This window comes from Streptomyces sp. NPDC086835, assembly GCF_044745705.1.
Lineage (GTDB): Bacteria > Actinomycetota > Actinomycetes > Streptomycetales > Streptomycetaceae > Streptomyces.
Genome location: NZ_JBIVAU010000010.1, coordinates 116,262 through 173,534, shown reverse-complemented (window position 1 = coordinate 173,534; position 57,273 = coordinate 116,262). Strand labels below are relative to the sequence as shown.

Here is a 57,273-nt window from a genome sequence, read left to right as displayed (position 1 = left end):
GTGAACGACCCGGCCCGGTGCACGGTGACGAATGTGCGCAGTAGGGCCAGATCCATGCCATGCCCTTCCCGATCCGACGTTGCCCCCGAACCCGGCCAACTATAAATAAGTCGATAGGTCTCTGTCGCTAGCGTGATTGGACACTGACGCTGAGTCAACTAGCCTTGTCGGCACGGTTCTTCGCGCGCAGGAGCCGAGGGCGGTCCGAGCCATGAGGGGGGAGGCTCGGACCGCCCGTCACCGTCGGCAGGTCAGCCGGTCTGCGTGGACGGGCGTACGTCCCCTGTCGGGGCTGCTGCCTCGTCCAGTGCCCGCAACACGTCCGCCACCAGGTCGTCGCCGTCCTCGGCGCCGGCGGAGAAGCGGATGAAGCCCTCGGGGACGGCGTCACCGCCCCACCGGCCGCGGCGTTCGGCGGTCGAGCGCACGCCGCCGAAGCTGGTGGCGTCGTCGACCAGGCGCAGCCCGTCGAGGAAGCGCTCGGCGTGGGCCCGGTCGGGCAGGTTGAAGGAGACGACGCACCCGAAACGCCGCATCTGCTGTGCGGCGATCTTGTGCGAGGGGTCGTTCGGCAGTCCGGGATGACGCAGACCGCTGACCTCGGAGCGGCCGTTCAACGCCTGTGCGACGGCCAGCGCGTTCGCGCTCTGCCGGTCCGCGCGCAGCTGCAGGGTGGCGAGCGAACGGTGCGCGAGCCAGGCCTCCATCGGGCCCGGGATCGCCCCGACGATCTTGCGCCACCGTCGTACTCCGGCCGCGAGTTGCGGATCGCGGCAGGTCACGTGTCCGAGCAGGATGTCTCCGTGGCCGGTCATGCCCTTGGTGTCGCTGGCCACGGAGAAGTCGGCGCCCAGCTCGAGCGGCCGCTGTCCGAGGGGGGTGGCCAGCGTGTTGTCCACCGCGACGAGCGCGCCTGCCGCATGGGCGAGGTCGGCAAGCCGCCGTACGTCGCACACGTCGAGTCCCGGGTTGGAGGGCGTCTCGATCCACAGCAGGCGCGCCCCGTCGAGCAGGGCGGCCTGTGCGTCGCCGCCGGTCGGCGCCGTGCGTACCTCGATGCCGAACGCACGCAGCTGCTCGTGCACCAGAGGCAGGGCCTGATAGCCGTCGTCGGGCATGACGACGACGTCTCCCGCCTTCAGCTGCGACATGAGAACGGCGGAGATCGCCGCCATGCCGGAGGCGAAGGTGACGGTCTCGACGGCCTCTCCGGGCGCCTCGAGCTCACCGATCGCCCGCTCCAGATGGGTCCAGGTCGGGTTCTCGTCGCGGCCGTAGGTGTAGGGACCCGTCGGCTCACCGGGCAGATGGAAGTGAGCCGCGAAGACGGGCCCGGGCAGGGTCGGTTCGTACTTCACCGGTTCGGGCAGCCCCGCCCGTACCGCCGTGGTGCCGTCCCCCTGGGTCGTGCCTGTCATGCCGCTCGCTCCTCAAGTGCAGTTCTCACGGCGTCGAGCAGGCCCTTGCCCGCCGCCTCCACCATCTCCAGGCAGTCCTCGAAGCCGTCCATACCGCCGTAATAAGGGTCGGGGACGTCGAGGTCCTCCGGCTGTGCGGGGTCGTACGCGCGCAACATCCGCACCTTCGCGGCGTCCGCCGGCGTCGGCGCCAGCCTCCGCAGCGCCCGCAGATGTCCTTCGTCCAGCGCGATGACGAGGTCCAGGCCGTCGAACCACTCCGCCCGGAACTCCCGGGCGGAGTGGTCCGAGGGGTAGCCGTTCGCCTCGAGCACCGAGACGGTGCGCGGGTCGGCGCCGTCCCCTTCGTGCCAGCCACCGGTGCCGGCGCTGTCGACGCGCACGACGGGGCCGAGCCCGGCGTCCTCGACGAAGGCGCGGAAGACCGACTCGGCCATCGGCGACCGGCAGATGTTGCCGGTGCAGACGAAGCAGACGCGATACGGGGAGTTCATGCGCCGATCAGTCCTTGTCGGGCAGGGCGAGGTTCAGCGCCCAGGAGACGACGGAGATGATCAGGGCGCCGAGCACCGCCGTCCAGAAGCCGTCGACGTGGAAGCCAAGGTCCAGCTTGTCGGCGAGCCACGAGGTGAGGAGCAGCATCAGAGCGTTGATCACGAGCGTGATCAGACCGAGGGTGAGGATGAACAGCGGCAAGGTCAGCAGCTTCACCACGGGCTTGACGACAAAGTTCACCAGGCCGAAGAGAAGAGCGACCAGGACCAGGGTCCAGGCTTTCTTGCCGGTGCTGTCACCGGTCAGTGTGATGTCCTGCAGCAACCACACGGCCACCCAGAGGGCACCGGCGTTGGCGATCGTCTTGACTAGGAAATTCATCATGTGTCTGATCGTGGCAGACGTGATCGGACCGAGTGCAGGGGCGGGACAGGCATGAAGGCATTCCGGCTGGACGAACTCGAGGCGGAACGCGCCGCGAACGACGGGGCATACCTGCAGTTCCTGCGGGAACGGAACATGTCGGTCGGCCTGTACGCGCTCGACGCCGGTGAGATCGACCCCCAGCTGCCCCACAAACAGGACGAGGTCTACTTCGTGGTCAGCGGCCGCGCGGCGATCACCGTGGGCATGGAGACCACGCAGGTCGGGCGCGGCAGCGTCGTCTACGTGCCTGCCGGCGTCCCGCACAAGTTCCACCACATCAGCGAGGATCTGCGGGTCATGGTGGTCTTCTCTCCGCCTGAGAGCTGACGGCCCACCCCGCCGGTCCCTAGGGGTTCGGTCAGGGGAGTTCAAGGGCTCGCGGGCCCCGTTCCACGCTTCCGCCCGCCTAGCATCGAAGGCAGGCAAACCGGAGAAACGAGGTAGGGACGATGGCTGTGCGGGAGATGCTCACGGGGATGCCGTGGTGGGTGAAGTGGGTCGCGATCCCTGTGATCGCGCTGGTCGTGTTCGGTGGACTCATCGCGAGCGTCGTCGGGTTCGTGATCGGACTGCTCTTCAAGCTGCTGGTCTTCGTCGCCCTCGTCGGCGGACTCGTCTTCGTCGTAAGGAAGTTCATGTCGTCCTCCAGCTCACGCAGTGACTGGTAGCCGCAGGAGCCGCTGTTAGCCCGGCCGGGGGAACGGCCGGGCAATCGGCATACGCGGTCGGACGCTCCGGTTAGTGTGGCTCCCCTCTGCCGCTCCTCGGGGCACCCGGATCAGGGCGTTTCCATCAGCACCTCCAGGTGTTCCGGGGCCGATGCCTGTCGAGGGCTCGGGGCCGCGGCGGCCGCGCGGGGGCGGCCCCCTCGCGGGTGGGCTTGCTGCCCGCCACCATGCCTGGGGGTGACCTGTGGCCGGGGCGACGAAAGCCGCTGCACCTACCCTGATCAGCTCCGTGCAGCGTGCGTTGAGGCTGCTGGAAGCGGCCGGCGCACACCCGGACGGGGCTCCGGCGAAGCAACTCGCACGCGAGGCCGGGATCCCTCTGCCGACCGCCTACCACCTGCTGCGGACCCTGACCCACGACGATTACCTGCGGCGTCGGAGCGGCGTGTACACGCTCGGGGACGCCGTCGAACGTCTGGTCGGCGGCACGCCGGAGAATCGTCGCAGCACTCTCGAGGATTCCCTCGCGCACTGGCGGGACGCGATCGGTGTCCCCGTCTACTTCGCCGTCTACCGCGAGGGCGAGATCGACATCGTCGCGGTCTCCGACACGCCCTACGCCCCCGCAGTGCCCGAGTGGGCCGACTTCCGGGAGACCGGACACGCACACGCGCTGGGCCAGTGCCTGCTCGGACAGCTCGACGAATCGTCACGCCGCGACCACCTGAGCCGCCATCCCGTGCAACCCGTGACGCCGTACACGGTGCGTGACGGGCGCACGATGCTCGAGCGGCTCGCCGCGCGAGGATCCATGGAGCCGGTCGTGGAACGGGAGGAATATGCAATCGGCACGGTCTGTGCCGCCATTCCGATCACTGTTGGTTGCCAAGCCGCAACGATGGCCATTTCTCTTCCGTTGGACCAGGAGGCCAGGCTGCTTCCGGCAGTTGAGCAGTTGCGCACCGGAATCGGTGGGCTGTTGGGGTCACTTGCCTTCTCTATCAGTATCTGAAATATCACTCCTTGTGATCTGCTAGGCCTTCGACCACGATGGCGTCAAGAGGGTCCAGGGGATTGTTCCTGGCCGTTTTCTTCTGCTTTGTCAGTGCGGTTTCATTCATTGCTTCATCTGCTGCGGGGTATGTGATGCGCGAGTCGGTCCAGGCCGAGGTTCTGATGAGGTTCCTCGTCTCCGAGGAACTCTCCTTCCGGATTCCGGTGGGACTGGATTACGAGACAGGAGATCCGTACGCGGTGCGGATGACCTTCCACCTGCCCGGTGACGCGCCTGTGACCTGGGCATTCGGGCGGGAGCTGCTGCTCGACGGGATCAATGGGCCGAGCGGCGACGGTGATGTGCACATCGCGCCCGTCGGACCGGAAAGCCTGTCGGACGTCATCATCAGGCTTCGCGTCGGCGCGGATTCCGCACTGTTCAGGGCGGGAGCGGCGCCGCTGGTCGCCTTCCTCGACCGCACGGACAAGCTGCTGCCGATGGGGCAAGAGCTCACGCTCGGTGACTTCGAGGTCAGCCTGGAGGAGGCGCTCGGCCGCATCCTCGCCGAGGAGAACGCCGGCTGAAGCGCCTGCCCCGCCGCCTCACCCTCCGCTCACGCCTTGCGTCGCCGCCCCCTCCCGGTCCGCGCCGGCGCCCCGTTCGGGTTGCCCGGTCCCGCCCGACCGGGGCGGTCCGCGGAGACCACCAGGGTGGCGAGGGCGGTCGTCACCGGCACCGACGCGACCAGGCCGATCGACCCCACCAGCGTCCGTACGATCTCCTCGGCCACCAACTCGCTGTTGGCGACGGTGCCCACGCTGGACTGCGCGATGGAGAAGAGGAGCAGCAGCGGCAGCGCGGCACCCGCGTAGGCGAGCACCAGTGTGTTGACGACGGACGCGATGTGGTCGCGGCCGATGCGGATGGCCGAGCGGTAGAGCGCCCGGGGCCCCATGTCGGGGTCGGCCTGATGCAGCTCCCACACGGCCGAGGTCTGCGTCACCGTCACGTCGTCCAGAACGCCGAGCGAGCCGATGATGACTCCGGCCAGCAGCAGACCGCTCATGTCGATCTCCGGATAAAGGCCGTGGATCAGACCGGTGTTGTCGTCGGTGTTCCCACTGAGACTGGCCCAGTCGATGAACAGTGAGCCGAGCAGACCGATCAGCAGCAAGGAGATCAGTGTGCCGAGCACCGCGACGGAGGTCCGCGCGGTCACCCCGTGGCACATGTAGAGCGCGATCAGCATGATGGCGCTCGCCCCGACCACGGCCACGACCAGGGGATTGGACCCCTGCAGGATCGCGGGCAGGATGAAGAGCGTCAGCAGGGCGAACGAGGCGGCGAGCGAGATCAGGGCCATCACGCCCCGCATCCGGCCGACGAGCACCACGACGAGTGCGAAGATCCCGGCCAGCACCGCCATGGGGAGTCCCCGGTCGACGTCCGTCACCGAGTACTGGAGATCGCGGGGCGCGTCCGGGGCGTACGCGACGACCACACCCTGCCCTTCCTCCAACTGCCGCGGTGCGTCAGGCTGGACGATCTCGACGAAGGTACGGCCCTTGTCCTTGCCCGTGGTCACTTCGACGGTCGCCCTGGCGCACTGGCCCTGCTGCGAGTTGACGGCCTCGCGACCCTCCGGCGTGGAGGTGTCGCCGGTCGGTGGGACCTGGGCGGCGTTGACGTCCTTGCAGTCGACCCACTCGAGAGAGACCACCTTGCCCTCTTCGGTCTGCCGGTCGAAGCCGACACCGGTGCGCTCATGGCCGGGTGCGCCCCCCGGCCACAGCACGGCGAGGCCGACGAGGACGGCTGTCGCGAAGGGGATGAGCACGGCGGCGATGACCTTGCGAAGGTGCTTGGAGACTGGCGCGGCGGGCCCATGACTGTGCACATGACTGTGGGCCTGGCCGTGCGGTTCTGGGGGCTGCGGCGATGAGGTCACGGACCGATCATCGCAAGAGCAGGAGGGGCCCTCTGTTCAGCGCGCCAGATATGACGCTAGCGTGGTGGCACCTTTGCACACGCGGGAGCTCGGAGCACCGGGCTGAGAGGGCGCTGACCTTCGTACATCCGTACGGGACAGCTGCGCCGACCGCCGAACCTGTTACCGGGTAATGCCGGCGTAGGGAGTAGGTCTCATGACCGTATCGGACGCACGCACGCCTGCCTCGAACCAGAACGACGAGGCCGGGAAGTCCATCGGCTGGCACAAGGGATACGTCGAGGGTTCCCGCCCCGACCTCCGTGTGCCGGTCCGCAAGGTGCACCTCACCAACGGCAAGGACGTGACGCTGTACGACACGTCCGGCCCGTACACCGACCCGAACGTCGAGACCGATGTACGCCGCGGCCTGCCGCCGCTGCGGGAGAACTGGATCATCGGTCGCGGCGACACCGAGGAGTACGCGGGGCGGCCCGTCAGGCCCGAGGACGACGGGATCAAGCACACGTCCCCGCGCGGGGGGCTGCGCAACCTCGACGCGGTCTTTCCCGGCCGCCCGCGCCAGCCCCGCCGCGGACGTGACGGCCAGGCGGTCACCCAGCTCGCGTACGCCCGCCGCGGCGAGATCACGCCGGAGATGGAGTACGTCGCCATCCGCGAGAACGTCTCCCCCGAGGTGGTGCGGGAGGAGATCGCGGCCGGCCGGGCCGTCCTGCCGGCGAACGTCAACCACCCGGAGATCGAGCCGATGATCATCGGCAAGCGGTTCCTGGTGAAGGTCAACGCCAACATCGGCAACTCCGCGGTCACCTCCTCCATCGAGGAGGAGGTGGAGAAGATGACCTGGGCGACCCGCTGGGGCGCCGACACGGTCATGGACCTGTCCACGGGGCGCAACATCCACACCACCCGCGAGTGGGTGCTGCGCAACTCCCCCGTGCCGATCGGCACCGTGCCGCTGTACCAGGCACTGGAGAAGGTCGACGGCAAGGCCGAGGAGCTGACCTGGGACGTCTACAAGGACACCGTCATCGAACAGGCCGAGCAGGGCGTCGACTACATGACGGTCCACGCGGGGGTGCTGCTGCGCTACGTGCCGTTGACGGCGCGCCGCAAGACCGGCATCGTCTCGCGCGGCGGTTCGATCATGGCAGCGTGGTGCCTCGCGCACCACAAGGAGTCCTTCCTCTACGAGCACTTCGAGGAGCTGTGCGAGATCCTTGCCGCGTACGACGTCACGTACTCCCTCGGTGACGGCCTGCGGCCCGGCTCGATCGCGGACGCCAACGACGAAGCGCAGTTCGCCGAGTTGAAAACGCTCGGGGAGCTCAACTCGATCGCCAAGCGTTTCAATGTGCAGACGATGATCGAAGGCCCCGGTCACGTCCCGATGCACAAGATCAAGGAGAACATCGACCTTCAGCAGGAGATCTGCGAGGAGGCCCCGTTCTACACCCTCGGCCCGCTCACCACCGATGTGGCCCCTGCCTACGACCACATCACCTCCGGCATCGGAGCGGCCATGATCGCTTGGTGGGGCACGGCCATGCTCTGCTACGTGACGCCCAAGGAGCACCTCGGCCTTCCGGACCGTGACGACGTGAAGACCGGCGTCATCACCTACAAGATCGCCGCGCACGCGGCGGACCTCGCCAAGGGGCATCCGGGGGCCCAGGAGTGGGACGACGCGCTGTCCGACGCGCGCTTCGAGTTCCGGTGGGAGGACCAGTTCAATCTGGCCCTCGACCCGGACACGGCCCGGGAGTTCCACGACGAGACGCTGCCGGCCGAGCCGGCGAAGACCGCGCACTTCTGCTCGATGTGCGGTCCGAAGTTCTGCTCGATGAAGATCTCCCAGGACATCAGGCGCAAGCACGGCGGCGATCTCGGAGACGGGGGCGCCCTCGCGGAGGCCGAAGCCGGCATGGCGGAGAAGTCACGGGAGTTCGCTGCGGCGGGCAACCGGGTGTATCTGCCGATCGCGGACTGACCCGCGGGCGCACCGACGGGTGAGGGGGCAGGCCGGCGCCGAGGCGTCGGCCCGTGCCCTCCACCCGGCCCGTGCCTCCACCTGCCCCGGCCGCTGATCACTCCGGCCGGTGTTCCGGACCGCCGAAGTCGGGGCTGGTGAAGTCCGGGCTGGTGAAGGTCGGCCGCTGCCCGGCGGTCGACCCCTCCGCGGGGCTGGAGAACTCCGGCCCGCTGAACCCGATCTTGGGGATCCGGCTGACCGGCCGCGGTGGTGCGGTGGACGCCGGATCGGCGCTCGGGTCGGCGAGGGCGGCCCGCAGGAAGGGCAGGATTCCGCGCTCCAGGAGGGCGTGGCGCCACGCGTCCTTCGCTCTGGACACCTCGTCCGGCAGCTCTCCGGCGGGCACCTGTTCCGCCACCTGGGCGGCGCCGTTGCGCAGGGCGGTCAGGAGCAGCCCCACCGCGGCGACCAGGATGGCGGCCGCCGTGAGGGCGCCGAAGAACCACCCGGCCGTCAGCAGGGCGTCGGCGAACGACGGCGTGGGGCTGAGCATCTTCAGGATGTAGCCGACGAGCAGGAAGATCGCCGCGGCGGTCCCGGCGAGGACGGGGGCGAGCACCGCGATGACGGCGGCGAAGCCGGCGCCGCCGCCCTCCGCGCTCTGCCCGACGGTCGGGGACAGCACGGAGCCGTTTACCGAGGCGGCCGCCGTGGACGTGCGCATCTCCCGGCGCACTTTCACATAGTGCTCGTACTCGGCGGCGGCCGAGGCGGCTATCAGGGCCGTCGCGTTGAGCGCCATGGTGCGCAGCTGCTCGGCGTTGAGGCGCAGGCCCACGGCGGCGAGGTCAGGGCGTTCATGGGCGTTGCGCAGTGCTTCGTCGAGGACCCGCTGGTACTCGGCGCGGTCCTCGTTCAGCAGGTGCGGAGCGCTTTTCATGTGCATCCCCCGATGCTCCGTAGGGCCGGACGGCCCGTATGACGGGCGGTCGAGCGAAAACGGAGGAGAGTCTGCTACGGATAGGCCGATGGTAGAGCGGTTACGGCACAGGGTGACAGGGGGTTTCCGTAAATCGCCTGCCGCAGTCGGCTCAGTCCGTCAGGGGGAGTTGCTGGACAAGAAGCTTTCCGGCCATGGTCACGCCGCCGTCCATGGCGATGGCGAGCCCGTCCGCGTAGACGTGCGGGCCCTCGACCACAGGGCGGTCACCGTCCTCGCCGTCCTCGGTGCCCACCTCGCCCAACAGATACGGGATGGGGCTGTGACCATGGACGATGCGCCGGCCGCCATAGGCGGAGAGCAGCTCCCGCACCGCCTGCGGGCCGCCCTCGTCGCGGAAGGCGAAGCGCTTGGTGAACTTGCGGAACAGGTCCCAGCATTCGTCCGCGTCGCCCCGGGTGAGGACCGCGTGCACGGTGTCGTTGACGTCCGCGATGGTGGACCCGTAGTCGAGGTACGCGGTCGTGTCGGAGTGCAGCAGGAGGTGGCTGTCCTCCTCGACGATCGCGTCGAGCCTGGCCATCCACTGCAGGTGGACCTCCTGCAGCCGGTCCATGTCCGTCTTCTGGCCGCCGTTGAGGAGCCACGCGGCCTGGAAGGTGGCGGTGCCGGCACCGGAGTTGACGGGCGTGTCCCCGAAGCGTTTGGCGCCGATCAGCAGCAGTTCGTGGTTGCCCATCAGGGCCTTGCAGTAGCCGCCTGCGGCGGCGGCCTCCGCGGAAAGGCGCATGACCAGGTCGATGACGCCGATCCCGTCGGGACCGCGGTCGGTGAAGTCGCCGAGGAACCACAGCCGAGCGTTGCCCGCAGCCCAGTGTCCTTCGGCGTCGATGAGGCCCTTCGCCGCCAGGGCGGCGACGAGCTCGTCGATGTAACCGTGGACGTCGCCGACGACGTAGAGCGGGCCCCGTCCGTCGGGAGCGGGCGCCTCGTCCGGATCGACATGGATCTGGACGGTGTCGCCCGGGCCGCCGCGGCCGATGACGGGGAGGTCGCGCGCGGTGGGGGTGTAGCCCTCCGGCGGCTCGCCCTCGGGGAAGGCGTTACCAGGATGGCCCGAATGGCTCGGGTCCGCTGTGTGTGACTGCACGGGAACCTGCGCGTACGGCGGTACGCGGAAATCGCGCAACGTCGCCGTCCGGACCACGGGTCCTTGACCGGCCCCCTGAGTCATCGACCCCTCCACCACCGTCGCGCCGCCGTTCACCTCTCGGCCCAACCTGGTCGGGGTGGTCCGCGGTGTCGTTCGCCCATCATAGGAATGAGGCAGGCGGTGTGTGACGCACCAGGGGTGGTGAAATCCTGTCGCACCCCTGGTTCGCCGGTCGTTTCGTCCCAATTGGGAAGGTCCAGTCCTTTGTGGGGACGGTTCAGTTCTTCGAGGGAGACCGTGGTGCGCTCACGGTTGTCCGCGGAGGACGGCGCTGCGACGAGGTCCTGACGATCAGTTCGGTCGGTATCACCTGCTCGACCGGCCGGTCCTCGTCGATTCCCTCGATCGCGTCGATCAGCAACTGGACGACCGCCGTGCCGATTCTGCGCGGCTTGAGCGAGAGCGTGGTGATGGGGGGCTCCGTGGTGGCGTACACGGTCGACTCGCTGCAGCACACGAGGAGCAGGTCGTCGGGGACGCGCAGGCCGTACCTGCGGGCGGCGGCCAGCAGATCGGTGCCGTTGGGGTCGAAGAGCCCGTACACGGCGTCGGGCCGGTCCGGCCGGGCGAGCAGCCGGTCGGCGGCGACGGCGCCGGCGCACGGGTCGTGCGCGGGGTAGGACTCGTAGACGGGGTCCTGGCCGACGCGTTCGCACCAGTTGAGGTAGGCGGTGGTGGACAGCCGGGTGTACGTGTCGGTGGTGGTGCCGGTGAGCAGGCCGATGCGGCGGGCCCCGGCGGCGGCGAGATGGTCGAGCAGATCGAGTACGGCGGCTTCGTGGTCGTTGTCCACCCAGGCGGTGACCGGGAGGGTGCCTGCGGGGCGGCCGTCGGAGACGACGGGCAGTCCTTGGCGTACCAGCTCCGTGACGACCGGGTCATGGTCGGAGGGGTCGATGACGATGGTGCCGTCGAGGGCGACGTTCGACCAGACGTCGTGTCGTGAGGTGGCGGGCAGAATGACGAGTGCGTAGCCGCGGGCGAGCGCGGCCGAGGTCGCGGCCCTGGCCATCTCGGCGAAGTACGCGAACTCCGTGAAGGTGAAAGGTTCATCCCCGTATGTCGTCACGGTCAGGCCGATTAAGCCCGACTTTCCGGTACGGAGGGTTCGGGCGGCGGCGGAGGGGCGGTAGCCCAGCCGGTCTGCGACCTCGCGGACATGTCGGCGGGTGGCGTCCGGGAGCCTGCCCTTGCCGTTGAGGGCGTCGGAGACAGTCGTGATGGAGACCCCGGCCGCGGCGGCCACGTCCCTGATGCCTGCCCGGCCTTGCCTACCGCTCCGGCGGGATGTGTCCGTCCGGCTCACCTGATGCTTCCCTGCTGCTGTCATGGCGAGCCGATAGTAGGGCTCGCGCAGGTGGTAGGGCCGGTCGCATATGCACGCGTTGACAGGCACGTTTCTGCATGATCATTTAGGTCTGACTCCCTTGGAAAATAGGGGAGTTGGCCATCGGTGCAATGGAGTGTCGGGTGCCGGGCCGCTGGGGCCTGGCGAAGGCTCCATGTCTCGAAGAGGTCTCAACTCATCACTACGGGGGATGCGCGCCACGGCGCGAGCCACCGGCGCGCGCCAAGGCCGCGGGCGCTCCCTCCGGATCGGGCCCCCCGGAAGGCCTTCCCGTGGGTTCGTGAGGTTCCGCGCCTCCGGCCATTCGCAGCAGAGGGGAATCCTCATAAGGTGAGCAGTATTGGTTGAGTACCGATGTGCACGGACGGTCGAGGAGGACCTGCGGTGAGCGAGACGAGCCCCAAGCTGCGCGCCGAGCTGGACGGCATCCCCACATACAAGCCGGGCAAGCCCGCGGCGGCCGGCGGCCCGGTCGCCTACAAGCTGTCCTCCAACGAGAACCCGTATCCCCCGCTGCCCGGCGTGATGGAGAGCGCGATCGCCGCGGCGCAGAACTTCAACCGCTACCCCGACATGGCCTGCACCGGGCTGATGAACGAGCTCGCGGACCGCTTCGCGGTGCCGGTGACCCACCTGGCGACGGGCACCGGCTCCGTCGGTGTGGCGCAGTCACTGCTGCAGTCCACCTCCGGACCCGGCGACGAAGTGATCTACGCCTGGCGCTCCTTCGAGGCGTACCCGATCATCACGCAGATCAGCGGAGCGACGTCCGTGCAGGTCCCGCTGACCGAGGGGGAGGTGCACGACCTCGACGCCATGGCCGAGGCGATCACCGAGCGCACCCGCCTCATCTTCGTCTGCAACCCGAACAACCCGACCGGCACCGTCGTGCGGCGTGCGGAGCTGGAGCGGTTCCTGGACCGGGTGCCCTCGGACGTACTGGTGGTGCTCGACGAGGCGTACCGGGAGTTCATCCGCGACGCCGACGTCCCCGACGGCCTCGAGATCTACCGTGACCGGCCGAACGTCGCGGTGCTGCGCACCTTCTCCAAGGCATACGGGCTGGCGGGGCTGCGGGTCGGCTTCGCGGTGGCCCATGAGCCGGTGGCCGCGGCACTGCGCAAGACGGCGGTCCCCTTCGGGGTCAGTCAGCTCGCGCAGGACGCGGCGGTCGCCTCGCTCCGCGCCGAGGACGAGCTGCTGGGCCGGGTCGGCAGTCTGGTCACGGAGCGGGCCCGGGTGTACCACGCCCTGGTCGAGCAGGGCTGGACGGTTCCCGAGACGCAGGCGAACTTCGTCTGGATGCGCCTCGGCGATCGCACGCTCGATTTCGCCGCCGCGTGCGAGAAGGCCGGCGTGGTCGTCCGGCCGTTCGCGGGCGAGGGTGTGCGCGTGACCATCGGCGAGTGCGAGGCGAACGATGTGTTTCTGCACACGGCCGAGATGTTCGGCAAGGATGCCTGACGGCCGGCCGCCCGGCGCCCCTGGCGGGCGACAGGCGGTCTGACCAGGGGAAATCTTCCGGCCCCCGCGAGTGCTCTGCTCGCGGGGGTTCTGCGTGCAAGAGGCACCCCCGGTCAAAGCGTCCGAATGGCTGTGCGCAATAATGCTTGTGAATGTGAACGCGTTCACAAGCGCGTCCCGGTTCCTCCCGGAATCAGCCGAGGGAGGGGGACGGCTGCCGCTGTGACCACGGCGACGTAAGGAGAGACGACGTGGACCTCGCTCTGGCGCCAGAGACCTTGGCGCGATGGCAGTTCGGCATCACCACCGTCTACCACTTCCTGTTCGTCCCCCTCACGATCTCGCTCGCGGCACTCACCGCCGGCCTGCAGACCGCATGGGTGCGGACGGGTAACGAGAAGTACCTCAGGGCCACCAAGTTCTGGGGAAAGCTCTTCCTGATCAACATCGCCATGGGCGTCGTCACGGGCATCGTCCAGGAGTTCCAGTTCGGGATGAACTGGTCCGACTACTCGCGCTTCGTCGGTGATGTCTTCGGCGCCCCACTCGCCTTCGAAGCGCTGATCGCCTTCTTCTTCGAGTCCACGTTCATCGGGCTGTGGATCTTCGGCTGGGACAAGCTGCCGCAGAAGATCCACCTGGCCTGCATCTGGATGGTCTCGCTCGGCACGGTCCTCTCCGCCTACTTCATCCTGGCGGCCAACTCGTGGATGCAGCACCCGGTCGGCTACCGGATCAACGAGGAGCGCGGACGGGCCGAGCTCACCGACTTCTGGCTGGTCCTGACCCAGAACACCGCGCTCACCCAGTTCTTCCACACCATGACGGCGGCCTTCCTCGTCGGCGGCGCCTTCATGGCGGGCATATCGGCCTTCCACCTGGCGCGCCGGAAGCACATCCCCGTCATGCGGTCGTCCCTCCGGGTGGGCCTGGTCACGGTCGCGATCGCCGGCCTGATGACCGCTGTCAGCGGTGACCTGCTCGGCAAGGTGATGTACGAGCAGCAGCCCATGAAGATGGCGGCCGCCGAAGCGCTCTGGGACGGGGAGGCGCCCGCGCCGTTCTCGGTCTTCGCCTACGGGGACGTCGACAAGGGCCACAACAAGGTGGCCATCGAGATCCCGGGCCTGTTGTCCTTCCTCGCGCACAGCGACTTCGACTCGCACGTCCCCGGCATCAACGACGTCAACGAGCAACTCCAGGAGACGTACGGGCCCGGCGACTACCGGCCCAACATCCCGGTCGCCTACTGGGGCTTCCGCTGGATGATCGGCTTCGGCATGGCCTCGCTCACCATCGGGATGATCGGGCTCTGGCTGACCCGCAGAAAGTTCCTGCTGCCCGCCGCGCTGCGCACGGGTGAGGACGAGGTGCCCCATCTGGTGCTCTTCAGGAACAAGGCGCTCAGCCCTCGTCTGGGCAGGTGGTACTGGCTGATCGCGCTGTGGACGATGGCCTTCCCCCTCATCGCCAACTCCTGGGGCTGGATCTTCACCGAGATGGGAAGGCAGCCGTGGGTCGTCTACGGCGTGCTGCGTACGCGTGACGCGGTCTCCCCCGGTGTCTCACAGGGTGAGGTGCTCATCTCGATGGCCGTCTTCACCCTGCTCTACGCCGTGCTCGCGGTGATCGAGGTCAGGCTGCTCGTGAAGTACGTCAAGGCCGGGCCGCCCGAACTCACCGAGGCCGACCTGACCCCGCCCACCAAGATCGGCGGCGACGACCATGACGCCGACCGGCCGATGGCCTTCTCGTACTGAGTCCGCTGAGGAGCTGCTGAGGCATGGAACTCCACAACGTCTGGTTCATACTCATCGCCGTCCTGTGGATCGGCTACTTCTTCCTGGAGGGTTTCGACTTCGGGATCGGTGTCCTCACCAAGCTGCTGGCGAGGGACCGCACCGAGCGACGTGTGCTGATCAACACCATAGGCCCGGTCTGGGACGGCAATGAGGTCTGGCTGCTCACGGCGGGCGGCGCCACGTTCGCCGCGTTCCCCGAGTGGTACGCCACGCTCTTCTCGGGCTTCTATCTGCCGCTGCTGCTCATCCTCGTCTGCCTGATCGTGCGGGGCGTCGCGTTCGAGTACCGGCACAAGCGGGCGGAGGAGCGCTGGCAGACCAACTGGGAGCGCGCGATCTTCTGGACCTCGTTGCTGCCGGCATTCCTGTGGGGCGTCGCCTTCGGGAACATCACGCGAGGCGTGAAGATCGACGAGAACAAGGAGTACGTCGGCGGTCTCCTCGACCTCCTCAACCCGTACGCGCTGCTCGGCGGGTTGGTGACGCTCACGCTGTTCACCTTCCACGGCGCGGTCTTCGCGGCGCTGAAGACGGTGGGGGACATCAGGACCCGCGCCAGGGCCCTGGCCGTGAAGCTGGGGGTGCTCACCATGGTTCCGGCACTCGGCTTCCTGCTGTGGACCCAGGCGTCGCGTGGTGACGGCAAGAGCCTGGTGGCGCTGATCGTGGCGGTTCTCGCCCTGGCCGGAGCGGTCGTCGCGGTGAAGGCGGGCCGGGAGGGCTGGTCGTTCGCCCTCTCGGGCGTCACCATCGCCACCTCGGTGGCGATGCTGTTCCTGGCGATCTTCCCTGACGTGATGCCTTCCTCCCTCGACGAGGCGTGGAGCCTGACCGTCACCAACGCCTCGTCCAGCCCGTACACCCTCAAGATCATGACGTGGTGTGCGGCTGTCGCTGCCCCGCTGGTGATGCTCTACCAGGGGTGGACCTACTGGGTGTTCCGCAAGCGGATCGGCACCCAGCACATCGCCGATGCGCACTAGCGGGGGATGTTTCACGTGAAACCGATCGACCCGCGGCTGCTTCGGTACGCGCACGCGACCCGCCGCTTCCTGGCCGCAGTAGTAGTGCTCGGGATCGCCGGCGCGGTCCTGGTCATCGCCCAGGCGATGCTCGTCGCCGAGGTGGTGGTGGGAGCGTTCCAGCGAGGGCTGTCCGTCTCAGGGCTGAGCACACCGCTGCTGCTGCTGGCCGCGGTGGCGGTCGGACGGGCGGTTGTCTCCTGGCTGACCGAGCTGGCCGCACACCGTGCGAGCGCGGCCGTGAAGTCCGAGCTCCGGCGACGGCTCCTGGAGCGGGCCACCGAGTTGGGGCCCGGCCGGCTGAGCGGGCAGAACACCGGATCGCTCGTCGCGCTGGCCACGCGAGGCGTCGATGCGCTGGACGACTACTTCTCGCGCTATCTGCCCCAACTGGGGCTCGCCGTCGTGGTGCCGGTCGCGGTGCTCGCCCGGATCGTGACGGAGGACTGGGTCTCGGCCGCGATCATCGTGGTGACGCTGCCGCTGATCCCGGCGTTCATGGTGCTGATCGGCTGGGCGACCCGGTCGAGCATGGACCGACAGTGGCGGTTGCTGTCCCGGCTCTCCGGCCACTTTCTGGACGTGGTCGCGGGGCTGCCGACACTGAAGGTGTTCGGACGGGCGAAGGCGCAGGCCGAGTCCATCCGCACCATCACCACCCAGTACCGCCGAGCGACCATGCGCACCCTGCGGATCGCTTTTCTGTCGTCCTTCGCGCTGGAGCTGCTGTCGACACTGTCGGTGGCCCTGGTGGCCGTCGGTATCGGTATGCGGCTGGTCCACGGCGATCTGGATCTGTACACCGGACTGGTGATCCTCATCCTCGCGCCGGAGGCATATCTGCCGATCCGGCAGGTGGGGGCCCAGTTCCACGCCGCCGCAGAGGGACTCTCCGCGGCGGAGGAGATCTTCGACGTGCTGGAGACCGCACCGCGGCGATCCGGTGCAGCTCCCGTCCCGGGCACGCTCCGGCTGGAGGTCGACGGGGTGACGGTCCGCCACCAGGGCCGTGGCGAAGCGTCGTTGTGGCGTACGTCGCTGGTGGTCGAGCCGGGTGAGACGGTCGCCCTCGTCGGGGAGAGCGGCGTCGGCAAATCCACCCTGCTCGATGTGCTGCTGGGGTTCGTGGACCCGGCAGAAGGGCGCGTACGCGTCGGCGGCACGGACCTGGCCGATCTGGACATGGAGGAGTGGAGGCGGCAGATCGCCTGGGTTCCCCAGCTGCCGTATCTCTTCGCCGGAACGATCGCGGAGAACGTTCGGCTCGCGCGGCCGGACGCGGACGACGCGGCCGTCATGGGGGCGTTGCGGGAGGCGGGGGCGTACGACTTCGTCGCCGCCCTTCCCGAAGGGCCGGACACACTGATCGGCGAGGACGGTGCCGGTCTCTCCGCCGGTCAGCGGCAACGGCTCGCGCTGGCAAGGGCGTTCCTCGCGGACAGGCCGCTGCTGCTGCTCGACGAGCCGACGGCCGCGCTGGACGGGGCCACGGAGGAAGGCCTCGTCGAGGCGGTGGGGCGGCTGGCCGAGGGGCGGACCGTGCTGCTGGTCGTACACCGCCCTGCCCTCCTGGCGGTGGCGGACCGGGTCGTCACACTCGCCCGGCCGGCAGCCACGCAGGAGGCGGAGCTCGGTGCACCGGCGGTGCCGGCCGACAAGGGGGCACCGGGAGCGAAGGCGGCCGATCGGACGTCTTCGGGAAGTCCTGACCCCGCCCGGGCGCCGGGCGGGAAGGCACGTCAGCCGCTGGTGCGCGTACGGGAGGCTGCCCGGCACCTGCGCGGACGGCTCGTACTCGCCCTGCTGCTGGGCAGTCTCGCTCTCGGCTCGGCGGTCGGGCTCATGGCCGTGTCGGGATGGCTCATCTCCCGTGCGTCCGAACAGCCGCCGGTGCTGCACCTGATGGTGGCCGTGACGGCCACCCGGGCATTCGGGATCGGACGGGCCGTCTTCCGGTACGCGGAGCGGCTCGTGTCCCACGACGCCGTACTGCGGATGCTCGCCGAGATGCGCGTCGCGGTGTACCGCAGGCTCGAGCGGATCGCGCCCGCCGGGCTCGGCCGGACCCGGCGCGGTGACCTGCTGTCCCGGCTCGTCGCCGACGTGGACGCGCTTCAGGACTACTGGCTGCGATGGCTGCTGCCTGCCGGCACGGCCGTCCTGGTCGGCGCAGGGTCGGTCGGGTTCACCGCATGGCTGCTGCCCGAGGCCGGCCTGGTCCTCGCCGTCGGGCTGATCGTGGCCGGAGTGGGCGTCCCGCTGATCGGCGGGACGATCGCCCGGCGCGCCGAGCAGCAACTCGCCCCTGCCCGCGGCTCCCTGGCGACCAGGGTCGTCGATCTGCTGCGGGGAACGGCCGAACTGACCGTCGCCGGTGCGCTGCCTCGGCGTCTCGCCGCGGCGCGCGACGCCGACCGGGCACTGACCCGCATCGCGGCCCGCCAGTCCGCCGCCACCGCGCTCGGCGGTGGGCTCTCCGCCCTCGTCTGCTCCCTGACCGTGGTCGGTGCCGCACTGGTCGGCGTGCAGGCGGTTGCGGCGGGGCGTCTCGACGGGACCAGCTTGGCGGTCGTCGTGCTCACACCGCTCGCCGCCTTCGAAGCGGTCTCCGCCCTGCCTCTCGCGGTGCAGTACCGGCGGCGGGTCGCACGCAGCGCGGAGCGGGTGTACGAGGTCATCGACGCGCCCGTACCCGTGCGGGAGCCGGCCCGGTCGGCCGCTCCGCCCGCCACGGCTTTCCCGCTGGAGCTCCGAGGGATCGGCGCCCGGTACGCGGACCGGCGACGGGACGCGCTGAGCGGGTTCGATCTGACGCTGACCCCCGGGAAGCGGGTCGCCGTCGTCGGTGTCTCGGGCTCGGGGAAGACGACGCTCGCGCAGGTGCTGCTCCGGTTCCTGGACGCCGGATCGGGCACGTACACCCTCGGCGGTGTGCCCGCCGGTGAGATGGAAGGCGACACCGTGCGGCGGTTCGTGGGGCTGTGCGCCCAGGACGCCCATCTCTTCGACAGTTCCGTACGCGAGAACCTCAGGCTCGCCCGCCCGGACGCGACGGAGGAGGAGCTGAGGGGAGCGCTCGACGAGGCCCGGCTGCTGGAGTGGGTCGATGCCCTCCCCTACGGACTCGACACCCTCGTCGGGGAGCACGGCGCCCGCCTCTCCGGAGGCCAGCGCCAGAGGCTGGCCCTGGCGCGGGCGCTCCTCGCCGCCTTCCCCGTACTCGTACTGGACGAGCCCGCCGAGCACCTCGACCTGGCGACGGCCGACGCGCTCACCGCCGACCTGCTGGCGGCGACGGAAAGGAAGGCGACGCGTCCGGGAGGCTCCGCAGGAGCGACAGCCGTCCCGGCCGAGGACGGGACGGGTGCGGCGGCGGCGGCCGCGCCGAGGCCGGCGACCGTGCTCATCACGCATCGGCTGCGCGGACTTGAGACGGTCGACGAGATTGTGGTGCTGGAGTCCGGACGGGTGGTGCAGCGAGGGACGTACGAGGACCTCGCCGTGATCGAAGGGCCGCTGCGGACGATGCTCGAACGCGAGCAGGCCGCCGACCGGATCGGTGCCCGACTTTCCCTGTCAAATAGGACTAATTAGTCTCTGGGCGTCACCGCCTCCGACCACAGGGCCCATCCGATGCCGCGGCCCGGGAGGCACCTGCCTCTCCGGTGCTGTTCGCGGAGGTCACGGCCCGGGTGCCGCAGCTCCTGGAGGCCATGCGATCGGTCGGCACCGGACTGGAACTGCACGGGACGCTCGACCGGATCTGCCGGACCGCCGCCGGGCTGGCGGGTGCCCGCTACGCCGCGATCGGCGTCCTCGACGCGCAGGGACAGGGCCTCTCCGGCTTCGTGACGTGCGGCGTCGACGAGGAGGTGGCTCGGCGCATCGGGCACCGGCCCGACGGCCGGCGAGGACTGCTCGGCGCGCTGGTCCGTGAGCCCTCACCGGTACGGCTCACCGATCTGACGACCGACCCCCGGGCCGCGGGATGTCCCCCCGGCCACCCGCCGAATCCCTCGGCGGCTCGAGGTGGGTACGGCCCCTGTATCGGCCACGACGGGGCCGGAACCACCGTCACGTGGGAGGCCCCGCTGCGGCCCGCGCCGACCGGACAGCGCCGGCCACCGCCCACCGGGGCCTGATCGGACCAGCCCGACGGGCTGATCGGGTCTTCGGCCGACGTGGGACCTGATCCGGACTTGGAGGACCGGGCCCTGACACGGACCTCGACCGACCGGGGCCCGACCGGCCTTCGCCCGACGTGGCCCTGATCCGTCTTGGACGGAGCTGGCCCTGACCCGGCCTTGGACCGACGGGAGCCCTGGTCCGGGACTTCGCCGGCCGGCTCGGACCGACCCGTCCGGCCTGACCCCACCGGAGGGGCCGCCCTCCGGTTGTCGCCCGTGTTGCGGCTGTGACTGGGCCACCCGGCCGTACGACACCGTTCCGGTCCCCGGCATCCCGCCCTTCCCGGGTGACGATCCGTCAATGAGCTCGAGACACCGTGACCGGTTTCTGATCGTCCCGGTGATGCTGTGCACGCTCCTCGGCACGCCGGCATCCACAGCCGTGGCGTCCGACGGCCCGGCGCCACCGGCAGGCGCCGAAGTGGCACGGCTGTACGCGGAGGCGGCCAAGGCGACGGAGCAGTACGAGCAGGGCAGGCGCGCCGCGGAGCGGCAGCGGGCCACGGCGAACCGGCTCGAAGGCAGGCTGGCCCGACAACGGGAGCGGCTCGGCGCCGTCCACGACGCCATCGGCGGCGTCGCCCGGGAGCAGTACCGCACCGGCGGCACGCTCGCCCTCACCGGCCGCCTCCTGCTCGCCGACGACCCGGATGCGCTGCTGCGCGGCTACCGGCTCGCCGCCCGTGCCGAGAAGGCCGTCAGCCGGCTGCTGGACCGCGAGCGGTCGGCTGAGCGCGATCTCGTCGCCGCGGAGACGAGCGCCCGTGCCGCATGGCAGAACCTCGCCGCACGCAACGCACAGCTGGCAGTCGTCAAGCGCGGCATCGAGACGAAGCTGGAGTCCGCGCAGTGGAAGCTCCAGGCGGAGGCGGACCGCAGCGTGGCGGCGGGCAAGTGCGCCGGGGCCGTGCGCATCGAGCAGCCGGGCAGGGCCCCGCGGGGACCCGACTGGGTGGCACCCGTGGAGAACTACGCGCTGTCCGCCGGCTTCGGCGGCGCCGGTGAGCGATGGGCAAGCCGGCACACGGGCCAGGACTTCGCCGTCGACATCGGGGCCCCTGTGCGGTCGGTCGCAGCGGGCCGGGTGGTCTCGGTGTCGTGCGGCGGGGCCTTCGGTATCGAGGTCCTGGTGCAGCATCCCGACGGCTACTACTCGCAGTACGCGCACCTGGCGGGGGTCACCGTCGACCCGGGCGAGCGGGTCGACACCGGCCAGTGGATCGGTCAGGCGGGTACGACGGGAAATTCGACGGGGCCGCACCTGCACTTCGAGGTGCGGATCACGCCGTATCTGGGTTCCGGTGTGGATCCGGCCGTGTGGCTGCGCGAGCGCGGTGTGATCCTCTGACCGGAGCCGCGCACGACGCCCTGCGTCCGCGCGGATTCCGCTGCCTCCGCACGGCATACCGCCGAGGATGCGGCAGGGTCCGTGTCAGAGCTCCTGGCCCGAGCGCCGCGCCAGGATCTCTTCGATGACCACCGCGACACCGTCGTCGTTGTTGGCGACCGTGCGCCCGGAGGCGGCCGCGATCACGTCGGGATGCGCGTTGCCCATGGCGTAGGAGGTCCCGGCCCAGGTCAGCATCTCCACGTCGTTCGGCATGTCACCGAACGCCACCACCTCGTCGGAGGAGATGCCCCGCTGCGCACAGCACAGCGCGAGGGTGCTGGCCTTGCTCACGCCCGGTCCGCTGACCTCCAGGAGCGCGGTCGGGCTGGAGCGGGTGAACGACGCGACGGCGCCCGCTGCCGTGCGGGCCAGGGTGAGGAAGCCGTCCGGCTGGAGCTCCGGATGGTGGGCGAGCAGCTTGAGCACGGGGACGCCCTCGCCCGGCTCCTCCTCGTGGAGCAGCTTCTCCACGGGGGCGATGGTCGCCGCGGGGTCGAGATGGAAGGGCGGATAGTCGGGCTCGTAGTGGATGCCGGTGGTCAGCTCGACCGCGAACGACGTGCCGGGGGCGGTCGTACGCAGCGTCCGCACGACCTCCATAGCCGCGGTCCGGGGCAGATCGCGGACCTCCAGCATCCTGCCGCCGGCGTGCAGGTCGACCACGGCGGCGCCGTTCGCGCAGATGGCGAGGCCGTGGCCGTGGACGTGGGCGCTGACGACGTCCATCCAGCGGGCGGGCCTGCCGGTGACGAAGAAGACCTCGATCCCTGCCTCCTCGGCGGCCGCGAGTGCGGCGATCGTACGGTCGGAGACCGACTTGTCGTCGCGCAGCAGAGTGCCGTCGAGGTCGGTGGCGATCAGCCGGGGCGTGGTGGCGGGCAGGCGGCGGAGATCGGTAGCTGAGGTCACAGCCCCATTCTCCCGTACCGGGGTGCACGTGCGTGCGAGAGGGCGCACATTTGAGTGGACACCGGCAAAGCGGCCCGGCCACGTAGGCTCGGGGCCATGCGTCTGAGCACTGTGATACTCCCCGTCCGCCCCTGGCGGAGCGGTGGCCGCGACGAGTGGCTGCGTGCCGAGCAGCTCGGTTTCCACACCGCGTACACCTACGACCACCTCTCGTGGCGGACCTTCCGTGACGGTCCCTGGTACGGGGCCGTCCCGACGCTGACCGCCGCTGCCGCGGCGACCGAGCGGCTGCGCCTCGGGACGCTGGTCACCTCGCCGAACTTCCGGCATCCGGTGACCCTGGCGAAGGACCTGATCTCGCTGGACGACGTCTCGGACGGGCGGGTCACCCTGGGGATCGGTGCGGGCGGGACGGGCTTCGACGCCACCGCCCTGGGCCAGGAGGCGTGGACGCCGCGGCAGCGGGCGGACCGCTTCGCCGAGTTCGTGCCGCTGCTGGACCGGCTGCTGACCGAGGGTGCCGTGACGCACGAGGGGGCCTTCTACTCGGCGGTGGAGGCCAGGAACATCCCCGGGTGCGTCCAGCGGCCGCGGCTGCCGTTCGCGATCGCCGCGACCGGTCCGCGCGGGCTGAAGCTCGCAGCGCGGTACGGGCAGGCGTGGGTGACCACGGGAGACCCGAAGCTGTTCGAGACGGGCACCCCCGAGCAGTCCCTGGAAGCCATCGGCGGCCAGATCGACAAGCTCGCCAAGGCCTGTGCCGACACCGGCCGGAACGTGGCAGAGCTGGACAAGATCCTTCTCACCGGCTTCACCCCCGACCGCGGGCGTCCGCTCGAGTCGCTGGACGCGTTCGTGGACTTCGCGGGCAAGCACATCGAGCTCGGGTTCACCGAGATCGTCGTCCACGCCCCGATCCCCGACTCGGACTTCGCCGCCGACCAGGCGGTCTTCGAGCGGATCGCGACGGAGGCGCCGGCCCAGCTGGGCGGCTGACGCAGGCGCAGGCACGGGGCGCTGCTGTCCTCAGGGGCGCCGGGCGTCGGGGAAGCGGATGAACCGGGGCGGTACGGAAGCGGTGAGCCAGACGCCGTTGGCGCTCACCCGGAAGACATGGCCGGCCCGGTGCAGGGCTCCCGCGTGGACGGAGAGGACGACGGGGCGGCCGCGCCGGGCGCCCACGCGGGTCGCCGTCTCCCGGTCGGGCGAGAGGTGAACGTCGTGGCGGGCCATGGGCAGCAGGCCGTTCACGCGGATCGCGTCCAGGTTGCGGGAGACGGTCCCGTGGTACAGGTACTCGGGCGGCTCCGCGGCGGGCAGGTCGAGATCGACGGCGACGGTGTGGCCCTGGTTGGCGCGGATGAGTGTGCCGTCGATGGTGAAACGGCGTTTGTCGTTGACGGCGACGACATGTTCGAGCTCGGCACGGGTGAAACGGAAGCCGTGCTCGGACGCGGCCCGCATCAGCTCGTCGATCTCCACCCAGCCGTTGGCGTCGAGAGTGATGCCGATCCGGTCCGGTTGGTGACGCAGATGCTTCGACAGGTACTTGGACACCTTCACGGTGCGTCTCTCGTCGGGTGGTGCTGCCCCGCCGTTCTCCGATTTCGGGTTCATGCCGCCAGCGTGCCCGGTGGGATGTCGCCGACGCCACTGAGAAAATTCTGTACTGAGGTTTGATCCACAACCAACTCAGCTTATCCACAGGGGAATTGGCGATTCTGTGGACAACTACTCTTGCTTTTCAGTCGATTTGATCAACATCCGCCCTTCTTGCGTGGTTTGACGTCAATATTCCCAATGTCCTGTTGTGCAGCTCCCGTTCGGTAGCAGCGTGAACAAAGGCCGCAGCATCCGCCGCGCCAACCAGCCGCCGTACAGCCTGCATCGTTCCGGCCGGAAGGGCGACTGTGGTGTGCTCCTCCTCCACTCTCGGCGGTGCGTCGGCCATGAGGTGCTGCCTGAGGTGGAGAGTGGCGAACATCCGCATGGCACGGGCAAGTTCGGCGTCGATCGTCTGCTGGGCGAGAGGGCGCAGTCGCCGCACCAGTGCCGCTGCCTCCGTCGCGTCGGCGTCGGTCGGCGGCCCGTGCTCCAAGAACCGCGAGAAGATGTGCTCCGTCGTGAACTCCAGGAACCGGCAAGCAATGTGCTCGACCTGCTGCCGAACCTCCTTGAGATGCCCCGATATTGCGGTCAGTGGCACGCCTGCCGCGTGCAACTCCGCCGCGACAGCCAGCTCTTGTGGACTCGGCACGAGGAATTCGTCCTCGTTGCCAGGAACCGGTTCCAGTACGCCGAGCGCCACCGCTTCCGCGAGAGCTTCCTCGGCGGGGACCCCGCCGAACCGCCGCTCCAGCTCCGCACGGGAGATCCTTGAGACCTCCTCGTCGGTCCACGGACCCTGCACCTCGGCCACCAGACCGAGCACTCCGCCGAGACCGCGACCGGTGTCCCAGGCGTCCAGAAGTTCCTTGATGGAGGCCAGTGTGTAGCCCCGGTCGAGGAGGTCCGCGATCTGGTGCAGTCGGTCGAGGTGCGCGGGGCCGTACACGTTGGAACGGCCCCGCCGCTCCGGCCTGGGCAGCAGCCCGCGGTCCTGGTAGGCGCGGATGGTGCGGACCGTGGCCCCGCTGTGGTGCGCCAGGTCCTCGATCCGGTATTCGGTTGCGGACTGTTCCGGCAAAGCCGCTCCCTCAACTACGCCCGGAGGCAGGCATCAAAGCCTCGGCTTGATTCTGGCGAACGCGCGCAGCAGCCCCGGCGAGACGCGTGACAGCAGACGGGCCCCACGTGCCTCCGGCGTGACCGGTACGACGGCCTGGTTCCGCACCACCGCACGCAGGACGGCGTCTGCGACCTTCTCCGGAGGGTAGTTGCGCAGCCCGTACAGCCGGGCCGTCCTCTTCTGCCGCCGCTTTTCCTCCATCGCGTCCACCCCTGCGAAGCGGGCGGTGGCGGTGATGTTGGTGTTGACGATCCCGGGGCAGACCGCGGTGACCCCGATGTCCCGGCCGGCCAGTTCGGCGCGCAGGCACTCGCTGAGCATCAGCACCGCGGCCTTCGAGGTGCTGTACGCGGGTAGGGCCCTGGAGGGCAGATAGGCGGCGGCTGAGGCGATGTTGACTATGTGGCCACCCTGGCCGCGCTCGTCCATCTGACCGCCGAAGATCCGGCAACCGTGGATGACTCCCCACAAGTTGACGTCCAGGACCTTCTTCCAGTCGTCCGAGCTCGTGTCCATGAAGGGGCCGGAGAGCCCGATCCCGGCGTTGTTGACCAGCACATCGACGACGCCGTACTCGGCGGCGACCTTCTCGGCAAGCTTCTCCATGGCCTGCTCGTCGCTGACGTCCACCGTCTCGGCCCAGGCGTCGAGAGCGCCTCTGAGCAGGCACGTCTCAGCCGTGCCGGCCGCGCCTGCGGCGTCCCGGTCCGCGGCCACGACGCGCGCCCCGGCTGCCGCGAAGGCGAGCGCCGTGGCCCGGCCGATTCCGCTGGCCGCCCCGGTCACCAGGACCAGTCGGCCGGCGAAGTACTCCGCGTACGGTCCCGTTGCCGGCCGCGCCTCGGTCTGCTCCCTGCCTGACCCGCGTGACCCGTCGGCACCGCCCTCGTGCGCCTCGACGAAGTCGGCGATCCATGCGCTCAGTTGATCGGGGCGGGTCCGGGGCACCCAGTGCTTGGCCGCCAGCGAGCGGCGGGTCAACCGCGGTACCCACTCGTCGAGATCGTCGTACAGCCGCTCGGAGAGGAACGCGTCGCCGGTCGGCGTGATCAGCTGGACCGGAGCGTGGGCATGGGCGTCGGCGCGCGGACGGCGCAGCCGCGCGCGGACGTTGTCGCGGTAGAGCCAGGCGCCGCGGGCAGCGTCCTGCGGCAGTGACGCCGTCGGGTAGTCGCCCGCGGGGACCTTCTCGACGCGCTGAAGAATTCCCGGCCAGTACTTGCCCAACGGGCCGCGCCAGGCCAGCTCGGGCAGTACCGGAGTGTGCAGCAGGTACACGTACCAGGACTTGGCGCCCTGGCCGAGCAGTTGTCCCACCCTCCTGGGGGTCGGACGGACCGTCCGTCGTTTGATCCAGTGGCCGAAGTGGTCCAGGGACGGGCCCGACATGGACGTGAAGGAGGCGATGCGGCCCTCGGTGCGCCCGACCGTGACGAACTCCCACGCCTGCACGGAGCCCCAGTCGTGTCCGACCAGGTGCACGGGCCGGTCCGGGCTCACGGCGTCGGCGACCGCCAGGAAGTCGTCCGTCAGTTTCTCCAGGGTGAATCCGCCGCGCAGCGGGACCGGGGCCGTGGAGCGGCCGTGTCCACGGACGTCGTACAGCACCACATGGAAGCGCTCCGCGAGGCGGGTCGCGACCTCCGACCAGACCTCCTTGCTGTCGGGGTACCCGTGGACGAGCACCACGGTCGGCCGTGTCGGGTCGCCGAGCTCGGCGACGCACAGCTCGATCCCTCCCGTACTGATCCGGCGCTCGCGCGCCGTCGGCAGTCCTCGCACGCTCAACGGTCCTCTCGTCGGCACAGCCTCCGCACCCGGGCATCGTCCGGCCGGAAAAGGCGCGTCGCCAGGGACGTCGGAGCCGCGACCGCCATGCGGTCGCCGAACCCACGGATCCCCCTGCCACCGTCCGTCCCCCGGGTGGCACGCGCCGTAACCTGCCACTGATGAATGTGACAATGCCCGGCGGCTGCGTCAAGGGGCGTGCGGCGCCTGTGGAAACCCCCGACAGCCCGATACCGCCCCCGAGGGTCGCGTCCACCAAGGTCGGACAGCCCTTACGGGCCTGTACCTCTTGAGTCGGAGACGGATAGAGCCGCGAGGCTGACGTCAGAGGTGCCGCACGCCACTACCTTCGAAACGTGACTGTGATCGCGACCGAAAGCCTGAGCAAGCGGTTCCCCAGGGTGACCGCGCTTGACCGGCTCTCCTTGGACATCGGCCCCGGTGTGACCGGCCTGGTGGGCGCCAACGGAGCCGGCAAGTCCACGTTGATCAAGATCCTGCTGGGTCTGTCCCCCGCCACGGAAGGTCGCGCCGCCGTGCTCGGCCTGGACGTCGCCACCAACGGCGCCCGTATCCGCGAGCAGGTGGGCTACATGCCCGAGCACGACTGCCTGCCGCCGGACGTCTCCGCCACGGAGTTCGTGGTCCATATGGCGCGCATGTCCGGCCTCCCGCCGACCGCCGCACGAGAACGCACCGCGGACACGCTGCGCCACGTCGGCCTGTACGAGGAGCGGTACCGCCCCATCGGCGGTTACTCGACCGGCATGAAGCAGCGGGTGAAACTCGCGCAGGCTCTGGTCCACGACCCGAAGCTGGTTCTGCTCGACGAGCCGACCAACGGTCTGGACCCGGTCGGCCGTGACGAGATGCTCGGCCTGATCCGGCGCGTCCACACCGACTTCGGCATCTCGGTCCTGGTGACCTCTCATCTGCTCGGAGAGCTCGAGCGCACCTGCGACCATGTCGTCGTCGTCGACGGCGGCACCCTGCTGCGCTCCAGCTCCACCAAGGAGTTCACGCAGACGACGACCACCCTCGCGGTCGAGGTCACCGACACCGACGCACACCCCGACGGTACGGCCGCGCTCCGTACGGCCCTCACCGGCGCCGGGCTCAAGCTGCACGACCGCACGGAGGACGGGCTGCCCGGCGCCGGCCACATCCTCCTGCTCGAGGCGGCCGGCGAGGAGACGTACGACACCGTGCGCGACGCCGTCGCCGAACTCGGTCTCGGGCTCGTGCGCATGGAACAGCGACGCCACCACATCGCGGAGGTCTTCCGCCCTGAGGCCGCCAAGGCCATGGAGGTGCAGGCCTGATGAGCACCCAGACCCACGGCGGCCAGGTTCCCGGTACGACGCGGATCCACAACATCGGATACCGCAACTACGACGGCCCCCGCCTCGGCCGCGCCTACGCGCGCCGCTCCCTCTACTCGCAGTCGCTGCGCGGCGCCTTCGGCCTCGGCCGCTCGGCCAAGTCCAAGGTGCTGCCGATGATCCTGCTCGGCATCATGTGCATGGTCGCGGCGATCATCGTGGCCGTGGCCGTCGCCACCCCCAACATGACCGACCTGCCGCTGAAGTACACGCGCTACGCGATCATCATGCAGGCGCTGATCGCGCTGTTCCTCGCCTCGCAGGCACCGCAGTCCGTCTCCCGCGATCTGCGTTTCAAGTCCGTGCCGCTGTACTTCTCACGGCCGATCGAACGCGTCGACTACGTCCTCGCCAAGTTCGCGGCCATGGCCTCCGCAGTCTTCGTGCTCACCGCCGCACCGCTGGTGATCCTCTACGCGGGCGCGCTGCTGGCGGAGTTCGACTTCGCCGACCAGACGAAGGGCTTCGCGCAGGGACTGGTCTCCGTGGCTGTGCTGTCCGTCCTCTTCGGCGGGATCGGGCTCGTGCTCGCCGCGTTCACCCCCCGCCGCGGCTTCGGCGTCGCCGCCGTGATCGCGACACTCACCATCACCTACGGCGCGGTCTCCACCGTCCAGGCCATCGCCTGGGAGACGGGCTCCGCCGGTGTGATCCAGTGGCTGGGCCTGTTCTCACCGGTCACGCTCATCGACGGACTGCAGACCGCCTTCCTCGGCGCGACCTCCGCCTTCCCCGGCGGCGAGGGGCCCGGCGCCGGCGTCGGAGTCGTCTACCTGCTCGTCGTCCTCGCGCTCGTCGCCGGTTCGTACGGCGTCCTCATGCGCCGCTACCGAAAGGTCGGGCTGTGAGCTCGGAACCGTCGCCCGCCACCACCCTTCCTAGGAATGCGCTGCGCCCATGAGCACTCTTCGCATCGACAACACCTCGCGGTGGTTCGGCAACGTCGTCGCCGTCAACGACGTGACGATGACCATCGGCCCCGGCGTCACCGGCCTCCTCGGGCCCAACGGCGCGGGGAAGTCCACCCTCATCAACATGATGGGCGGCTTCCTCGCCCCCTCGAACGGCACCGTCACCCTCGACGGGGCCCAGATCTGGCGCAACGAGTCCGTCTACCGGCACATCGGCGTCGTCCCGGAGCGGGAGGCGATGTACGACTTCCTCACCGGCCGTGAGTTCGTCGTCGCCAACGCGGAACTGCACGGCCTGGGCGCGAAGGAGGCCCAAAGGGCTCTCGCGACGGTCGAGATGGAGTACGCCCAGGACCGCAAGGTCTCCACGTACAGCAAGGGCATGCGCCAGCGGGTGAAGATGGCTTCCGCCCTGGTGCACGACCCGTCGGTGCTGCTGCTCGACGAACCGTTCAACGGCATGGACCCGCGCCAGCGGATGCAGCTGATGGATCTGCTGCGGCGGATGGGCGCAGAGGGCCGCACGGTCCTGTTCTCCTCGCACATCCTGGAGGAGGTGGAGCAACTCGCCTCGCACATCGAGGTGATCGTCGCCGGACGCCACGCGGCCAGCGGTGACTTCCGCCGTATCCGCCGGCTGATGACGGACCGGCCGCACCGCTACCTCGTGCGCTCCAGCGACGACCGGGCGCTCGCCGCCGCCCTGATCGCCGACCCGTCGACCGCGGGGATCGAGGTCGACCTGGCCGAGGGCGCGCTGCGCATCCAGGCAGTCGACTTCGGCCGGTTCACCGAGCTCCTTCCGAAGGTCGCCCGCGAGCACTCCATCCGGCTGCTGACGGTCTCGCCCTCCGACGAGTCCCTCGAGTCGGTCTTCTCCTACCTCGTAGCGGCCTGAAAGGAGCTGTGACGGACATGTACAACCCCACAGTCGCCCGGCTCACCTATCGGGCCGTCCTCGGCAGGCGCCGGGCCGCGATCCTGTTCGTGCTCCCCGGACTGCTGCTGCTGATCGCGGCCGCCGTACGGGGCTTCAACGGGGCGGACGACCAGGTCGCCGCCGATGTCCTCGGCGGGTTCGCCATCGCCACGATGGTGCCGCTGATCGGTGTCATCGCCGGTACGGGGTCGATCGGTCCCGAGATCGACGACGGCTCGATCGTCTATCTGCTCGCCAAGCCGGTGAAGCGGCCGACGATCATCTTCACCAAGCTCATCGTCGCGATCGCCGTCACGATGGCCTTCTCCGCGGTGCCCACGTTCATCGCCGGTTTCATCCTGAACGGCAACGGCCAGCAGGTGGCTGTCGCCTACACCGTGGCGGCCCTGGTGGCGTCGATCGCGTACAGCGCGCTCTTCCTGCTGCTCGGAACGGTCAGCCGGCACGCGGTGGTCATCGGCCTCGTCTACGCCCTGGTGTGGGAGACCCTCTTCGGCAGCCTGGTGCCCGGCGCCCGCACGCTGAGCGTCCAGCAGTGGTCGCTGGCGCTCGCCGAGAAGATCGGCGGCGAGGGGCTGATCGGCTCCGACGTGGGCCTGCCCGCGGCGGTGGCGCTGCTGGCGGGCGTCACGGTGGCCGCGACCTGGTACGCGGGCCAGAAGCTGCGGGTGCTCAAGCTCGCCGGCGAGGAGTGAGCCGCGATCGTTCCCGGCCCCGGCCCCTGCCCTTCCGGCAGGGGCCGGGGCATATCGCGTAACTGTACGGTTATCGGCTCGTTGTCCACCGTGCGTGGAGGCAACTGGAGTTCGTGACGTCGAGGGTTCGTGAAGTCGGGGATTGCCGGTGCCGAGGTGACGTTCTCGCCCGGGCCGGTCATTGAGTGGGATGCACCGTGAGCCGACCTCCGCTCCTGGGCCCGGGGAGAGGGCTGTCCCTGACGGTTTCACGAACGGAAGGCATTCCCATGCCGACGGAAATTGCCCTGCTCGAGTCGCGCGCGATGCGCGTCGAGCACGCGGGGCGGGTCGAGGCGCTGGACAAGGTGAAGGCTCTTGCCCTGCTGCCCGACAGCATCCATGTGTCCACAGAGGGCGTCGCTCGCTACTTCGAAGTATCCACAGAGGTCATCAAGAAGGTGACGCAGCGGCATCGCGAGGAGCTCACCGAGAACGGGATGCACGTGCTGAAGGGCTCTGACCTGGGCGAATATCAGAGGGACAGCTTGTCCCTCTCATACGAGGGCGAGGTGAGTTATCCACAGCGCCGCTCCAGCCTCACCCTCTTCACCCGCCGGACGGTGCTCAACATCGCGATGCTGCTGCGCGACAGTGACATCGCGCGCCGCGTCCGCACCCACCTCCTCGACGCCGAGGAGTCCGTGCGTGAGGGCCACGCCTCGCTCGACCGGCGGGTCACCGCCGTCGAGCACTGCCTGGCCGGTGTCGGCACGGCCCTGCAGGAACTGGGTCCGGTACTCAACCGGATGTCGGAGCGGCTCGACCGCCTCGACCACCGGCTCGACGCCACCAACAGGGTCGTCGCCGCGATGAGCAACCGGCTGTGCGAGCTGTCCGACGACATGGCCCGGATGGACGCCAGGATGGACGACTTCGCCCATCAGCTGCGGGATCTTCGTCGTCGCCGGTACCGCTGATTAATCGGTGGCGCCGGACCGACCGGCCCGGCACAGTTGTGGGGCCGGGACAGCACATCTGTGCGACCGGTGCCACCGACCGGGAGGGGAGCGCGGCGATGACCGAGGGTTCGAGCCCGAGTCCGTCGTGCTCCCGTCGAGGCGGCACCCGGCAGGCGGCGGAGTAGTCATCACACTCCGCAGGGCCGCCGGGCGGCCGCCCAGGGGGCGGCCGCTTCGAGCGCGCATCCGCGCGGGCCGCCCCCTCCCGGACAGTCAGCCGGCGAGCAGGTGCTCCAGCACCACCGCGATGCCGTCGTTGTCGTTCGACGCGGTGATCTCGTGGGCCACGGCCTTCAGTTCGTCGTGCGCGTTCGCCATCGCCACACCGTGCGCGGCCCAGCCGAACATCGGGATGTCGTTCGGCATGTCGCCGAAGGCGATGGTGTCCGCCGCCCGCAGCCCCAGCCGCCGGGCGGCCAGCGACAGGCCGGTGGCCTTGCTCAGCCCCAGTGGCAGGATCTCCACGACGCCCGCGCCGGCCATGACCACGTCCACCAGATTCCCGACCGTCGCCCTGGCTGCCTTCGCCAGTTCGTCGTCGCTGAGCGTCGGGTGCTGTATGTAGACCTTGTTCAGCGGTGCTGCCCACAGGTCGGCGGGGTCGTGCATGGGCACGTACGGCAGCGGGCCTTCCAGCACCCGGTAACCGGAGCCGACCAGTACGTCGCCCTCGAGTCCGTCGCGGCTCGCGGCGAGCAGCAGCGGCCCCACCTCGGCCTCGATCTTGGACAGGGCGAGCCCGGCCAGCTGCCGGTCGAGCGTCACGGAGGTCAGCAGCCGGTGTTCGCCGGCGTGGTAGACCTGCGCCCCCTGCCCGCAGACCGCCAGACCGTCGTACCCGAGGTCGTCGAGGATGTGCCGCGTCCACGGCACCGCCCGACCGGTGACGATGATGTGCGCGGCGCCCGCCTCTGTGACCGCGGCGAGCGCGTCGCGCGTGCGCTGCGAGACCGTGTCGTCGTCGCGCAGCAGCGTTCCGTCGAGATCGGTGGCGACGAGCTTGTACGGGAAGGGGGCGGGGCTCACTTGGAGATCGGCTCCAGCAGTTCGCGGCCACCCAGATACGGGCGCAGAACCTCGGGAACCCGCACGGAACCGTCGGCCAGCTGGTGGTTCTCGAGGATCGCCACGATGGTGCGCGGCACGGCACACAGCGTTCCGTTCAGCGTCGCCAGCGGCTGCACCTTCTTGCCTTCGCGCATTCGCACGGACAGGCGGCGCGCCTGGAAGCCGTCGCAGTTCGAGGCGGAGGTCAGCTCGCGGTACTTGCCCTGCGTCGGGATCCACGCCTCGCAGTCGAACTTGCGCGACGCGGACGCGCCCAGGTCACCGGTCGCCACGTCGATCACCTGGAACGGCAGCTCGAGGGCGGTCAGCCACTGCTTCTCCCAGTCCAGCAGCCGCTTGTGCTCGGCCTCCGCGTCCTCCGGCGCGACGTAGGAGAACATCTCGACCTTGTCGAACTGGTGGACCCGGAAGATGCCGCGCGTGTCCTTGCCGTAGGTGCCGGCCTCCCGGCGGAAGCAGGGCGAGAAGCCCGCGTACCGCAGCGGCAGCTTGTCGGCGTCGAGGATCTCGTCCATGTGGTACGCGGCGAGCGGTACTTCGGACGTGCCGACCAGGTAGTAGTCGTCCTTCTCCAGGTGGTACACGTTCTCCGAGGCCTGGCCGAGGAACCCGGTGCCCTCCATGGCGCGCGGGCGGACCAGCGCGGGCGTGAGCATCGGGATGAAGCCGGCCTCCGTGGCCTGCGCGATCGCCGCGTTGACGAGGGCGAGCTCGAGAAGCGCGCCGACACCGGTGAGGTAGTAGAAGCGCGAGCCGGACACCTTGGCGCCGCGCTCGACGTCGATGGCGCCGAGCGCCTCGCCGAGCTCCAGGTGGTCCTTGGGGGTGAAGCCCTCCGCGCCGAAGTCGCGGATCGTGCCGTGCGTCTCGAGGACGACGAAGTCCTCCTCGCCGCCGACCGGGACGTCCTCGTGGACGAGGTTGCCGAGCTTGAGCAGCAGGCGGCGGGTCTCTTCGTCGGCGTCGTTCTGCTCGGCCTCGGCGGCCTTGACGTCGCTCTTGAGCTGCTCGGCCTTCTTGAGCAGTTCGGCGCGTTCGTCCGGGGTGGCCTTGGGGATCAGCTTGCCGAGCGACTTCTGCTCGGAGCGCAGCTCGTCGAAGCGGAGGCCCGAGGACCTTCGCCGCTCGTCGGCGGAGAGCAGGGCGTCGACGAGGCCGACGTCCTCTCCACGGGCGCGCTGGGAGGCGCGGACACGGTCAGGGTCCTCACGGAGCAGGCGAAGGTCAATCACCCCACCAGGCTACCGGTGTCGACTCGCCCCACCCCACCCGATATCTAAGTGCGTGTCGCTTTGCCCGGATTGTGGGCAGTTGCCAGAATTGATAAAGGTGCGGCAAAAACAAATCCGGCAGCGTCGAGCAAATCGAGGCCCTTTCGTCGAAAGGGTGCATGGGGGTGCTTCCCGCTTCGGCCCCCGGCTCCCGGCGGCTGTGCCGGGAGGGGCTTGTCCACAGGGATGCGCCGGGCCGTAAAGTTATCCACAGCCTGTGTGCGTGATCTGTGGATTACGGAAGTGATCATTCCGGTGGTCGTCTGCGGGACCGAGAATTCCCATCTCAAACCGGCCTCACACACTCATTCGGGTGGGAATTCCTCGCTCCAAAGAGTTGATCAATGGAATTTGGGTGACAGGGGCCGACCTGGCCCTCTGTGGACGGAAGTGCGCGGGTCGGCCGATTTGTCGACCCTGTGGCGTTCTGTTGTCGACTTGTCCCCAGGTCGAGAAGCGCGCCTGTGGACAAGTTCTGTGGACAACGAAAATCTGCAGGTAGGACCAGCCGCCTCAGGGCCTTACGCCTCAGGCGCGGCCGTCCTGGCAGCGTGCCAGCCAGTCCGACGCGGCCGTGAACTCCACGTCCGAAGTGCCGGCCCGCAGCGGCCGTACGTCGTCCGCCGTCACACCGGCCCTCGGATAGGACCCGAGGAAACGCACCTTGGGACAGATCCGCTTCAGTCCCATCAATGCCTCGCCCACCCGCCGGTCCGCGATATGGCCTTCCGCGTCCACCGCGAAGCAGTAGTTCCCGATGCCGGCGCCCGTCGGCCGGGACTGGATCAGCATCAGGTTGACCCCGCGTACCGCGAATTCCTGGAGCAGTTCCAGCAGCGCACCGGGGTGGTCGTCGCCCAGCCAGATGACGACGGACGTCTTGTCGGCACCGGTCGGCGCCGAGGGCCTCGCGGGCCGCCCCACCAGGACGAAGCGCGTCTCCGCGTTCTCCGCGTCGTGGATCTCGCTGACCAGGGGCACCAGCCCGTACGTGGCCGCCGCGAACTCGCCGGCGAAGGCGGCGTCGTAGCGGCCTTCCTGCACCAGCCGGGCGCCGTCCGCGTTCGAGGCGGCCGACTCCCACAACGCGTCGGGGAGGTTGTTGCGCAGCCAGTTCCGCACCTGCGGCTGCGCGACCGGGTGGCCGGTCACCGTCTTCACCTCGGAGAGCTTCGTCCCCGGCCGCACCAGCAGCGCGAAGGCGATGGGCAGCAGCACCTCGCGGTAGATCATCAGCGGCTCGCCCGAGGCCAGCTCGTCGAGCGTGGCGGTGACGCCGCCTTCCACGGAGTTCTCGATCGGTACGAGAGCGGCCGCCGCCTCCCCGGCCCGCACGGCGTCGAGCGCGGCGGGGACGGAGACCATCGGGACGAGTTCCCTGGTCGCGGCTTCCGGGAGAGTACGCAGGGCGGCTTCGGTGAAGGTGCCCTCGGGACCGAGATATGTGAAGCGCGTGGCCGACATACCGTCACCCTAATGGGCCGCGGAACCGCCCATCACGTCTCCAGCAACCGCTGCCCCACGTACTCGCCCTTCTTCGGCGCCGCCGGCACGGCGAACAGTCCGCTCGCCTCGTGCCGGATGAACGCCGAGAGGGCGTCACCCCGGTCCAGCTTGCGCTGCACCGGCACGAAGCCGCGCAGCGGGTCGGCCTGCCAGCAGATGAAGAGGAGCCCGGCATCGGGGGTTCCGTCCGGGCCGAACCCGTCGTGGAAGGAGAAGGGCCGGCGCAGCATCGCGGCTCCGCCGTTCTGCTCCGGTGCGGAGATACGGGCGTGCGCGTTCTCCGGCACGACCAGCTTTCCGTCGGGCCCGGTCTCGTCGAGGGCGAGCTCCGTCGTCTCCGTGCCGCCGGTCAGCGGTGCGCCGTCCGACTTCCGCCGTCCGATGACCTGCTCCTGTTTGTGGAGCGAGAGCTTCTCCCAGTCGTCGAGCAGCATCCGGATGCGGCGCACCACGGCGTACGACCCGCCGTCGAGCCACGGATGGTCGCTGCCGGACGGTACGAAGAGCCGCTGCTCGAAGTCGGGTTCCGACGGCTTGGGATTTCCGGTGCCGTCGACCTGTCCCATCAGGTTGCGGGCGGTCATCGGTCGCGCGGTCGCGCCGGGCGAGCGGTTGAAGCCGTTCATCTGCCAGCGCACCCGGGCCGCCGCACCCGCCGTCTTCTGGATCGCGCGCAGCGCGTGGAAGGCGACGAGAGCGTCGTTGGCCCCGATCTGCACCCAGAGATCGCCGTTGGAACGTCCCGCGTCCAACTGGTCGGAGGAGAACGCCGGCAGCGGGTCGAGACCCGGCGGCCGCTGCGCCACCAGGGCCGTGCGGTCGAAGAAGGAGCGGCCGAATCCGAAGGTGACGGTCAGCGAGGACGGTCCCGCGTCCAGTGCGACGCCCGTGTCACCGTCGCCGGCGGGCCGGCCGGCCATCAGGTCGGCGGCCAGGGCCGACCAGCGCCGCATCAGCGCCGCCGCCTCCTTGCGCCCGGCGCCGGGCGCGAGGTCGAAGGCGACCAGGTGACCGTGCGCCTGCTGTGGTTCGGTGATGCCCGCCTGGTGCGGGCGGTCGTGGAAGGCGACCCCCGTGGACCCGACCGTCGCGAGCGCCGTGGGGCTCTCCTCGGCCGCCGCGTACGCCGCGGCACCGCCCGCCGCGCCCAGCACGAGACCGCTCGCACCGGCGGCGCCCGCCGTGCCGAGCAGTCGTCGTCTGGAGATGCCGTCGTGGCCGGAGGAGGCGCCGCTCGCAGGAGTCAGGGGTGTCACGGTGGTTCAGCCGATCTTGATGTTCTTGTCGATGGTCGTCTGGTCGATGTCCGAGGTCCGCACGGTCACCTTGACCTGCCAGTCGCCCGGCATCGGGATCTGGACGGCGCTCGCGGTCCAGTGTCCCGCGGTGAGGCGGTCCGGGGTGATGGGCAGCGGGCCGATCTCCTTGGCCTTGAGGGTGAAGGAGATCTTCACCTCCGGGGCGTCCAGCGCCTTGCCGTCCGGTGACTCGATCCATACGTGCATGACGTTGGCGCCGGAGAGCGCCGGGTCCAGGCTGAGCCGCACCGTTCCCTTGCCGCTGGGGCCGCCCGTGTCGAACGGCATCCTGATCTCCGTCGGTCCTGCCGGAGCGGCGGGCGCGGCCTGTGCGTTGCCGGCCTTGGCAGTCTCTTCCGTACGGCCCGGCTCGGTGGAGGTGAGCACGGTCGTCACGGCGAGCAGGACCACCGCGACGCCCGTCTCCGCCAGCACGGAACGGCGCAGTCCCGAACGCTCGTGGTCCGCGTCCCGGTTCCGCTTCCGCTCGGCCGTCGCCACAGCGGCCTTCTGCCGGGCGAGCTGGGCCTCGCGCGCGGGATCGGTGGAGGCGCCCGCGGCCTTGTCCTTCTCCGCTGCCTCTTCGGCCTCCGCGGCCTCGGTCCTCTCCTCAACCTCCGCGACCTCGGCGAGCTGCGCCGTCCAGCGCCGGGAGATCCACGCTACGCCGACCATGACGGCGACGAGCCCCACCTTGAACAGCAGCAGTTGCCCGTAGGTCGTCCCGGTCAGCGCCGACCACGAGCCGACCTGCCGCCACGACTGGTACAGCCCGGTCGCGGCCAGCACCACGACGCTGGTGAAAGCGACGGTGGAGAACCGCCGGACCGCGCGGCGTTCGACCGCCGCCGACCGGTAGAGAGCCGTCAGCAGCGTGGCGAGGCCGCCGAGCCAGACGGCGACGGCCAGCAGGTGCAGCACGTCGACGGGCATCGCGACGGCCGACTGGATGCCGGTCGAGGCGTGCTCGGACAGCGCCCAGGTCGCGGCGATCCCGGCGGCGACGACCGTGCCGCCGATGGCGAGTCCGAAGCTCAGGTCCTTCTTCTCGGCCCCGTCCTCGCGCTTCGCGAACGCGCCGAACAGGACGGCCACGAACAGCGCGGCCGCCCCGAGCAGCAGCAGCCGTGAGACGAGAGCCGCCCCGGTCTTGGTCTCGAGAACAGCGGGCAGCGCCCCGAGGTCGAGGACGTCGGCGAGGCTGCCGGAGGCCGTGTAGGGCCCCCGCAGCAGCAGCATGGCGAGGGTGGACGCCGTCATGGCCACCCAACCGTGCACGACCAGGCGCTGCACCGGCCGCACCGCCGCACCGCGCTGCCAGCACAGCAGCACGAAGGCCGCGCCGCCGGCGAGCAGGACGAAACCGGCGTACGCGACGTAGCGTGCAAAGCCGTACAGGAAGCCGACGATCCCGCCGCCTGCCTCCTCTTCCGGCAGCGCGACCGTGGTGCTGGAAGGGGCGCCGATGGAGAAGGTGAAGGCTCCGGAGACCGGATGGCTGTCGGCGGAGACGGCCTTCCAGGCGACGGTGTACGTGCCGTCGGGCAGGCCGGAGTGAAGATCGACACCGTAGGCGACGGTGCCCCCGGTGCCGAGATCGCGCACCTTGGCGGTGTCGGCGCGCTTGCCGCTCGGCTCCAGGACCCGGATCGAGTCGTCGCCCATGGCGATCTGCTCGGAGAAGGTCAGGGTGACCTCCTTGGGCGCGGTGGCCACCACCGCCCCGTCCTTCGGGTTGCTCCCGGTCAGCGCGGCGTGGGCCGCCGCGGGGCTCGCGCCGGCCAGCAGTGCGCCGAGGAGCGTGCCCACCAGCACGGTCACGGCGAGCAGCACCCGGACCGGGAACCGTCCGAAGCGCGGGGCGGTGGCTGTCGTCATCTGATCAGTCCCTCGATGCTCAGTGCTTCTGCGGGTTGTGGGTGGTCTCCTTCACGGGGAGCTCGACCTTGATCGGGTCCGACTTCTCGAAGTGCAGTTCGACGGAGACCTTCTCGCCCTGCTTCGGCTGCTGCTTGAGGGCCATGAACATGATGTGGCTGCCACCACGTTCGAGGTCGAGCTCGCCGCCGGCCGGGATGTCGAAGGACGACACCTCCCGCATCTTCTGGTTCTTCGTCTCGTGGATCGTGACGTCGTCGGAGATGGTGCTGGTGACCGAGGTGAGCTTGTCCGCGCTGCCGCCGTCGTTCTCGACGGTCAGGAACCCGGCGGCCATGTCACCGACCGGCTGCGGCACGAAGCCGCCACTGACCTTCAACTCGGGCCCGCTGTCGGACGAGCAGCCCGCGAGGGCCAGGCCCACGCCCAGCGCGACGGCGACGACGGTGGTACGGACGCGTCGGGTCACGGCTTCTCGCCCTTGATCAGCTTCGGCAGGTCCGCCGCCCATTCGTCCGCCGTGGTGTCCTCGCCGTACAGGACGTAGCCCTGGTCCGTCTTCGGGGAGAAGGCGACGACCTGGGCGCCGTGCATGGACACGACGGTGCCGTTCTTCTCCTTCTTCGGGGCGTCGATGCCGATGCCGATCTGACGCGCGCCCGCCTGGATGGTCGGGAAGTCGCCGGTCAGTCCGATGAAGGACGGGTCGCCCGCGCTGGGCAGCCACTTGGCGAGCTCGGCCGCGGTGTCCCGCTCGGGGTCGGTGGTGACGAAGACGACCTGGAGCTTGTCCTGGTCGGCCTTGGGCAGCTGCTTCCTGGCGATGGAGAGGTTGCTCATCGTCAGGGGGCAGACGTCGGGGCAGTGCGTGTAGCCGAAGTAGATCAGCGTCGGCCGGCCCTTGGTCCGCTCGCGCAGGTCGAACTTCTTGCCGCTGGTGTCGGTCAGCACGAGATCCGGCTTGGTGTACGGCTGCGTGAGCACCGTCGCGGCCTTCGTCTTCGCCTCCGCGGAGACCTGACTGACGGGGCTGTCGTCACCGGAGTCGTTCTGGGTGACGGCGAAGCCCGCCGCCACGGCGAACGCGGCCGTGACGGCGAGCGCCGCGACCAGCGGCGCTCGCCGGCTGCGGCGGGGCTCCCCGTCGCTGTTGGGGTTGTGCATGGGGTTCTCTTTCAAAGCGGTTCGGTACGGGGCCGGTCAGGCCGAGCGGCGGCGTCCGGCGAGCACGCCGAAGGCCACGCCCGCGGCGCCGACGAGAATGCCGACGACACCAAGGATGCGGGCGGTGGAGTCACTGCTGTCGGCGGAGGTGGAAGCGGAGGACGTGGCGTTCTTCTCCTCGTGGTCCGAGGCCTTCGCGTCGTCCCCGGCGGCTGCACCGGTCGCCCCCGCGCCGTGGTGGTCGTCACCGGCGGCCGACAGCTTGAGGACGGGAGCGGGGGCCTCGGGCTCCTCGCCACCCTCCACGGGCTCCTCGATCCAGCGCACGACCTCCTTGTTGTCGTACGTCTGGATGGCCTTGAACACCATCTGGTCGGCGTCCTCGGGCAGCCGGCCGAGGGAGAGCGGGAACTGCTGGAACTGGCCCGGCCCGATCTTGCCGCCGTCGGCGGTCCAGGTGACCTTGGTGACCGCTTCGGTGATCTGCTTGCCGTGCACCTCGAGGGGCTTGTCCAGCTTGGACTTGTCGACGGTGACCTTCCAGCCCTGCACGGGCTGCGGCATCACGGACGACAGGGGGTGCTCGGCCGGCAGGTTGATCTCGACCTTGACGGTCGAGGCGTTGTCGCGCTCGTTCGGCACCTTGACGTTGACGACCGCGTAACCGCCCTTTGCGGCCTCGCCCTGCGGCTGGACGCCGACGTGCGCGAAGGCGGCGCCGGAGAACATCAGCACCGAGGTGGCGGCGACGGCGGACGCGGCGGCGATACGGGAAACGCTCATGACAGAAAGCTCCACGGTGGAGGAGAAGTGAGGTGTGCCGAGCCGCACGGGTGTGCGCGGGCACCGCGGCACCACTCCCGTCGAGCGGGCCGCGTCAGGCGCTGAGGACGAATACGGGCGGCGGCCCGCGCCTGATCACCGTGTGCTGAAGTTCCTGACCCGCACCGGGCAGGGGAGGTCCGTCCACCGGCGCCGCGAGGCCCGGCCCGGCGCCCGGCGTCTGCTGAAGACCGGCCCGCAGGGCGCGCACCAGGGCCAGCGCGGCCCGCAGCGGGCGCAGCCACGCGCTCTGCACGATCTCGTGGGCCGATTCGGCCGACAGCCGGATCAGCCGCGACAGCGCAGCGTCGCCGCGGCGCATCAGCAGTCCGGTCGCGACGGCCGCCAGCAGGTGCCCGAGCACCATGGGCAGCGAGGGCAGCAGTTCCGGCGCGGCCACCGCCTGGGCGGTGTGCGTGTGCGCCGTGTGTGCGGCCGGATCGATGCCCGCCACGGTGACGATGCGGCGGGCTTCCGCGGGGCTCATGGCGGAGGCACCTGCTCCGCACACCAGCTTCGCCGCCAGTCTGATCAGGGCGTCGTCGGCCGTCGGCGCCAGCCGCAGGTGACCCTGGCCGGTGGCGAAGAGCGTGTGCAGGGCGAGCTGCCCTGCTGTGAGCACTCCGGCGATCGCGGGCAGCGAACGCTCCCTGCCGGTGAACGGCAGGACGACGACGAAGACCCCGAGAAGGCCGAGGGCCAGGGTCCACAGGGGGACCGCCCGGCAGGCGGCGAGCACATGTCCCGTTCCGGACAGCACGACGCAGACCGCGGTGAACACCGCGGCCCTCAGCAGCCGCAGACCGGCTCCGGCGCGTGCTTGGCGTATGGACGACATGGCCGGCTCATCATCGCACTGCGGTGCGGGCGGCCGTACGGCAGGTCCGGAAGATCCCCTTTGCCGACATACACCGGTGGGCGCGCAACGCGCATCCGCCGAACGAGGGCCGTCAGCGCGACGAAGCGCTTACGCAGCGTGCCTTGGGGCAATACGTATCGGTATGTCGAGCCGCGGCCAGGAGGCTGGAGCATGAGCATCTGGTGGTCCCTCCATTTGCGGCGCGAGGCTGCGAGCGTGCCGCTCGCACGGCGTCTGTTGCTGGGCACCATGGAGACCGCGGGCGTCGATCCGGACATCTCCTACGACCTGTCGGTCGCGCTGACCGAGGCGTGCGCCAACGCCGTCGAGCACGGCGGCGACCGGGACACCGACGAAGCGTCCAGGGACTACCGCGTGACGGCCTACCTGGACGGCGAGAAGTGCCGCATCGAGGTGGCCGATTCGGGTCCGGGCTTTCCCGTCGGAGGCGCCACCCTGCGTGGCCACAGCGCCGCCCCGGCACCCGACCACGCCGAGAGCGGCCGGGGTCTGTGCCTGATCGAGCAGCTCGCCGACCATGTTCACGTCCGCAACAGGCCCGGGCGCGGCGCCGTGGTCAGCTTCGACAAGATCCTCAAATGGCGGAAGGGCGCGCTGCTCGACGTGTCGTGAGCAGCGCGCCCTCACCCCGGGGCGTGTCCCGGCGGATCAGCCCTGCTGGAGCGAGGCCATCCAGGCCTCGACCTCGTCGGCCTGGCGCGGCAGCGCGGCGGAGAGGTTCCTGTTGCCGTCCTCGGTGACGAGGATGTCGTCCTCGATACGGACGCCGATGCCGCGGTACTCCTCGGGCACGGTCAGGTCGTCGGCCTGGAAGTACAGACCGGGCTCGACCGTCAGGCACATGCCCGGCTCGAGGGTGCCGTCGACGTACGCCTCCGTGCGTGCGGCGGCGCAGTCGTGGACGTCCATGCCGAGCATGTGGCCGGTGCCGTGGAGCGTCCAGCGGCGCTGCAGGCCCAGTTCGATCACCCGCTCGACGGGACCTTCGACCAGGCCCCACTCGACGAGCTTCTCGGCGAGCACCCGCTGTGAGGCGTCGTGGAAGTCGCGGTACTTGGCGCCGGGCCTGACGGCCGCGATACCGGCCTCCTGGGCCTCGTACACGGCGTCGTAGATCTTGCGCTGGATCTCCGTGTACCGGCCGCTGATGGGCAGCGTGCGGGTGACGTCCGCGGTGTAGAGCGTGTGGGTCTCCACGCCGGCGTCGAGCAGCAGCAGGTCGCCGGAGCGGACGGGGCCGTCGTTGCGCACCCAGTGCAGGGTGGTCGCGTGCGGGCCGGCGGCGCAGATGGAGCCGTAGCCGACGTCGTTGCCCTCGACCCGGGCGCGCAGGAAGAACGTGCCCTCGATGTACCGCTCGCTGGTGGCCTGCGCCTTGTCGAGGACCTTGACGACGTCCTCGAAGCCGCGGGCGGTGGAGTCGCACGCCTTCTGCAGCTCGCCGATCTCGAACTCGTCCTTCACGGCGCGGGCTTCCGAGAGGAAGACACGCAGCTCCTCGTCGCGCTCCTTGGTGACCTTGTCGGTCAGCGCGGCCTCGATGGAAGCGTCGTGGCCGCGGACGACCCGTACCGGGCCGGTGGCCTCGCTCAGCTTGCCGGCCAGCTCCCGGACGTCCTCGGCGGGAATGCCCAGCAGCTGCTCGGCCTCCGCGAGGGAGTGGCGGCGGCCGACCCACAGCTCGCCCTGGCCGGACAGCCAGAACTCGCCGTTCTCACGGTTGGAGCGCGGCAGGAGGTAGATGGTGGCGACGTGGCCCTCGCCCCTGGGCTCCAGCACCAGGACGCCGTCCTCGGTCTGGTCGCCGGTCAGGTACGCGTATTCGGTCGAGGCGCGGAAGCTGTACTCGGTGTCGTTCGAGCGGGTCTTCAGGTTGCCCGCGGGGACGACCAGTCGCTCGCCGGGGAAGCGCGCCGAGAGTGCGGCCCGGCGGGCCGCGGTGTGCGCGGCCTGTGCGATGGGCTCGAGACCGTGCAGCTCGGTGTCGGCCCAGCCGGTGGTCATGTTCTCGGCCAGCTCGTCGGACACGCCCGGGTACAGGCCGTTCTTGCGCTGCTTGATCGGCTGCTCCTCGCCCTCCGCGCCTGCTGCGTCCGCAGCAAGATCGGTTTCCGCCGGGGTGAGCTCCTCAGCCACGTCTGCCTCCTGGGCTTGTCGGCCTTGACCGTTACGACACCTTGTCCCCTCCGCCGGGTCGGCGAGGGGACGCTTCCATCGTATGTGTGACCGGAAGAGGCCGGAAAGCATGTGAGGAATCAGTCAAATCGGGCAGCGAGCAGGACGATGTCCTCCCCGTCGCCGGTGCTGTCCGCTCCGTCGGGGAGCACGGCCCCAAGGACGTGGTCCGCGATCGCCGCGGGGTCTTCGCGCAGCGCTCGTGGGACGCCCGCCGCCGCGGAGTGGAGCCGGGTGAAGGCGCGGTCCATGGGGTCGCCGGTGCGCCGCAGCAGTCCGTCCGTGTACAGCAGCACCGTTTCTCCCGGCTGGGTGCGGAGTTCGACGCTCGGCGCCTCCCAGCAGGCGAGCATCCCCAGCGGAGCCGACAGCGACGTCTCCACGAATTCGGTGCGCTGGTCGCCGATCACCAGCGGCGGCGTGTGGCCGGCGCCGGCCAGCACGATCTTCCGCTCGGCGGGTTCGGCGTAGGCGAAGAGCGCGGTCGCCGTGCGCGCGGGCTCGGTGAGACGCAGCAGAAGTTCGAGGTCGGACAGGACCGCGACCGGATCCTCCCCCTCCATCACCGCGTACGCCCGCAGGGAGGCCCGCAGTCTGCCCATCGCGGCGAGCGCGCTGGGGCCGCGGCCGCTGACCGAGCCGACCGCGAGTCCGAGGGCTCCCTCCGGCAGCGGCAGCGCGTCGTACCAGTCACCGCCGCCGCGAGGGCCACTGTGATGCCTGGCGGCGAGCTGGACGCCGGGCACCCGGGGCAGTCTGCTGGGCAGCAACTCCTCGGCGACGGTCGCGACGGTCGCGCGCGCCTGCTCCAGTTCGAGCAGACGGGCCAGGTGTTCGGTGGCTGAGCGCATGTAGAGGCCGACCAGGTGGCACTGGCGCTCGACGGGTGTGGCCGGTTCGTCGTAGAGCCAGACGGCAGCGCCGAGTGTGCCGGAGTCCTCTGTGGCCAGCGGCACTGTGTAACTGGCCGAATAACCGAGGCGGACGGCGACCTCGCGGTGCAGGGGGTGGAGCGAGTCGTCGCCGAGCAGGTCGGGGTGGGCGACGGGTCCGGGGACGCCGGAGCGGCCGCCTTCGAGGATGCGGCCGTACGCCGTCGCGCCGCGCGGGACCGTCTCGATGTGGCCGAGGTCGGAGCGGGTGAGTCCGAGCCCCTTGGCGAGGGCGGGCCCGCGGTCGTCCTCGAGCGGGCTGTCACGGGCGCCGTCCCGGGACGGTTCGAGGACGACCAGGCCGCGGCGGGCACCGACGAGTGCGGCGCCCGCGTCGAGCAGTTCCACGAGGGCGTCGTCGAGGGTGCCGGTTCTGATCAGCCGCTCGGTGAGTTCGTGGAGCGTCGTGAGGTCCGAGACCCAGCCGGCCAGGCGGTCCTGAAGCACCGCTCCGGCCGCGGGGGGTGCGGCGGGGACGGGGGGCAGGGTTGCGGGAGTGTGCGCCGGGGCAGGAACCGTTGAGTCGATTCCAGCCACTTTCGGAAGGTGAGGGGCGCTCATGGCAGCCGGCTTTCCGGCAGGTGCGTTTCGCTCAATAGCATCGCAAACCCCCATGTCATTCTGCGCCGCTATCAGTGCATCCACATCTACACGCACACGTAAGGTGATGTCCAGCACTGTCCCGGTGGGATTGGTGGTGTCCGGGGGATATGGGGGTACCCGTTAACTTGGCCGAAAAATGCACCTGATGGCGGTCGATTGGGGTCGACTGAGGGCGTTCGGCAGGGGGTCCCCCAGGGTGAAGGTCCAGGGGGAAAGCGTCATTGCAAGCGTGCTGGGTACGTAAACGGTGATGACCAGGGGTAGTTGGAAGCGCCCCGGAACCTGGCCGCGGGCCCCGGCGTCCTAACAGCCGGAGGCCGCGCCTCATCCCCGAGTGGCGGGGAAGCAGTACAGCGGGACAGTAAGCGCCAGGCGCGCGCCACCCCTCGCCACACGTTTAATGGACTACAGCCCACGTTCGGCCCTCGGGCGACGATCCTGTCGCCGGCGAAACCGGGGGCCCGCCCATGCCGGCGGCAAGGGGCGATGACGCCGATCAGTACGCGCACTTGTACGCACAGTAATGAGCTGCACACCTGATGTGATGTGGACCCCGGCGTTCAACGGAAAGGAACGAGCGCTCATGCGCGAGATCCTCGGAAGGCGACGCAGGCTCCGGTACCGGCGCAAGAAGGGGCCTGTTCAGCTTGAAGCGGCGCTGACCTTCGCCGTCGAGTGGCAATGGCCCGTGCTCCCCGGTGCAGGACTGAAAACGGCCGGTGGTGACCGGTCGGAGGGCCGCGGCAGAAGCCGTGGCGACCGCGGGTGCGCCTGCCCCGACCCCGAGTGCGTCGTCCCCGGCGCCCACCCCTTCGATCCCGGCCTCCTCGCCGCGACCACCGACGAGCGGATGATCCGCTGGTGGTGGACCAACCGGCCGACCGCCCCGATCATGCTGGCCACCGGTGGCCCGTCCCGGGCCGCGGGCTCCGGCGAGGGCCGCGCGCCCTGTGCCGTGAGCCTGCCCGCGGTGGCCGCATCGCGTGCGCTGTCGGTGCTGGACCGGATGGACATGCGACTCGGACCGGTGGTCGCCACTCCCACCCGCTGGTCGCTGCTGGTGGCCCCCTACACCCTGGAGCAGCTCGGCGAGCTGCTCTTCGTCAAGGACTGCGTGCCCAGTTCACTGCGCTTCCACGGCAGCGGCGGTTATCTGGTGCTGCCCCCTTCGGAGACCGGAACCGGTCAGGTGCGGTGGGAGCGGGCGCCGCTGCCCGGTTCCGCGGCGCCGTGGCTGCCCGACGTCGAGGCGGTCGTGGACGCTCTTGTCGAGGCGAGCGCGAGCAGTGCACCCGGCAGCGGGCTCCATCCGCCGGAGGCGGGAGAGGGCAGCCGGCTCACGTACTGAACACCGGTCCCGGCAGCGCGGTCACGAACGGCCGCGCAGGCAGCCGCAACGGCTGCCGTGTCGGGCCCGGCTCGTCACGGCTGCCGTGTCGGGCCCGGCTCGTCACTCGTACGGGTAACAGGTGGGCCGAGTCGGCAGGGACATGGGCGCGCGGCGGCCGGGGGGCCGCGGTCCGCCGATATCTTCGGGCAGTCGTGTCCGAACCCCCGCAGTCGGCAGGTGGCCCATGAATCTCCGCATGATCGGGCTCGCCGCCGTAGTGGTGACGGCCACGCTGGTACCGATCGTCGCGTCGGCCGGACCGGCGGCAGGGCCGCGGTCGGCGACCGGAACGGGAACCGCCCCCGCCGACGACGCGAAGGGCTCCGGAACGACCGGACCCGGGCTGCTGTCGGGGCTCGAGGCGTCCGAAGGCGACGACATGGGAGCGGTCGGTGGCCGGGACGAGTCTGCCGGGGCCGCGGGAGCGGGGCGCGAAGGGCCTGGCGGCGAGGCTGACGCCGTCCCGCGGACGGACTCCCGATGTGGGCCGGAACTCGCCTCTGCCGACGGCATCGAGGCTCAGACCTGTGTGCTCACCCGGGGCGGCCGGACCTGGGGCCGCACCTATTACCGCAATGCGACCGGTGAGGAATTGACGTCCGTACTCGTTCTGATGGCACCGGGCGGACGCACTGTGCAGACCAACTGCAAGGTCGAGGCCGGCGATGAGCCACGCACTTGCGAAACTCCTCGTGAGCCTTCGGCCGGCAGTGCTTCCGACTACCGGGCGATCGCCGAGTTCGCCGTTCACGACGGAACAGGAGACGGGCCGCTGCTGCTCCGCTCCGGGAGCAACTCCCAAGAGTTCACGGGCCGTTGAGGCGCCGGAGGCGTCCGGGAAATGGAAACGCCCGATCGCTGGCGACGGGGGATGCACCAGCGACCGGGCTTCTAGAACGGTAACAAGAGATCTGCGGTTCGCAAATTCGATCTCTCGTATTCGGACAGGGATTTACCTTCCGAATGAGCGAGTTGTGACAGGTGTCACCCGTTGCGCACGGGTAATCGTCACTCTCAGCTGAGCGTCACCTGGCGGTTCGTGAGACCGCCGCGTGCCCGGCGTTCCTCCGCGGTGAGCGGGGCGTCGCTCTCCAGTGCGGCGGCCAGCCGCTCGGCGAACTCGGCGGCGGGCTTCTCGCACTCCTCGGCGCCCATCGTGGTCGGCAGGTCCCACACCGGAACCATCAGCCCGTGGGCACGGAAGGAGCCCACGAGACGGGTCCCTTCGCCGAGCGACGAGGTGCCCGCCGCGTGCAGCCTCGCCAGCGCGTCGAGCAGCTGCTCCTCGGGGTGCGGCATGACCCAGCGGAGGTGGTTCTTCTCCGGCGTCTCGCACCAGTAGGCGGCGTCGAGGCCCGGCAGCTTCACCGTCGGGATCGCCGCCGCATTGGCGCGTTCCAGGGAGGCGGCGACCTCGGGGGAGGCCTGCTCGGCGGAAGCCGGGACCCAGAACTCGAAACCGGAGTGGACGGTCGGCTGGAAAGCGGCGTCCGGGTCGAGCAGGTCCTGCAGCCGCACGCCCTCGGCCGGGGCGGCGGCGGCGGTGACCGGGGTGCCGGGCTCGGCGGTGAGCGCACGCTGCAGCGTGCCGGCGAGGTCACGGCTGAGGTCACCGGAGGGGGTGTCGTTCTGCAGGCCGAGGAGGACGGAGCCGTCGTCGCGCCGCAGGGCGGGCCATGCCATGGGCAGTACCGTCGCGAGCGTCACGGAGGGCACGCCCTCGGGAAGGCCGCCCTTCAGGGTGAGTTCGACGGTCGCGGCGGGCACCAGCTCGCGCAGGGCCACCCAGTCGCACTCGCCCGGCAGCCCCTCGAAGGGGCGCTGGACCAGCTCGGTCACGGCATGGGACGCCGCCCGGCCATGACATGCCTTGTAGCGGCGGCCGGAGCCGCAGGGGCAGGGCTCGCGGGCTCCCACCACCGGGACCGGCTCGTCGACGCCTGCGGTGCGGGCCCCGTTCCTGAGCTGAGGCTTCGTCGCCTTCGTCTGGGGGCGCTTCTTGGCCATGGTGTGGCTTTCTCCCGATTGCGGCGGTGCTGTGTCGGGCGCGAGCCTAGCCGTACGCCGCCTCCGTGGGGGAGCAGCGGGGCGAGGCGCCCCGGAAGTCCACGCCGCCGAAGTTGCCGAAGCCCCCGATGGCGCTGAGCCCGCCGAAGGCGCCGGTTGCCGGAGTCGCCGGAACCGTTGAAACCACCGGACCCGCCGAAGCCGTCGGACCCCTGCCGGACCTGCCGGACCTGCCGGACCTGCCGGACCTGCCGGACCCCCGCCGGACCCGTCGTAGTCGCTGAAGCCGTCGGCGTTCCCGGAACCGCTGAAGCCGAACCGGCGCGGCGCGTTCGCTCCGGCACCGGCCGTTGGCCTCCCCCGGCTCGACCCGCTCCGAGGCGCGGCCGCGCGGATCGGTCGAAGGCCCCGTGGGCAGACGTCAGTCGAGATCGTCGAAAGCGTCCGCGAAGTCGAACGCCGGACCGCCGACGCGCGTAGCGAAATCCTCGCGGCGGTGCCCTTCCGTGACGATCACCCAGACGGTGACCTCACCGGCCGCACTGTCACGCACTCCCCACTCCTGCGCCAGCGCCGTGATGATGTTGAGCCCGCGGCCGCCTCGTGCGGTGACCGAGGGCGTGGCCGGAACAGGGCGGGTCGGACCGCCTCCGTCCGTCACCTCGACCGTGAGCCGTCCCGCCTTGTCGACTCGCCAAGCGGCCCGTACGTCACCGTCGCCGGCGTCCCCGTTCCCCAACGGCCTGCCGTGCCGGCAGGCGTTGCTGAGCAGCTCGGAAAGGATCAGCACTGCGTCGTCGACGACCGTTTCCGGGACACCACTGCGGTTCAGCTGTTCGCGCATCCTGTGTCGCGCCTCACCCACGCCCGCAGGGCCATGGGGTACGGCCATGCTCGACGACGTGGGCACCTCCTGTGCCACCACAAACGCCACCCCCGAGACCTCCTTTGCCCCACGCCACGGTGTGAATGCCCCAATGGACTGGACCGGAAACCGGCCAAGGGCGGAGCAGTGACGTACTCGACACGATCGCGTACGCGCCGAACGCGCCGGTGCACTCCCTGAGAGGCGGCCCGAATGCCGACGGGCCGAAGACCGGGCGAGCCGGATCAGAGGCGTCCCAGCTGTTCGAGCACCTGCTTGGGACGGTTGGTGATGATGGCCTCCACGCCGAGCCGCGCACAGAGCTCGACGTCCTCCGGCTCGTTGACCGTCCAGACATGGACGGGGTGGCCCGCGCGGTGCAGCCTGGCGACGTAGCCCGGGTGGTTGCGTACGACCCGAATGCCCGGACCGGCGATCCGCGCGCCGGCGGGCAGTCGTCCGTCGCGCATCCGCGGCGTCATGAACTGCATCAGGTACACGGTGGGGAGCGTCGGCGCGGCCGCGGAGATCCGGCTGAGGGAGCGGGCCGAGAAGCTCATGACCCGGACCGCGGAGTCGGTGGGCGACGCCGGCGCGGCCAGCCCGAACCGTCCCAGCAACTGGAGCAGCCGCTCCTCCACCTGTCCCGCCCAGCGTGTGGGGTGCTTGGTCTCGATGGCCAGCTCGACACGGCGTCCCGCGTCGGCCACCAGCTCCAGCAGCCGCTCCAGCGTGAGCACGGAGGTGAGGGACGGGTCCTTCCAGTCAGGGCTCTCCGCCGCGTCCTTCCACGAACCGAAGTCGAGCGCGGCGAGATCCGCGAGCTCCAGGGCCGAGACCGCGCCCCGCCCGTTGGACGTGCGGTTCACCCGGCGGTCGTGGACGCACACCAGATGACCGTCGGCGGTGAGCCGTACATCGCACTCGAGGGCGTCCGCGCCGTCCTCGATCGCCTTCCGGTAGGCGGCCAGGGTGTGCTCGGGGGCGTCTTCGGAGGCGCCGCGGTGCGCGACGACCTGGATGCTGTGCTGCCGTGCTTGGGTCACCGCGTCATGGTGTCATCGTCGCGGGGTAGGCGGCGTGCAGGGTGTCGGACAAGGTCCGGCACCGGTGCGGACGCGGTCAGTGAGGAGAGTCGGTCCGTCGGGGAGGACCCGCGGGGAATGACCCGACGGAACGCCCCGGAGGGCGCCGTGGAAGTGCGCCCTTATTGTCGGAAGTAAAGGATTGCCGGAATACACACAGGTCCTGCTTACAGTGGCCTGACGTGCAGTGGGAAAAGCTGGCCGCGGACACTTGCACAGCGGAAGTCATGACGTGACGTACTGCCGGCCTGTGCGGACCCCGCCGCTCGCCGGAGACCGACGTGGAACCTGAGGAGAAAGAGCTGTGAGCACCGAGAACGAGGGCAACGCGGTCCCTGCCGCCCCGTCCGTACCTCCTGTGCCGGGCGCCGCTCCCGAGGGATCGACGTCTCCCGGGCCCGGAGAGGGGCCGCAGGACGCGGCACCCGGGTCCGCCGGTTCCCCCTCTGCTTCTGTCCCCTCCCATCCCGTGCCGCCCGCCCATGAGCCGACGGCATCGGCGGAGCAGCCCGGCCACGCCCCGCGGCCCGAGCCCGCCGCGGCACCGGTCCCCGGCCACGGCGGGGAGGCACCGGCACCGCCGGCCGCCGCTCCCGCGGGTGCGCAGCACGCCGGCGCGGACTGGCCCCCGCCGCCGCCCACGCTCCCCTCTTACGGAGGCGGCAGCGGCGGCGGACCCGCCTGGGGTGCGCCGGTCCCGGCGCACGAGCCCCGGCGCCGGCGCTCGGGCGGGCTGGCGGCCACCGTGCTCGCTGCGGCACTCGTCGCGGGCGGTGTCGGCGGCGGCATCGGCTACTGGGCGGCCGAGCGCGCCGACGACAGCTCCAGCTCGACCACGGTCTCCGCGGCCAGCCCGCAGGACCTCAAGCGCGACCCGGGCACGGTCGCCGCGGTCGCCGGGAACGCGCTGCCCAGCGTGGTCACCATCGAAGCCAAGTCGGGCGGCGGCGGTATCGAAGGCTCCGAGGGTGAGGGCGAGGGCGGAACGGGCACCGGCTTCGTCTACGACAAGGAAGGCCACATCCTCACCAACAACCACGTGGTCGCCTCCGCCGCAGAGGGCGGCACCCTGTCGGCGATCTTCTCCAACGGCAAGAAGTACGACGCCGAGGTCGTCGGCCGGGCCCAGGGCTACGACGTGGCCGTCCTCAAACTGAAGAACGCCCCCTCCGGCGTCGACCCGCTCCCCCTCGGCGACTCGGAGAAGGTCGCGGTCGGCGACTCGACCATCGCCATCGGCGCTCCCTTCGGGCTGTCGAACACCGTCACCACCGGAATCATCAGCGCCAAGAACCGACCGGTCGCCTCCGGCGACGGGTCCAGCGGCAACAACTCCTACATGAGCGCGCTGCAGACCGACGCGTCCATCAACCCGGGCAACTCCGGCGGCCCCCTGCTGGACTCGCGCGGCGCTGTCATCGGCATCAATTCGGCCATCCAGTCTGCGGGCAACGGCGGCTTCGGCCAGAGCCAGGCCGGCTCCATCGGCCTCGGGTTCGCCATCCCGATCAATCAGGCCAAGACGGTCGCCGAGCAGCTGATCAAGACGGGCCAGCCGGTCTACCCGGTGATCGGCGCGACGATCGACATGTCGGACCAGGGCTCCGGCGCCCGGATCACCGATGAGGGCTCCGGTGGCACCCCGGCGGTGACTCCGGACGGACCGGCGGCGAAGGCCGGGCTCAAGCCGGGCGACGTCATCACCACGTTCAACGGCAAGTCGATCGACAGCGGCCCCAGCCTGATCAGCGAGATCTGGACCAAGAAGCCGGGCGAGAAGGTCACGATGACCTACGAACGCGACGGAGAGACCCACAAGGTGGAGCTCGTTCTCGGCGAACGCAAGGGCGACAGCTGACCCCGCTCGGCCCGAACCCTCCCCCCGTCCCCGGAACGCTGCTGCGCCCGGTGACGCGGGCCCGGTAGTCTGTAGCCCGCTCCGCAGCAGGTGAGGCGGGGCGTGGGTGGGTTGCCCGAGCGGCCTAAGGGAACGGTCTTGAAAACCGTCGTGGCGCGAGTCACCGTGGGTTCAAATCCCACACCCACCGCAGCAGGTCAGAATGCGCTGATCAGAAGGGGTGTCCCGTTTCCGGGGCACCCCTTCGTCATGGGGCCTGTCTCACCTTGAACCGCGCCTGTACCGCGTCGGCTCATGGTGCGTGGACCAGTGGTGGACCTCACCAGGACGGTTCGCCGCGTAGCAGGAGAGCGTCGTCAGCAACTCGCGTTCCACGGGGTGGGGGTGGCCCAGCCGGCGGTGGGCCGGGTGCGGGCGAAGTCCGCAGCGACGAGCGCGGCCAGGTTGACGTAGGCGTCGCGGGTCCGTGCCTTCATCTGTGCCAGTTCCACTTCGGCGCCCGCGGCGAGGTGCTTGTCGAAGGGGGTGACCACCACGCCACGGCAGCGGTCACGGAAGTGGGCCACGACGTCGTCCACCTTGAACCGGGACCGGCGGGTCTCGGCCACCACCGTGATGCTGCGCCGGACGAGGTCCGCGTAGCCCTGAACCGTGAGCCAGTCCAGGGCGGTGCCGGCAGCAACCGCACCGTCTTCACCGGACGCGACGACGATCAGTTGATCCGCGAGGTCCAGGACACCGCGCATGGTGCTGTGCAGCAGTCCTATGGCGGAGTCGGTGAGGATGATCGGGTAATGCTGACCGAGGCAGCCCACGACCCGTCGGTAGTCCTCGTCGTTGAATGCCGTCGAAATGGCGGGGTCGACGTCGTTGGCAAGAATCTCCAGGCCGCTCGAAGACTGCGACGTGTAGCGCCGCACGGCCATGTAGTTGGTGAGACTCGGGATGTCGGCCACCAGGTCACGGATGGTTGCCCCGGTCTCGCGGCGCGCACGGCGGCTGAGGGTGCCGGCGTCCGGGTTGGCGTCGATGGCAACGACCCGGTCCTGGCGCTCCGTGGCGAGCGTCGCACCCAAGGCGGTCGTGGTGGTGGTCTTGCCCACTCCGCCCTTGAGGCTGATGACGGCGATCTTGTAGCACTCCATCACCGGAGTACGGAGAACGGCGAGTTGCTGCCGACGCTTGTCTTCAGCTGCCCTGCCGCCGATACGCAGCATCTTGAGACCGCGACGGACGCCGCGTTTGTTGCACAGCAAACGGTCGGAGGAGAGCTCGATGGCGGCGCTGTGTCCCAGCCCACCACTACGCCCGTCGCGTGCCGTCCACTCCGCGGGAGCACAGGACAGCGGCGGGCGTGGGGGGTACGGCGGCCGGGTGCTGCTCTGGACCCCTCTTGATGTGTCGGTCCGGGTCGTGCCCGCTGCAAACCGGTCCAATGGCGTGTGGTCAGACGCACAGGAGGTCTCGAGGTCCTTGCCGGGTACAGGGTCTCCGACGGTGATGCCGCCGTCATTCGTCATACCGTGCACTCCCTATGCCGAGGGGGAGGGTTCGTCAGGGAAGAGGCGGCGAGGGCGGTCGGCCGCACACTCCTGGGGGTGGGCGGGCCCTGCGCGTGCATGGGCCGCCCGGGGCTGCCGGGCGAGCTTCAGGCAGCTGTCACCCGTGGTTGCCGTTGCTTGGCCGCCGGGCAGCCCATGACAGCCCCGACCGTGAGGCACCTACGCTCATCCGGAGTAACGCCCCGGCAGCCCGGCAGCCCGGCAACCTCTTCCGAGTCCCGTGGTTCACCCCCAGGCAGGAGCGGCGAACATGCTGGCCGTGTTGTAGCCGGGGCGGGTGGTGGTGGCCCAGCCGGCGGCGGGCTGGGTACGGGCGAAGTCCGCAGCGACGAGCGCGGCCAGGTTGAAGTAGGCCTCGCGGGTCTGTGCCTTCATCTGTGCCAGTTCCACTTCGGCGCCCGCGGCGAGGTGCTCGTCGAAGGGGGTCACCACCACGCCACGGCAGCGGGCACGGAAGTGGGCCACCACCTCGTTCAGTTTGACCATCTTGCTGGTCTTGCGCGTCTCGGACACGACGGTGATGCTGCGCTGGACAAGGTCGGCGTAACCCTGTGCATTGAGCCAGTCCATCGTGGTGCTGGCGCTGGTCGCGCCGTCCACGCTGGACGTGGCGACGATGATCAGTTGGTCGGCGAGGTCCAGGACACCGCGCATGGCGCTGTGCAGCAGGCCGGTGCCGGAGTCGGTGAGGATGATCGGGTAATGCTGACCGAGGCAGCCCACGACCCGTCGGTAGTCCTCGTCGTTGAATGCCGTCGAAATGGCGGGGTCGACGTCGTTGGCAAGAATCTCCAGGCCGCTCGAGGACTGCGACGTGTAGCGCCGCACGGCCATGTAGTTGGTGAGACTCGGGATGTCGGCCACCAGGTCACGGATGGTTGCCCCGGTCTCGCGGCGCGCACGGCGGCTGAGGGTGCCGGCGTCCGGGTTCGCGTCGATGGCAACGACCCGGTCCTGGCGCTCCGTGGCGAGCGTCGCACCCAAGGCGGTCGTGGTGGTGGTCTTGCCCACTCCGCCCTTGAGGCTGATGACGGCGATCTTGTAGCACTCCATCACCGGGGCGCGCAGGAGGGCCAGCTTCTGCTCACGCTCCCGCTCTGCTGCCCTGCCGCCGATACGCAGCATCTTCAGGCCTCGACGGGCGCCGGGCTTGTTGCGCAGAAGGCGGTCGGAGGAGAGCTCGGCGGCTGAGCTCTGCCCCAGCGCCCCGCTGCGCCCGTCCCCTGGCGTCCACTCCGCGGGAGCATAGGACAGCGCGGGGCGGGGGTGGCGCGGCGGCCGGGCGACGGCGGGGGACAGTTGTTCTGCCCTGATGTAGGGGCGTGCGAGAGGCGTGAGGCCGTCGTCCATGGGACGTCGGACGGGGTTCTGCGGCGGCTGGGGCATGCCCGCGTCAGTGGGCACAGTGCCGTTCTGGAGTTCTGGGGCGCTGGCCGTCCGGGTGCTTGCGGCATGCCCGTCCAGTGGTGTCTGGTCCGGTGAGTCGGCGTACTCATGGGCCCTGCCGGATCCGGCATCGCCGACGTTGATGTCACGGTCGTTGGTCATGCTGTGCAGTCCATTCGCTGAATTGGAAGGCGTTTCAGGCAAGGAGTCGGCGTGGTCACGGCGGAACTCCGTCGTCACCGGTCTACCGTGCTTCTCGGTGCTGTGACGTGAGACTCCTTTGTCGGGGGAGTCGGTGAAATCCGCCACCTGGAGCGTTGATCGGCCCGCAGGAGCGCTCTCTTGCTGTGTCTTGGGAGCACCATCCGGGTTATCCGTTCCAATCGGGCGGTCTGCTCTGCCGCCTGTCGGGCCGTTCGGCAGAGGGCCGCCAGATCCGATACTCAGGGCCGGTGCTGCCCGCCCGGACCGGCGCAGCGCGGAAACACCAGCGCCTTTCGTTTCCGATCCGACGAGGCTTTGGAGCGGATTCGGCGTGGCGGGAGCGCGGGGATCGGCGCGGACCAGCATGCCGTTTTCCCCGACGCACAGGTTGAGGGCTATGAACTGGTCCGCCGTCAGCACCTGCTTGTCCCCGATCAGTGCCCGCACGGCAGGCTGTCCGGCCGGACCATGGCGTCGCCCTGCCGGATGACCGTGCGCATCCCCCAAGGCCTCGGGCGGGACCTCGATCCGGCTCCGTACTCGGTAGAGCCCGGCATCAAGGTCGTCCGCGCGCTGCAGCTGAACCTTCAGGGGGCCCACGAATGAGTAGCGCTGCGCTTCGGCGTACTCGCGCACCTTCTCGACCAGCTCTTCACCGAGCATCACCAGGCAAGGGCCGTGCAGTTCGTGGTCGGTCGGATTGAGCTCGACCACGAAATGGTTGGGTGTTACAGTGCGGTCGCGATCCCAGATCCTGGCATTGATGTCACACTCGCGCCGCAGCGCACCGATGAACTCCAAAGGCTGCACGGCAGACTTGAAAACCTTGGCGAAGGCGCCGTTGACCAAGGCCTCGAAGCGCTGTTCCAACTTGTTCAGCGTCCCCACTGCAAGCCTCCGCTACCCATCGCCCATGCCGCCATGAGAGTGAATTGAAGTTTTCAGTAGTGGATACCTAGCCACTGTCTGACCATTTCTATGGTGTGTCGCCCTCAATTCACCTGATCGTCGGCAGAGCTGCCTCTGCCGGCCGGGACCACGGCTCTCGACGAAGGGTTGTGCAGCCCTTGGACGGGCTGTTTCGCGGGGGCCTGGGATGCCCGGCCGCGTCGGGCGCGAACACTGCGTCATCCGCCACCAGGCCGAGGGGCACGCCGGCTGAGCCGCCAGGACCGGCCCCTCCAGGGGGACTGCCCTGTCCGGGCCTCCACGTGGCGTCAGTCGGTCGACCTGAAGCTCCCGTGGCTTGACGACGCGGAAGGGGGCCTTGATAGCCGCCGTGAGCTGTTGCGTGTACCAGTCGGTTCGTCCGTGGTGGCGATCAGCGGGTGGTGGCCGCGTCCATCGGTTCCTGCCTGCCCAGGTTGCGCGGGAGTCGTTGGGCGACCGCCTCGGCGGGGGCATCGATGATGATCTCGACCCCGCCCTTCCAGCCGTCGGCCAAGTCCACCTCTCGGCCGGGACCCCTCGTCGAGCAGGCCAGGGGGCCACTCGGACACGCTGCGGGCGGGGGACAAGCCTGCCCGAGTAGCAGGAAGTAGCAGGTCAGAGGGTGGGGGGCCGGGTGGGGGGCGCCCCCCCCGCGGTGACCCTGGCGACGGAAGCGGGACAGCGACCCCCCGCGCCCCCCCAAATGCCGGGCCCGCCCCCGGGCCCGGGGTCCGCCGGTCGGCGT

48 protein-coding genes, 1 tRNA gene, 2 pseudogenes and 1 riboswitch (1 of these 52 cut by a window edge) are annotated in these 57,273 nt (G+C 70.0%); of the genes and pseudogenes, 22 read left to right on the top strand and 29 right to left on the bottom strand.

Going from position 1 to position 57,273, the window contains the following annotated elements:
• The 4 genes from ACIPJI_RS28680 to ACIPJI_RS28665 form a co-directional block, all read right to left on the bottom strand.
• Window positions 1-56: the 5' portion of a LysR family transcriptional regulator gene (locus ACIPJI_RS28680; protein ID WP_307707336.1), read on the bottom strand. 835 nt of this gene lie to the left of the window's left edge; the window shows 56 of its 891 coding nt (coding positions 1-56); its start codon is at window positions 54-56; the stop codon falls past the left edge of the window.
• Window positions 57-251: 195 nt separating this feature from the next.
• Entirely contained in the window at window positions 252-1,418 is a 1,167-nt protein-coding gene (locus ACIPJI_RS28675) for a cystathionine gamma-lyase (RefSeq protein ID WP_402249686.1), read from the bottom strand.
• Window positions 1,415-1,912 carry a low molecular weight protein-tyrosine-phosphatase gene (locus ACIPJI_RS28670; RefSeq protein WP_402249684.1) on the bottom strand — a complete coding sequence of 166 codons (498 nt, stop codon included), beginning with the start codon at window positions 1,910-1,912 and terminating at the stop codon, window positions 1,415-1,417. The genes ACIPJI_RS28675 and ACIPJI_RS28670 overlap by 4 nt, the downstream gene beginning before the upstream one ends.
• Before the next feature lie 7 nt (window positions 1,913-1,919).
• On the bottom strand, window positions 1,920-2,297 hold the full coding sequence (locus tag ACIPJI_RS28665; protein ID WP_307707333.1) for a phage holin family protein: 378 nt from the start codon (window positions 2,295-2,297) through the stop codon (window positions 1,920-1,922).
• 51 nt (window positions 2,298-2,348) lie between these two features.
• Between ACIPJI_RS28665 and ACIPJI_RS28660 the strand changes: the two genes are divergently transcribed.
• The 4 genes from ACIPJI_RS28660 (at window position 2,349) to ACIPJI_RS28645 (ending at window position 4,588) form a co-directional block, all read left to right on the top strand.
• On the top strand, window positions 2,349-2,666 hold the full coding sequence (locus ACIPJI_RS28660; RefSeq protein ID WP_005315079.1) for a cupin domain-containing protein: 318 nt from the start codon (window positions 2,349-2,351) through the stop codon (window positions 2,664-2,666).
• 128 nt (window positions 2,667-2,794) lie between these two features.
• Window positions 2,795-3,007 (top strand): DUF5326 family protein, encoded by a 213-nt coding sequence (locus tag ACIPJI_RS28655; RefSeq protein WP_159695103.1) that lies wholly within the window; start codon window positions 2,795-2,797, stop codon window positions 3,005-3,007.
• Between the two features lie 244 nt (window positions 3,008-3,251).
• Window positions 3,252-4,019, top strand: a complete 768-nt coding sequence (locus tag ACIPJI_RS28650; protein ID WP_356622330.1) for a helix-turn-helix domain-containing protein — start codon at window positions 3,252-3,254, stop codon at window positions 4,017-4,019.
• A gap of 134 nt (window positions 4,020-4,153) precedes the next feature.
• Window positions 4,154-4,588, top strand: coding sequence for an SsgA family sporulation/cell division regulator (locus tag ACIPJI_RS28645; protein ID WP_307710420.1), 435 nt, complete (start codon window positions 4,154-4,156; stop codon window positions 4,586-4,588).
• A gap of 29 nt (window positions 4,589-4,617) precedes the next feature.
• On the opposite strand, the gene ACIPJI_RS28640 is transcribed toward ACIPJI_RS28645, so the two are convergent.
• Window positions 4,618-5,952, bottom strand: a complete 1,335-nt coding sequence (locus ACIPJI_RS28640) for a YibE/F family protein (protein ID WP_307707331.1) — start codon at window positions 5,950-5,952, stop codon at window positions 4,618-4,620.
• 71 nt (window positions 5,953-6,023) lie between these two features.
• Window positions 6,024-6,156: riboswitch (TPP riboswitch) on the top strand.
• Here ACIPJI_RS28640 and thiC point away from each other — a divergent pair.
• On the top strand, window positions 6,149-7,942 hold the full coding sequence (gene thiC, locus ACIPJI_RS28635; protein ID WP_402249682.1) for a phosphomethylpyrimidine synthase ThiC: 1,794 nt from the start codon (window positions 6,149-6,151) through the stop codon (window positions 7,940-7,942). It overlaps the preceding riboswitch by 8 nt.
• A 97-nt stretch (window positions 7,943-8,039) precedes the next feature.
• Here the strand turns inward: thiC and ACIPJI_RS28630 are convergent, their stop codons facing one another.
• The 3 genes from ACIPJI_RS28630 to ACIPJI_RS28620 all read right to left on the bottom strand — a co-directional run bounded on the left by ACIPJI_RS28630 (window position 8,040) and on the right by ACIPJI_RS28620 (window position 11,407).
• Window positions 8,040-8,870 carry a hypothetical protein gene (locus ACIPJI_RS28630; RefSeq protein ID WP_402249680.1) on the bottom strand — a complete coding sequence of 277 codons (831 nt, stop codon included), beginning with the start codon at window positions 8,868-8,870 and terminating at the stop codon, window positions 8,040-8,042.
• A 145-nt stretch (window positions 8,871-9,015) separates the two neighbouring features.
• Complete coding sequence (locus tag ACIPJI_RS28625) at window positions 9,016-10,113, bottom strand: metallophosphoesterase (protein WP_402249813.1); 1,098 nt, start codon at window positions 10,111-10,113, stop codon at window positions 9,016-9,018.
• Window positions 10,114-10,294: 181 nt separating this feature from the next.
• Window positions 10,295-11,407, bottom strand: coding sequence for a LacI family DNA-binding transcriptional regulator (locus ACIPJI_RS28620; protein ID WP_356622326.1), 1,113 nt, complete (start codon window positions 11,405-11,407; stop codon window positions 10,295-10,297).
• 402 nt (window positions 11,408-11,809) lie between these two features.
• Here ACIPJI_RS28620 and hisC point away from each other — a divergent pair, with 402 nt between their 5' ends.
• From hisC to ACIPJI_RS28590, 6 genes and pseudogenes are all read left to right on the top strand, one after another.
• Window positions 11,810-12,889 (top strand): histidinol-phosphate transaminase, encoded by a 1,080-nt coding sequence (gene hisC, locus ACIPJI_RS28615; protein ID WP_356622325.1) that lies wholly within the window; start codon window positions 11,810-11,812, stop codon window positions 12,887-12,889.
• A 251-nt stretch (window positions 12,890-13,140) separates the two neighbouring features.
• Window positions 13,141-14,649 carry a cytochrome ubiquinol oxidase subunit I gene (locus ACIPJI_RS28610; RefSeq protein ID WP_307707325.1) on the top strand — a complete coding sequence of 503 codons (1,509 nt, stop codon included), beginning with the start codon at window positions 13,141-13,143 and terminating at the stop codon, window positions 14,647-14,649.
• Window positions 14,650-14,672: 23 nt separating this feature from the next.
• Window positions 14,673-15,674, top strand: coding sequence for a cytochrome d ubiquinol oxidase subunit II (gene cydB / locus ACIPJI_RS28605; protein ID WP_402249677.1), 1,002 nt, complete (start codon window positions 14,673-14,675; stop codon window positions 15,672-15,674).
• Between the two features lie 6 nt (window positions 15,675-15,680).
• On the top strand, window positions 15,681-19,307 hold the full coding sequence (cydD, locus tag ACIPJI_RS28600; protein ID WP_402249676.1) for a thiol reductant ABC exporter subunit CydD: 3,627 nt from the start codon (window positions 15,681-15,683) through the stop codon (window positions 19,305-19,307).
• A 71-nt stretch (window positions 19,308-19,378) separates the two neighbouring features.
• A pseudogene (locus ACIPJI_RS28595) lies at window positions 19,379-19,720 on the top strand (GAF domain-containing protein); the annotation flags it as partial.
• 481 nt (window positions 19,721-20,201) lie between these two features.
• On the top strand, window positions 20,202-21,248 hold the full coding sequence (locus tag ACIPJI_RS28590) for a M23 family metallopeptidase (RefSeq protein ID WP_356622322.1): 1,047 nt from the start codon (window positions 20,202-20,204) through the stop codon (window positions 21,246-21,248).
• Between the two features lie 84 nt (window positions 21,249-21,332).
• On the opposite strand, the gene ACIPJI_RS28585 is transcribed toward ACIPJI_RS28590, so the two are convergent.
• Window positions 21,333-22,199 carry a Cof-type HAD-IIB family hydrolase gene (locus ACIPJI_RS28585; RefSeq protein ID WP_356622321.1) on the bottom strand — a complete coding sequence of 289 codons (867 nt, stop codon included), beginning with the start codon at window positions 22,197-22,199 and terminating at the stop codon, window positions 21,333-21,335.
• A 96-nt stretch (window positions 22,200-22,295) separates the two neighbouring features.
• Here ACIPJI_RS28585 and ACIPJI_RS28580 point away from each other — a divergent pair, with 96 nt between their 5' ends.
• The gene (locus ACIPJI_RS28580; protein WP_402249673.1) at window positions 22,296-23,195 is read left to right on the top strand and encodes an LLM class flavin-dependent oxidoreductase; all 900 of its coding nucleotides are present in this window, start codon (window positions 22,296-22,298) and stop codon (window positions 23,193-23,195) included.
• Between the two features lie 30 nt (window positions 23,196-23,225).
• Here ACIPJI_RS28580 and ACIPJI_RS28575 read toward each other — a convergent pair whose 3' ends face one another.
• From ACIPJI_RS28575 to ACIPJI_RS28565, 3 genes are all read right to left on the bottom strand, one after another.
• A complete protein-coding gene (locus ACIPJI_RS28575; protein WP_356622319.1) occupies window positions 23,226-23,816 on the bottom strand; it encodes an RNA 2'-phosphotransferase in 591 nt (196 codons plus the stop codon).
• A 127-nt stretch (window positions 23,817-23,943) separates the two neighbouring features.
• Entirely contained in the window at window positions 23,944-24,885 is a 942-nt protein-coding gene (locus ACIPJI_RS28570; protein WP_402249671.1) for a MerR family transcriptional regulator, read from the bottom strand.
• 33 nt (window positions 24,886-24,918) lie between these two features.
• Window positions 24,919-26,715 carry an SDR family oxidoreductase gene (locus ACIPJI_RS28565; protein ID WP_402249669.1) on the bottom strand — a complete coding sequence of 599 codons (1,797 nt, stop codon included), beginning with the start codon at window positions 26,713-26,715 and terminating at the stop codon, window positions 24,919-24,921.
• A 362-nt stretch (window positions 26,716-27,077) separates the two neighbouring features.
• On the opposite strand from ACIPJI_RS28565, the gene ACIPJI_RS28560 reads away from it, so the two are divergent.
• The 5 genes from ACIPJI_RS28560 (at window position 27,078) to ACIPJI_RS28540 (ending at window position 31,602) form a co-directional block, all read left to right on the top strand.
• Window positions 27,078-28,037, top strand: coding sequence for an ABC transporter ATP-binding protein (locus tag ACIPJI_RS28560; protein ID WP_307710419.1), 960 nt, complete (start codon window positions 27,078-27,080; stop codon window positions 28,035-28,037).
• Window positions 28,037-28,945 carry an ABC transporter permease gene (locus ACIPJI_RS28555; protein ID WP_307707316.1) on the top strand — a complete coding sequence of 303 codons (909 nt, stop codon included), beginning with the start codon at window positions 28,037-28,039 and terminating at the stop codon, window positions 28,943-28,945. The genes ACIPJI_RS28560 and ACIPJI_RS28555 overlap by 1 nt, the downstream gene beginning before the upstream one ends.
• 49 nt (window positions 28,946-28,994) lie before the next feature.
• Window positions 28,995-29,906, top strand: coding sequence for an ABC transporter ATP-binding protein (locus ACIPJI_RS28550; RefSeq protein ID WP_356622315.1), 912 nt, complete (start codon window positions 28,995-28,997; stop codon window positions 29,904-29,906).
• 17 nt (window positions 29,907-29,923) lie between these two features.
• Complete coding sequence (locus ACIPJI_RS28545; RefSeq protein ID WP_402249667.1) at window positions 29,924-30,643, top strand: ABC transporter permease; 720 nt, start codon at window positions 29,924-29,926, stop codon at window positions 30,641-30,643.
• Between the two features lie 269 nt (window positions 30,644-30,912).
• Window positions 30,913-31,602 (top strand): hypothetical protein, encoded by a 690-nt coding sequence (locus ACIPJI_RS28540; protein ID WP_402249665.1) that lies wholly within the window; start codon window positions 30,913-30,915, stop codon window positions 31,600-31,602.
• Window positions 31,603-31,857: 255 nt separating this feature from the next.
• Here ACIPJI_RS28540 and ACIPJI_RS28535 read toward each other — a convergent pair whose 3' ends face one another.
• The 9 genes from ACIPJI_RS28535 to ACIPJI_RS28495 all read right to left on the bottom strand — a co-directional run bounded on the left by ACIPJI_RS28535 (window position 31,858) and on the right by ACIPJI_RS28495 (window position 41,489).
• Window positions 31,858-32,670, bottom strand: coding sequence for an HAD family hydrolase (locus tag ACIPJI_RS28535; protein WP_402249664.1), 813 nt, complete (start codon window positions 32,668-32,670; stop codon window positions 31,858-31,860).
• The gene (gene serS, locus ACIPJI_RS28530; RefSeq protein WP_307707313.1) at window positions 32,667-33,944 is read right to left on the bottom strand and encodes a serine--tRNA ligase; all 1,278 of its coding nucleotides are present in this window, start codon (window positions 33,942-33,944) and stop codon (window positions 32,667-32,669) included. Before serS ends, ACIPJI_RS28535 begins: the two co-directional genes overlap by 4 nt.
• 567 nt (window positions 33,945-34,511) lie before the next feature.
• Window positions 34,512-35,447 carry a prephenate dehydratase gene (gene pheA / locus ACIPJI_RS28525; RefSeq protein ID WP_159690004.1) on the bottom strand — a complete coding sequence of 312 codons (936 nt, stop codon included), beginning with the start codon at window positions 35,445-35,447 and terminating at the stop codon, window positions 34,512-34,514.
• 32 nt (window positions 35,448-35,479) lie between these two features.
• Window positions 35,480-36,745 (bottom strand): iron uptake transporter deferrochelatase/peroxidase subunit, encoded by a 1,266-nt coding sequence (efeB, locus tag ACIPJI_RS28520; protein ID WP_356622312.1) that lies wholly within the window; start codon window positions 36,743-36,745, stop codon window positions 35,480-35,482.
• Window positions 36,746-36,751: 6 nt separating this feature from the next.
• On the bottom strand, window positions 36,752-38,665 hold the full coding sequence (locus ACIPJI_RS28515) for a copper resistance protein CopC (protein ID WP_402249661.1): 1,914 nt from the start codon (window positions 38,663-38,665) through the stop codon (window positions 36,752-36,754).
• A 19-nt stretch (window positions 38,666-38,684) separates the two neighbouring features.
• Entirely contained in the window at window positions 38,685-39,176 is a 492-nt protein-coding gene (locus tag ACIPJI_RS28510) for a copper chaperone PCu(A)C (protein WP_356622310.1), read from the bottom strand.
• Complete coding sequence (locus ACIPJI_RS28505; protein WP_402249659.1) at window positions 39,131-39,829, bottom strand: SCO family protein; 699 nt, start codon at window positions 39,827-39,829, stop codon at window positions 39,131-39,133. Before ACIPJI_RS28505 ends, ACIPJI_RS28510 begins: the two co-directional genes overlap by 46 nt.
• Window positions 39,830-39,865: 36 nt before the next feature.
• A complete protein-coding gene (locus tag ACIPJI_RS28500; RefSeq protein ID WP_402249657.1) occupies window positions 39,866-40,612 on the bottom strand; it encodes a YcnI family protein in 747 nt (248 codons plus the stop codon).
• Window positions 40,613-40,706: 94 nt separating this feature from the next.
• Window positions 40,707-41,489 (bottom strand): hypothetical protein, encoded by a 783-nt coding sequence (locus ACIPJI_RS28495; RefSeq protein ID WP_402249655.1) that lies wholly within the window; start codon window positions 41,487-41,489, stop codon window positions 40,707-40,709.
• 192 nt (window positions 41,490-41,681) lie between these two features.
• Between ACIPJI_RS28495 and ACIPJI_RS28490 the strand changes: the two genes are divergently transcribed.
• Window positions 41,682-42,143 (top strand): ATP-binding protein, encoded by a 462-nt coding sequence (locus ACIPJI_RS28490; RefSeq protein ID WP_356622309.1) that lies wholly within the window; start codon window positions 41,682-41,684, stop codon window positions 42,141-42,143.
• A 36-nt stretch (window positions 42,144-42,179) separates the two neighbouring features.
• Here the strand turns inward: ACIPJI_RS28490 and ACIPJI_RS28485 are convergent, their stop codons facing one another.
• Complete coding sequence (locus ACIPJI_RS28485) at window positions 42,180-43,667, bottom strand: aminopeptidase P family protein (RefSeq protein WP_402249653.1); 1,488 nt, start codon at window positions 43,665-43,667, stop codon at window positions 42,180-42,182.
• A gap of 119 nt (window positions 43,668-43,786) precedes the next feature.
• The gene (locus tag ACIPJI_RS28480) at window positions 43,787-45,316 is read right to left on the bottom strand and encodes a PP2C family protein-serine/threonine phosphatase (protein ID WP_402249652.1); all 1,530 of its coding nucleotides are present in this window, start codon (window positions 45,314-45,316) and stop codon (window positions 43,787-43,789) included.
• A 508-nt stretch (window positions 45,317-45,824) separates the two neighbouring features.
• On the opposite strand from ACIPJI_RS28480, the gene ACIPJI_RS28475 reads away from it, so the two are divergent.
• Both ACIPJI_RS28475 and ACIPJI_RS28470 read left to right on the top strand, forming a co-directional pair.
• Window positions 45,825-46,589: a bifunctional DNA primase/polymerase gene (locus ACIPJI_RS28475; protein WP_307707305.1), complete on the top strand. Its 765-nt coding sequence runs from the start codon at window positions 45,825-45,827 to the stop codon at window positions 46,587-46,589.
• Between the two features lie 226 nt (window positions 46,590-46,815).
• Window positions 46,816-47,451 (top strand): hypothetical protein, encoded by a 636-nt coding sequence (locus ACIPJI_RS28470; RefSeq protein ID WP_402249650.1) that lies wholly within the window; start codon window positions 46,816-46,818, stop codon window positions 47,449-47,451.
• 194 nt (window positions 47,452-47,645) lie between these two features.
• Here ACIPJI_RS28470 and ACIPJI_RS28465 read toward each other — a convergent pair whose 3' ends face one another.
• The 3 genes from ACIPJI_RS28465 to ACIPJI_RS28455 all read right to left on the bottom strand — a co-directional run bounded on the left by ACIPJI_RS28465 (window position 47,646) and on the right by ACIPJI_RS28455 (window position 50,549).
• Window positions 47,646-48,638, bottom strand: coding sequence for a DUF5926 family protein (locus ACIPJI_RS28465; protein ID WP_402249648.1), 993 nt, complete (start codon window positions 48,636-48,638; stop codon window positions 47,646-47,648).
• 421 nt (window positions 48,639-49,059) lie between these two features.
• Window positions 49,060-49,617, bottom strand: coding sequence for an ATP-binding protein (locus ACIPJI_RS28460; protein WP_189474335.1), 558 nt, complete (start codon window positions 49,615-49,617; stop codon window positions 49,060-49,062).
• 131 nt (window positions 49,618-49,748) lie between these two features.
• Window positions 49,749-50,549, bottom strand: a complete 801-nt coding sequence (locus ACIPJI_RS28455; protein ID WP_307707302.1) for a glycerophosphodiester phosphodiesterase — start codon at window positions 50,547-50,549, stop codon at window positions 49,749-49,751.
• A 343-nt stretch (window positions 50,550-50,892) separates the two neighbouring features.
• On the opposite strand from ACIPJI_RS28455, the gene ACIPJI_RS28450 reads away from it, so the two are divergent.
• Both ACIPJI_RS28450 and ACIPJI_RS28445 read left to right on the top strand, forming a co-directional pair.
• The gene (locus ACIPJI_RS28450) at window positions 50,893-52,446 is read left to right on the top strand and encodes a trypsin-like peptidase domain-containing protein (RefSeq protein ID WP_402249646.1); all 1,554 of its coding nucleotides are present in this window, start codon (window positions 50,893-50,895) and stop codon (window positions 52,444-52,446) included.
• 105 nt (window positions 52,447-52,551) lie between these two features.
• Window positions 52,552-52,636, top strand: a tRNA-Ser gene (locus ACIPJI_RS28445).
• A gap of 166 nt (window positions 52,637-52,802) precedes the next feature.
• Here ACIPJI_RS28445 and ACIPJI_RS28440 read toward each other — a convergent pair.
• From ACIPJI_RS28440 to ACIPJI_RS28430, 3 genes and pseudogenes are all read right to left on the bottom strand, one after another.
• Window positions 52,803-53,819, bottom strand: a pseudogene (locus ACIPJI_RS28440) (MinD/ParA family protein); the annotation flags it as partial.
• Window positions 53,820-54,233: 414 nt separating this feature from the next.
• Window positions 54,234-56,486 carry an FhaA domain-containing protein gene (locus tag ACIPJI_RS28435; protein WP_402249644.1) on the bottom strand — a complete coding sequence of 751 codons (2,253 nt, stop codon included), beginning with the start codon at window positions 56,484-56,486 and terminating at the stop codon, window positions 54,234-54,236.
• Window positions 56,487-56,919: 433 nt separating this feature from the next.
• Complete coding sequence (locus ACIPJI_RS28430; protein ID WP_402249642.1) at window positions 56,920-57,048, bottom strand: hypothetical protein; 129 nt, start codon at window positions 57,046-57,048, stop codon at window positions 56,920-56,922.
• Window positions 57,049-57,273 lie beyond the last annotated feature (225 nt).

Excerpts from the sequence above, each read along its gene's own strand:
- ACIPJI_RS28675 (WP_402249686.1), bottom strand. The coding sequence starts at position 1,418 with ATGACAGGCACGACCCAGGGGGACGGCACCACGGCGGTACGGGCGGGG.
- ACIPJI_RS28670 (WP_402249684.1), bottom strand. The coding sequence starts at position 1,912 with ATGAACTCCCCGTATCGCGTCTGCTTCGTCTGCACCGGCAACATCTGC.
- ACIPJI_RS28665 (WP_307707333.1), bottom strand. The coding sequence starts at position 2,297 with ATGATGAATTTCCTAGTCAAGACGATCGCCAACGCCGGTGCCCTCTGG.
- ACIPJI_RS28660 (WP_005315079.1), top strand. The coding sequence starts at position 2,349 with ATGAAGGCATTCCGGCTGGACGAACTCGAGGCGGAACGCGCCGCGAAC.
- ACIPJI_RS28645 (WP_307710420.1), top strand. The coding sequence starts at position 4,154 with ATGCGCGAGTCGGTCCAGGCCGAGGTTCTGATGAGGTTCCTCGTCTCC.
- thiC (WP_402249682.1), top strand. The coding sequence starts at position 6,149 with ATGACCGTATCGGACGCACGCACGCCTGCCTCGAACCAGAACGACGAG.
- ACIPJI_RS28630 (WP_402249680.1), bottom strand. The coding sequence starts at position 8,870 with ATGCACATGAAAAGCGCTCCGCACCTGCTGAACGAGGACCGCGCCGAG.
- ACIPJI_RS28620 (WP_356622326.1), bottom strand. The coding sequence starts at position 11,407 with ATGACAGCAGCAGGGAAGCATCAGGTGAGCCGGACGGACACATCCCGC.
- cydB (WP_402249677.1), top strand. The coding sequence starts at position 14,673 with ATGGAACTCCACAACGTCTGGTTCATACTCATCGCCGTCCTGTGGATC.
- cydD (WP_402249676.1), top strand. The coding sequence starts at position 15,681 with ATGTTTCACGTGAAACCGATCGACCCGCGGCTGCTTCGGTACGCGCAC.
- ACIPJI_RS28590 (WP_356622322.1), top strand. The coding sequence starts at position 20,202 with ATGAGCTCGAGACACCGTGACCGGTTTCTGATCGTCCCGGTGATGCTG.
- ACIPJI_RS28580 (WP_402249673.1), top strand. The coding sequence starts at position 22,296 with ATGCGTCTGAGCACTGTGATACTCCCCGTCCGCCCCTGGCGGAGCGGT.
- ACIPJI_RS28575 (WP_356622319.1), bottom strand. The coding sequence starts at position 23,816 with ATGAACCCGAAATCGGAGAACGGCGGGGCAGCACCACCCGACGAGAGA.
- ACIPJI_RS28555 (WP_307707316.1), top strand. The coding sequence starts at position 28,037 with ATGAGCACCCAGACCCACGGCGGCCAGGTTCCCGGTACGACGCGGATC.
- ACIPJI_RS28550 (WP_356622315.1), top strand. The coding sequence starts at position 28,995 with ATGAGCACTCTTCGCATCGACAACACCTCGCGGTGGTTCGGCAACGTC.
- ACIPJI_RS28545 (WP_402249667.1), top strand. The coding sequence starts at position 29,924 with ATGTACAACCCCACAGTCGCCCGGCTCACCTATCGGGCCGTCCTCGGC.
- ACIPJI_RS28540 (WP_402249665.1), top strand. The coding sequence starts at position 30,913 with ATGCCGACGGAAATTGCCCTGCTCGAGTCGCGCGCGATGCGCGTCGAG.
- pheA (WP_159690004.1), bottom strand. The coding sequence starts at position 35,447 with ATGTCGGCCACGCGCTTCACATATCTCGGTCCCGAGGGCACCTTCACC.
- ACIPJI_RS28515 (WP_402249661.1), bottom strand. The coding sequence starts at position 38,665 with ATGACGACAGCCACCGCCCCGCGCTTCGGACGGTTCCCGGTCCGGGTG.
- ACIPJI_RS28510 (WP_356622310.1), bottom strand. The coding sequence starts at position 39,176 with ATGGGCGGCGGACCTGCCGAAGCTGATCAAGGGCGAGAAGCCGTGACC.
- ACIPJI_RS28505 (WP_402249659.1), bottom strand. The coding sequence starts at position 39,829 with ATGCACAACCCCAACAGCGACGGGGAGCCCCGCCGCAGCCGGCGAGCG.
- ACIPJI_RS28500 (WP_402249657.1), bottom strand. The coding sequence starts at position 40,612 with ATGAGCGTTTCCCGTATCGCCGCCGCGTCCGCCGTCGCCGCCACCTCG.
- ACIPJI_RS28495 (WP_402249655.1), bottom strand. The coding sequence starts at position 41,489 with ATGTCGTCCATACGCCAAGCACGCGCCGGAGCCGGTCTGCGGCTGCTG.
- ACIPJI_RS28490 (WP_356622309.1), top strand. The coding sequence starts at position 41,682 with ATGAGCATCTGGTGGTCCCTCCATTTGCGGCGCGAGGCTGCGAGCGTG.
- ACIPJI_RS28475 (WP_307707305.1), top strand. The coding sequence starts at position 45,825 with ATGCGCGAGATCCTCGGAAGGCGACGCAGGCTCCGGTACCGGCGCAAG.
- ACIPJI_RS28470 (WP_402249650.1), top strand. The coding sequence starts at position 46,816 with ATGAATCTCCGCATGATCGGGCTCGCCGCCGTAGTGGTGACGGCCACG.
- ACIPJI_RS28465 (WP_402249648.1), bottom strand. The coding sequence starts at position 48,638 with ATGGCCAAGAAGCGCCCCCAGACGAAGGCGACGAAGCCTCAGCTCAGG.